The organism is Colwellia sp. BRX10-4, assembly GCF_014077465.1.
Lineage (GTDB): Bacteria > Pseudomonadota > Gammaproteobacteria > Enterobacterales > Alteromonadaceae > Colwellia_A.
In genome coordinates this window covers 1-57,671 of record NZ_JACGVZ010000012.1, presented here as the reverse complement: position 1 = coordinate 57,671, position 57,671 = coordinate 1, and the positions used below count along the sequence as shown (strand labels likewise).

Here is a 57,671-nt window from a genome sequence, read left to right as displayed (position 1 = left end):
AATCGTTTAACGCTTCTTTATCCGTTGATTTTTTCAAATTCAAATTCATGATAGCCATTGAAACATTTGGTGTTGGTACACGAATCGCATTACCCGTTAACAAACCTTTCAATTCAGGTAATGCTTTAGCAACCGCTTTAGCAGCACCCGTTGTACTAATAACCATATTTAATGGTGCACTACGACCACGACGAGGAGCCGGGTGGTAGTTATCAATTAAGTTTTGATCGTTAGTATATGAATGAACCGTTTCAACGTGACCATTCTTAATACCGAACTCATCGTTAATGGCTTTTAACACAGGTGTAATAGCGTTAGTGGTACAACTTGCTGCAGAAACAATTTTGTCATCCGCTAAAATCATATCTTGATTCACGCCATAAACGATATTTTTAATATCACCTTTAGCGGGTGCTGTTAACAATACCTTAGCAACACCTTTTGATTGTAAATGTTGTCCTAGACCTTCTTCGTCACTCCATACACCGGTGTTATCAACAACTAAAGCGTCATTAATACCATATTGGGTATAGTCGATTTCGCTAGGATTTTTTGCGTAGATGACTTGAATAAATGCACCATTAGCTTTAATGACACTATTTTCTTCATCGATAGTAATACTACCGTTAAAAGCACCATGCACTGAATCACGACGTAATAGGCTGGCACGTTTTGCTAAATCACCTTTACCACTTGGGCGAATAACAATAGCACGTAAATTTAATGTCGAGCAGGGTCCTGCGCGTTCAATTAACAGGCGCGCTAATAAGCGACCGATACGACCAAAACCATAAAGAACAACATCTTTAGACTTTTGTGGGTCAGTATTTTTATTAATTGATACTAATTCTTTTTCTAAAAACTGCTCAATTGACAGACCATTAGCTTTACCAAGAAATAAATAACGGTAGGCCAATTTACCGACATCAATACGTGCTGGCGCTAAATCCATGTGTCTTAATGCATCAATAAAAGGAAAGCTTTCACGTAAACGTAATTTACTGTCTTCATGTAGCGCAACAGATTTATGTGCTTTAATGATATCAATTGCAGAAGCATTAACTAATGGACGACCATAAATAGATACTTCGAGACCTTTGTTTCTGAAAAGTTGCCCTATAATAGGTTGCATATTTTCAGCAAATGTTTGGCGTTCTTGCCAGCTAGCTTGGTATTGTTCCTCAAGATGAGAAGTCATTGCGTAAACCTTTTTATTTCAGTCAATTGAACGATGAGTTATTATTAATATTAGCACTAATAACAATAATAATTAATTGCGGCACTATTGTAATCGAACCTGAAAACTTTCGCCACTAGTTACACATAATATCACGCTCAAATATGGGACAAAAATGAAGACAATAATAGCCTACTTCTCACTAATTTTTTTATTAACCGCTTGTGATAGCAAGCCAAACTTTGCTGAACTTTGTGAAAGTAATTCTGAAATCTGTAATGAATTTCAAGAAGACTCATGGTGTAAACGAGAACGTATTACGGTGGGTTTTTCTAATTTAGAGGAAAAATTGGCTAGTTCAGATCTACATAAATATCATCAACTCATTGCTTACGAAGATTATGCACAATGTATGGTTCATGCCTCAAAAATTGAGCATATTAAATTAAAACATAAACAAACGATGAGAGTTGATAACGCAATTCAAGCACAGAATCGTATCAAAGAAATATCAAAAGAAACAATAACCTCAGATCACCCTCACCTGCTCTACTATCACTGGTCGAGATATATCAACGAAGAATCTTTAAATAAATTTTTAGCACAAGAAGGGACAAAAGCCCTTGAAAATTCAAGGTCGCAATATAACTTAGCAACGCATTATACAAAAAAAGATCCTAAAAAGACCTTAACGTTACTTTATCGAGCTTTGCAATTATACCAGCCAGATCAGAAAATAAATGCAGAAATCTTTCAGTCAATAGCAACGATATTTATAGAAAAGCAAGATGTTAAAAAAGCTTATCTTTGGTTAAGAATTTTACGTTTACATTCGCCAGAAAATAAAGAAGTGACTGAAAAGTCTTTAAATAATTATGTTGTAGGTTATAAATTAAATAAAACATTATTAGATAAAATTGCCAATATAACCTTAGATAAAATTGAAGCAGGAACCTTTGAGTCACCAAAGGTTTAGGTTTAATCAAGAGATTAAACCTTGTCTTTTTAAAGTGCGCTAAACTGTAAACTTAATGAATTAACACAATAACGTTTACCGCTGGGTTGTGGGCCGTCATCAAATACATGACCAAGATGAGAGTCACACGTACTGCAAGTGATTTCTGTACGCATCATTCCAAGGCTGTCATCTTCAATGTAGGCGACATTTGGGCTAATAGCGGCAGAAAAACTTGGCCAACCACAACCCGATTGAAATTTATCCGTTGAAGAAAAGAGCTCCTTTTCACAACAGGCACAATGATAAACACCGGCTAGCCAATGATCGTTATACTCGCCACTGAACGGTTGCTCTGTGGCAGCCAAGCGACATACTCGAAAGGCCTCGGGTGTTAACTTATCTTGATAAGGGTCTTTAGACATATATTTTCACCTTTTTATTTTGAATGACCAAATTCGATCATTTCACGCTCAGGGTCTGACCATTCAACGTGAAATTTCTTTCCTGGTGTTTGATCAACCCGTTCAAAAGTATGAGCACCAAAAAAGTCTCTTTGTGCCTGTAATAAATTTGCAGGAAGAACAGCGGTACGCATAGCATCATAATAGGTTAACGATGAACTTATTGCACTGGTTGAAATTCCCATTAAAGCGGTTTCTGCAACAGTTTTACGCCAATTTAATTGATGAGCATTTAACTGATCAACAAAGAATGCATCTAGCATTAAATTTTCTAACTTCGCATTACGTTTAAAAGCATCGGTAATAGATTGTAAAAATGCTGCACGGATAATACAACCGGCTCGCCATATTTTTGCAATACTGGCAAAATCCAGTTCCCAATCATGCTCTTGCTCCGCTTGCTTCATTAATTGAAAACCTTGGGCATAAGCACAAATTTTCGCACAGTAAATGGCATCATGTAAACGAGCAATAAACGCTGTTTTTTCTTGTGTATTTAAGATCTTAGCCTTAGGACCGTTAAGCAGACTTGAACTCTGCACTCTTAAATTTTTAAATGAAGAGATGGAACGTGCGTACACCGCTTGGGCAATGGTGGGGGCTGGTGTACCTAATTCTAAACTGCTCATCGCAGTCCACAAGCCTGTGCCTTTTTGCCCTGCTTTATCAAGAATCAAATCCACTAGCGGGATGTTATCTTCGGTCACTCTATGGCGAAGTACCTCAACAGATATTTCCATTAAATAACTGTCTAAAGGACCTTGGTTCCATTGTTCAAAAATATCAGCAATCTCATCTGTTGATAAATTTAAACCCGCACGTAAAGTATGATAAGCCTCACAGATAATTTGCATATCCGCATATTCAATACCATTATGAACCATTTTTACATAATGACCCGCCCCAGCTGGGCCAATATAAGCGGTACAAGGTTCACCTTTTTTAATGGTTTCCCCTGGTTTAGTCCGCTCTAAAGGTTTGCCTGTTTCGGCGTCAACCTTAGCTGATATTGCTTCCCAAATAGGTTTAATGCGTGTCCATGCATATGGAGAGCCGCTGGGCATTAAAGCAGGTCCAAATCGAGCGCCGACTTCACCACCTGAGACAGCTGAAGAAAATAAAATAAAGTTATTCTTATATTTTTTCTCACGAGCAACGGTATCAACCCACAGACTATTACCCGTATCAATAATAATATCATCGGGTTGAATACCCGCGCCAATCAAACTCTCAGAGACTTGATCAACAGGAGCACCAGCAGGTACAGAAAGTACAATAAGATGGGGAGTTTTTAATCGCGATAATAATTCTGTATATGATGAGCAACCGTGAACACGTTGCTTATTTTCACCATTTTCCAATTTGTCTTGGGCAATAACGCCAAGCACTTTTTCATTATCTAAATCAAAAGCAGCAATACTGTAACCGTTGTCGGCTAAGTTTAGCACCAAATTTTTACCCATTACACCAAGGCCAATAAAGCCGATGTCACACAAACTATTGTCTTGTGTCATAGTAGAAAGTCCATAAATACTGAGAAATACAATGGCATTTATTCTACCATGAACGAAACTAAGCCACTAGCAATTAAAGTTGACCCAACTCGTAATAAAACGCCCTTTTTATCAAAAAAAGGCCAAATATGACAAGTATCGCTTGTATAAATCTCAAAATGATGTAATTTTACTACATTATTTTCATTTGGAATTTTAACATGACTATTAAAGTTGGCATCAATGGTTTTGGCCGTATCGGTCGTTTTGTATTTAGAGCTGCTGCGCAGAGAAGCGACATTGAAATTGTCGGTATTAATGATTTAATCGACATTGACTACATGGCTTACATGCTTAAGTATGACTCAACGCATGGTCGTTTTAACGGTACGGTAGAAGTTAAAGATGGTCAGTTGATTGTTAATGATAAAGTTATTCGCGTTAGCGCTATCCGTAACCCCGAAGAACTAAAATGGGATGAAATAGATGTTGATGTTGTTGTTGAATCAACCGGTTTATTTCTAACTGATGAGACAGCACGAAAGCATTTGATCGCAGGAGCTAAAAAAGTTGTGCTTTCTGCCCCTTCAAAAGATGACACCCCAATGTTTGTCTGTGGTGTAAACCTCAATGAGTATAAAGGCGAAGATATTGTATCAAACGCCTCATGTACTACTAATTGCCTAGCACCTATTGCTAAGGTTCTTAATGATAATTGGGGAATTGAAAGTGGTTTAATGACGACGGTTCATGCAACTACAGCAACACAAAAAACTGTTGATAGCCCTTCAGCTAAAGATTGGCGTGGTGGCCGTGGTGCAGGACAAAATATAATCCCTTCATCTACGGGTGCTGCAAAAGCGGTTGGTAAAGTTATCCCTGAATTAAATGGCAAACTCACTGGTATGGCCTTTCGTGTACCAACACCAAATGTATCTGTTGTAGATCTGACCGTTAATTTAAAAAGTAGCGCAACCTATCAAGAAATTTGCGATGCGATGAAATCAGCAGCTCATGGTGATTTGCAAGGCATATTAGGCTATACCGAAGATCAAGTAGTTTCTAATGATTTCATTGGCGAAACGTGTACTTCAGTCTTTGATGCGGGTGCGGGTATAGCACTAACCGATAAGTTTGTAAAAATTGTTTCTTGGTACGACAATGAAATTGGTTATTCAAACAAGGTACTTGATTTAGTGGCTTACGTCAGCGCTTATAAAAATTAATATTCTTTAGAAAAAAAGTTATATCAAAAAAGCCAAATATCTTTATTTGGCTTTTTTATTGAGATAAATTTTAGTCAAAGCCCCTTACTTGAACAACCTTGACTAGTCGATTTAAGGCCCTCACCGATAAACATCCCACAAAGATGTTATCTAGCTATAGACTGCCTTTACTTGCCTGTAAAAGGATATGTGAGGATTGATGTCAGGCGGACAATAAGTCGTATAAATAAAAAAGGCTGAAGCACTATCAATAGCGCTTCAGCCTTTTTGGTATTCGCTTTACGCGTTATTTTACATGAGCAAGTGCTTGTTTCGCTAATTCAGTAATTTTAGCCCAATCTTTATTTTTAATTATGTCGTCGGTAACCAACCAAGAGCCACCACAACAAGCAACGTTTGATAAGGCTAAGTAGTCCTTAACATTACTTAAATTGATACCACCTGTTGGACAAAAGCGAATGTCAGGGAATGGTCCGCCCATTGATTGAATCGCTTTAACACCACCAGAAGCTTCTGCGGGGAAAAACTTCAAATGATCATAGCCAAAGTCAATTCCGTCCATCATTTCTGAAATTGATGAAATTCCTGGTATAAGGGCAATATTACCTTCATTACCCGCTTTTAATAAATCTTTTGTTAAGCCTGGACTTATTGCAAACTTAGCCCCTGCTTCTTGACAGCGTTGCAGCATTTCACGATTTGTTACTGTACCAGCGCCAACACAAGCTTCTGGTAACTCTTGCGCGATAATTTTAATGACATCAAGTGCCGCTGGTGTGCGCAAAGTTACTTCTAATACTTTTATGCCAGCAGCGAGTAAGGCTTTAGCAATAGGTAAGGCATCTTCAACATCTTTAATAACAAGAACAGGCACAATAGGCCCCATAGCGAAAATTTCTTTTGGCGATAACTGCCAATTATTTGTTATGGTCATGATTTAGATGTGTCCTTTCATTGAAGATAATTGTTGACGAATATAGGCAGACGCCCCTAACAAACCGGGTTGATTTTCGGTGATCACATACGTCGGAATATTGTTAATAAAACTAGATAGTCGGCCTTTTGTATCAAAACGCTGTCTAAAATTACTGTTTTTGATGAAATCTATAAAACGAGGCACAATGCCACCGGCAATATATACACCACCAAAACAACCTAATGTTAAGGCTAAGTTACCGGCAAAGCTGCCTAAAGTATTACAAAATTGATGCAAGGCTTTTTCACATAGTGGGCATGAGCCATCTATCGCTTTAGCGGAGATTTGTTCAGCTGACAAATTACTTTTTGGCAAGTTATCAATTGACAAAAAAGCTTGATAAATTTGCTCTAACCCTCTGCCACAAAGTAATTGTTCATAGGATATTCTATGCTGCTTAGTTTCAAGTAAATAACTTAATATTTTAATTTCATCTGCATCAACAGGAGCAAAGTCGACATGGCCTCCTTCCCCTCCTAAACAACACCAACCGTCGATGGTCGGTACTAAATTAGCAACACCTAGCCCGGTACCAGGACCACAAATAGAAATAGGCTTGTCGGCAATTGCGACCCCTTCCCCAATTTGCACTTTTTGTGCTTGTGTTAGCAAAGGTACTGCATGTGCTATTGCGGTATAGTCATTTATTAAAAATAACTGACTAATACTCAATGCTTTTTTCAAGGTCGATTGAGAAAATGTCCATGGCAAGTTAGTCATGGTAATTTGATCTGTTTCAACCGGACAAGCAATGGCTAAACATGCATTGATTGTTTTACCTGCAGAGTTATGTAACGCTAAATAAACGCTAATAACATCGGCTAAGCTATCATATTGGTCGCACTGATAAGTTTTAATATCTGAGGTTTGACCATCGTCATTAACTAGGCCAAACCTGATATTAGTCCCGCCAATGTCAGCAACTAAGTTAAGTATTGACTCACTCACGAAGCTTTACCATCAATATCAGTTTCATCAAATAATGAACAAGCACCGGTTTCAGCAGTACTTAAATTACGACGCATAAAACCAAAAAGCTCTCGGCCCATGCCTTGATGATGACCATTGACTTGAAAAATAGCATTGTCACGTTGGGCAAGCTCTGCTTCGTCAACCATTAAGGTTAACTCTCCAGTTTCGCCGTCAACTAAAATCATATCACCGGTTTTCACTTTCGCGATTAAACCGCCATCTAGGGCTTCTGGGCACAAATGAATAGCAGCAGGTACTTTACCTGAGGCGCCAGACATACGCCCATCAGTTACCATAGCGACCTTAAAACCTTTGTCTTGGAGAACACCAAGTGGTGGTGTTAGTTTATGCAATTCAGGCATGCCACGCGCTTTCGGTCCTTGGAATCTAATAACAGCAACAAAATCTTTTTCTAATTCACCCGCATCAAATGCTGCTTGTAATTCATGTTGATCTTCAAAAACGACGGCAGGTGCTTTAATAACAAAACTACCTTCACGCAATGAAGATGTTTTAATGACAGAGACACCTAAGTTCCCCTTAAGAACACGTAAGCCGCCAGTAGCTTTGAACGGGCTTGAAACCGTTGCAATAATAGTATCGTCAAGAGATTTTTCAACACAATCAACCCACTTAAGTTCACCGCTTTCGAGTACAGGTTTTTTAGTGTAGCGTGTTAAACCGCGGCCACAGATAGTTTCAACATCTTCAAAAACTAAACCGCCCTCAATCAATTCTCTAAAGAGTAGTGCCATACCACCAGCTTCTTGAAATTGATTTATATCTGCTTCACCGTTCGGGTAGATACGTGTTAATAGTGGCACTGCTTCAGATAAATCATTAAAGTCTTGGAAGTTAATGATAATACCCGCTGCTTTTGCAAATGCAATAATATGCATGGTTAAGTTCGTTGAACCGCCCGTCGCAAGTAAGGCAACAATTGCATTAACAATTGAACGCTCATCGACCATTTTGCCAATCGGCATATAGTTGCCCGACTGTTGCGTTAAACGAGTTGCTTGACGTGCTGCTGCTTTTGTTAGTTCTTCACGAAGCTGCGTATTCGGTGCGATAAATGAAGCGCCAGGTAAATGAAGTCCCATGACTTCAACAACCAGTTGATTTGAGTTGGCTGTGCCAAAGAAAGTACAAGTACCCGCAGAGTGATAAGAGGCAGATTCAGCCTCAAGCAGCTCTTCTTCGTTGGCTTCACCTTTAGCATATTGCTGGCGAACACGTGCTTTTTCTTTGTTTGGTAAACCTGAAGGCATAGGGCCCGCAGGAATAAATACTGTGGGTAAATGTCCAAAAGTCATACTGGCAATCAACAAGCCCGGTACGATTTTATCACAGATGCCCATCATTAATGCGCCATCAAACATATTATGCGATAAGCCAACCGCTGCAGACATTGCAATAACATCTCGGCTCATTAGGCTTAAATCCATACCCGGTTGGCCTTGAGTAACACCGTCACACATAGCCGGTACACCGGCTGCGAATTGTGCAACACCACCCGCATCTCTCACTGCTGCTTTAATAATCGCAGGATAAGTTTCATAGGGCTGATGAGCAGATAACATATCATTGTAAGCTGAAACAATAGCGATGTCTGAGTGATGTATACCACGTAATGAGGCCTTGTCTTCTTTACCACAAGCAGCAAAACCATGAGCTAAGTTACCACACGACAAACCGGCACGATGGACTGTTTGAGAGCTTTCGGCTTCTATCTTAGCTAAATATTTAGCTCTACTACCTTTACTACGCTCAATAATTTCATTAGTAATAGCGACGATTTTTTCATTCATTTTAATAGTCATATGTTACTCCGCCCAATACACTTGTGTATTGATATCTGGGTTTTGTAAAAATGCCCTTATTGGCATTTCTGTTTGATTGTTACTTGAAAGTGCTTTTTCTAAAACGACCTTTTTACCTGCACCACAAACATGCAAAATAATATTTTTACTCTGCGCTAAATGAGCATAAGTAAAAGTTATACGGTCGTTAGGAGCCGTTTTGGGGACAACCTTCATTAGAGCATCAGTATTATCAAGCGCAAGTGCTGATGATATTTGCTCGCTACAGGGGAATAAAGAAGCGGTATGACCGTCTTCACCCATGCCAAGAATAAGGACATCTAAGGGCAATAACTGGCTTTTAGCATCAGTATTTAATTGCACTAGGGTTGATTGATCACATTCACCCTCTTTTTTAAGGTGAAAAAATTGTGCTGCAGCTGCTTTATTTTTTAACAGGTTTTCATGTACCAAACGGGTATTACTTGCCTCAGACTCAAACTCAACCCAACGTTCGTCCGCTAAAGTGACGGTTACGTTTTGCCAATCAATATCTTTAGTCGATAAAGCCGTAAAAAAACCTTTGGGTGTAGACCCGCCAGAAACAGCTAAGCTTGCTTTGCCTTTCTGGCTCAAAGCGTTTGATAAAATTTCAGCGACAGTATTGGCTAAGGCATTATCTAAATCTGTTCGCTGAGCGAAATTGTTTAATTGGTACATAGTTATTTCCTGAAATTCACGTTATCTCTGAAATTTATTTATTCAACCCACTGGCGATCATCACGAGCGATCATAGAAAGAGAGGCTACGGGTCCCCAAGTTCCAGCAGGATAAGCTTTAGGGGGTTCATTACTTGTCTTCCAGGCTTCGATAATACTATCAGCCCAAGTCCAAGCCGCTTCGACTTCATCACGACTAACAAATAACGATTGATTACCGTTGATAACTTCTAGCATCAATCGTTCGTACGCATCGACAACACGCTGATCTTCATAAGTCTCTGAAAAACTCAAATCAAGCTTATTTTCTTGAATATGCATTTGTGAAGCAATACCTGGAATTTTATTCATCATCTGTAATTCAACGCCTTCGTCAGGTTGTAAACGAATCGTTAACTTATTTGCCGGTAGATCAGCATGGCTATCCTTGAAGATATTATGCGCCTGAGGTTTAAATTGCACTACTATCTCACTGTGCTTTGCAGGCATTCTTTTACCCGTACGAAGGTAAAAAGGCACGCCAGCCCAACGCCAATTATCAATTTCTGCTTTTATAGCAACAAAAGTTTCGGTATCACTTTTTTGATTAGCATCTTTTTCATTTAAGTAACCCGGCACAGGTAAACCATTTAAGTAACCATCGGCGTACTGACCACGAACTGTTTTTTCTTTCACATTCAGGCGATTAATAGGCGCGAGAGCTTTAACTGCCTTTAACTTTTCAACACGAATACTTTCTGCACTTAAATCAGCAGGAGGCTCCATCGCTAAGAGTGATAATATTTGTAATAAATGGTTTTGTATCATGTCGCGCATTTGTCCTGCGTCGTCATAAAAACCCCATCGTCCCTCAATTCCAACACTTTCAGCAACCGTTATCTGTACATGGTCAATACTATTACGGTCCCAGTTATTGGTAAAAAGTGAATTGGCAAAACGCAGTACTAATAGATTCAGTACTGTTTCTTTTCCTAAATAGTGATCGATACGATAAATTTGGTTTTCATTGAAATGACGAGAAACTTGATCGTTAATAACTTTTGATGATGCAAGGCAGTTGCCAATCGGTTTTTCCATCACAACACGGTCAGCGTCAGTAATAAGTTTAGCTGACTTTAAACCGTCGGTAATATCACCATAAATAGCAGGAGGCGTTGAAAAATAATAAACACGTGTATCATGGCCACCTTTTAACGTTGCAGCTAAGTTACTATAAGAGACAGTGTCTTTAAAATCTAACTGTTGATAAACCATACGGCTAATAAAACGAGCAAGTACTTCTTCGTTTAAGCCTTCTTTAACAAACTCAGTAAGATTCTCAATAACAAAAGCCGTAAATTCTTCTACCGAATGGTCTTGTCTGGCGACACCTAAAATTCGACTTTCTATATTTAATAAGCCGGCTTGGTCTAATTGATATAAAGCGGGTAATAATTTGCGACGAGACAAGTCACCAAGTGCACCAAAAATAACAATTTCACTGGCAGACTGAAGATCAGAATTTTTCATAAACAATATCTCTTTTTTTGGCATTCTTTATTGAACACTGATAATAACTAAAATTACCTCATCAATAAAGCTAGCACATATTGTAACTAAACTACATTTATCCATAATTTAACGGGTATATTGGCATCAGTAAAGAACTTTTTGTAATTAAATTACATTTTAGGTATTATGGATAAATAAAAGCTTTACGCGGCAATTTTACTCGAAGTTCATAGTTGGTTAGTGGTTATTCGTATGAAACATTAATTAAAGGTTTGCTAAAAATTGCCAATATGTTTTATATTAGCTGTAATTATGAAATAAATTTTCATTATTCTCGTCATTTAGACAGAAAATTAATTACAATTATTGTAAAAAGTAGGATTGACCGACATGAATATATTAGAAAAGATCGCCGAAGAATTAGATACTTTCAGTAAATCTGAACGTAAGGTGGCAGAGGTAATATTGTCTTCTCCAGGTACCGTTATTCATGCCAGTATCGCTGCTTTAGCTAAACAAGCAAATATCAGTGAGCCTACTGTTAATAGGTTTTGTCGTCGTTTAGATACTAAAGGTTATCCCGACTTTAAACTTCATTTAGCGCAAAGTTTAGCCAATGGTACCCCTTATGTTAACAGGCATGTTGATGAAAACGATACGGCTGATGAATATACAGATAAAATTTTTGAATCAACCATGGCAAATCTTGAATTAGCCCGTAAAAGTTTAGATGCAAATGTGATCAACCGATCTGTTGATGTGTTAACCCAAGCGAACAAAATTTCATTTTTTGGCTTGGGCGCTTCCGCTGTTGTTGCTCATGATGCTTTAAATAAATTCTTTCGCTTTAATGTGCCAGTAGTTTATTTCGATGACATATTAATGCAACGTATGAGTGCTATAAATAGTCGCCAAGGTGATGTTGTTGTTGTAATTTCTCATACGGGACGAACCAAGTCATTGGTTGAGGTCGCCAGTTTAGCAAAAGAAAATGATGCCATCGTTATCGGTATTACAACGGCGGGTAGTCCTCTGGCAAAAGAATGTAATATCGTTTTATCTGTTGATGTTGCTGAAGACACCGATTTATATATGCCTATGTCATCACGTATCGCTCAACTTGCACTGATTGATGTATTAGCAACAGGCTTTACCTTAAGGCGCGGTACAAAATTTAGAGAGAACTTAAAGAAAGTTAAAGACAGTTTACGTAGCTCTCGTTTTGAGCGCAAAGACTAACCAGCATTATCGATGGCGACTAACACTGATTTGTTTATCGTCAAAATTAAACAATATTATAATAAGGATTAAGATGCCTAGAAGAACTAAAATTGTAGCGACCTTAGGGCCAGCCACTGACGACAGAGCCGTATTAAAAGAAGTATTAGCCGCTGGTGTAAATGTGGTTCGTTTAAACTTCTCTCATGGTATTCCACAAGATCATATTGACCGTGCCAACAATGTTCGCGAAATAGCTAAAGAACTGGGTATATATGTTGGTATTTTAGGTGATTTACAAGGCCCTAAGATACGCGTATCAACCTTTAAAAATGGTCCAATTAAATTAGCCATTGGTGATAAATTTGAACTTGACGCAGAATTGCCAAAAGGTGAAGGCTGCCAAGAAAAAGTGGGTATCGATTACAAGAAATTACCACAAGATGTCGTCCCTGGCGATATTCTTTTACTTGACGATGGCCGTGTGCAATTAAAAGTTTTAAGTACACAAGGGCAATCAGTTTTCACCGAAGTAACGGTGGGTGGACCCTTATCAAACAATAAAGGTATTAATCGTCAAGGCGGTGGCTTAACAGCGCCAGCACTGACAGCTAAAGATAAAGAAGATATTAAATTAGCGGCAAAAATTAATGTCGACTTCTTAGCGGTCTCTTTTCCTCGTGATGCTGCAGATATGCGTGAAGCACGTTTATTAGCGCAAGAAGCCGGTTGTGATGCACGCTTAGTGTCTAAAATTGAACGCGCAGAAGCAGTAAATGATGATAAAGTGCTTGATGAGATTATTCTAGCCTCAGACGTTGTCATGGTTGCTCGTGGTGATTTAGGTGTTGAAATTGGCGATGCTGCATTAGTGGGTAAGCAAAAACATATAATCGCTCGTAGTCGTCAGTTAAACCGTGTTGTTATTACAGCAACACAAATGATGGAGACCATGATTGAAAACCCTATGCCAACCCGTGCTGAAGTTATGGATGTTGCAAATGCTGTGCTTGATGGTACTGATGCAGTCATGCTCAGTGCTGAAACTGCTGCAGGGAAATACCCGGTAGAAACAGTAAAAGCGATGGCATCAGTATGTATTGGCGCTGAAGAGCATCGTTCAGTAAATATTTCAAACCACCGTAATGAGCTCACATTTTCTGAGATTTCAGAAACTATCGCAATGTCAGCCATGTATTCAGCTAATCACCTAGTGGGTGTTAAAGCGATTATATCATTGACTGAGTCTGGACATACCAGCAAAATCATGTCGCGTATTACTTCAGGTTTACCTATTTATTCTTTATCTCGTCATCAGAAAACATTAAATAAAACCGCTATTTACCGTGGTGTTTATCCTGTTGAATTTGACTCTACACATTTTCCTGATGAAGAGTTATCTAATGCGGTACTCAATAAGGTCTTAACTAAAGCAGACTTAAAAGTTGACGACATAGTGATATTCACCCACGGTGATATGATGGAAACGGTTGGCGCAACGAATACAATGAAAGTATTAACCGTAACAAAAAAACATCTCAGCTAATTAATTGCTATGACCCATTAAGGTAAAGCTTCAGCGGTTACTTTAAGCTGACGGGCAAAATGTTTAGATCTAAAAGGGTAGCTCAATAGCTACCTTTTTTTATGTGCAAAATATAATCAAGGTAAATAATGACGGATGCAAAAAACTTCCTTAAAATAGATTTTACTAGATAAGGTTAAAAACGATTATGATGATAAAAAAGATTGTGCTATTAACCAGTGGTGGCGATGCCCCCGGCATGAATGCCGCGATACGTGCAGTTGTAATTGCTGCGCATCACTATGCATTACCCACGGTTGGTTTTTTTTCTGGCTATAACGGTTTAATTGAAGCGAGTTCAACATTGCTAAAACCTGCAAGTGTTAATGGCATCATCCACCGAGGAGGCACTATTTTAAAAAGTGCTCGCTGCCCTGCCATGCTTACTGAGTAAAGCTTAGAATCAGCCGCAGCAACCCTTAAAAAAGAAAAAATAGACGCCTTAATTGTTATTGGCGGCGATGGCTCTTTTAACGGTTTACTGGCGTTAAATAAACATTGGCCAGGAACTATTATAGGTATTCCAGGGACCATAGATAATGATATTGATGGTACAGATTTCACCATAGGCTTTTCTACTGCAGTCAATACCGGTATTGAAGCGATAGATAAAATACGTGACACGGCAGAAGCTTTTGAGCGCATTTTTATTGTTGAAGTCATGGGTAGGCGAAGTGTACACATCACTTTTAATGTCGGTATCGCCAGTGCAGCTGAGCAAATATTGTCTTTTGAGAATTTCTCTCAAGCCGACGAGCAAGAAAAGCTCAGCCATTTAGCTCAAGAAATCAAACAAGCACAGCACAATAGGCATGCCAGTTATATTATAGTTATTGCCGAGAACTTATGGCCCAGTGGCGCAGTAAAGCTCGCTAAGCAATTAAAACAGACTTCAAACATTGACTGTACTGCGTGTATACTTGGCTATATTCACGAGGTGGTTCACCGGTAGCTAAAGACCGAATATTAGCAACAAAAATGGGGGTTGCTGCTGTACAAGCGCTAATAGCAGGAAAGAGTAACGTTATGATTGGCGAGCGTAATAATCAATTACTCACAGTTCCCCTAGACGTTGCCGTTCAACATAAAGAAAAAGTCAGTGAAAGCTTAGTTTCAGCACAAGAAAATATTCTCGCCTTAACAACGCAGTAACTGCCTACAAAAAAGCTTAAGCAACAGGCATAAGCTTTTGGGGTATCAGATCAAGTCGCTGAGCTAAAATAACTTAAATACCGAGCTCTTTACACCATTGACAAGCAGCAACAAACTCTTGTTGAATAAAAGCTTCGTCAAGAGAATACATTTCAATTAATTGCTTTATGTTTTCACCATCACCCGTGATGTACTTCATCGCAAAATCAAGTAATTCACCGAGTAAACCTGAGTGGTCAACTAGCGCGTTTTCAATTGGAATGGCGAGTGGCATTGTTTTAACGATTTCGTTAATCGGCATACGCAAAATAATTTCAATAGCACTTAATAAGCCGGTAATAAAAGCAAAATCACTGATCTCTTTAAAGGCACCTTCTTTGGCTAATGCCGTCATTAATTTTGCAGTAATAAGTGCCTGCTTAGATATTTCATCGGTCTTGTCGGTTGTCAATTTAGACAAAGCAAGAATAGTCACAAACTGTTTAAGTTTATCTTCACCTAAATAGGCAGCGGCTTGTTTTAATGACGTAATTTCAATACGAGTTGATGTTGCTACATTATTAACCATTTTTAATAAGCCAACAGTTAAGTTAACATCATGACTGATAATAGTGGCAATGTTGTCAAAATCTAATGGTGAGTGAAATGTTTCACTGATCAAATGCAACATTTGTGTTTTGATTGGCGCAAGTGTTTGCCCCTCTACTATCTCAGGCTCGTGATAAAAATACCCTTGATAATAATCAAATCCGACTTCTGCTAAAGCTTGTAATTGAAAGTTAGTTTCTACTTTTTCTGCGGCAAGTTTAATGTTGTGATCTTTTAGACGCTCGATAACTTTATGTAGACGTTTTGGGTTAACTTTATCGGTATCAACCTTAATAATTGCTATATATGGAAATAAAACATCCCACTTTTCATCAAGGTCATATTCAGTTAACGCAACTTTATAACCTTTATCAAAATAAAACTTAACGATTTTAAACAAACTTTCTGTTGGTACTTTATGGCCAACAAGTTCGATAACAATAGATTTTTTATCGAACATAAGCGGATATTTATTAATTAGACATTTTTCAGTAAAATTAATAAAAGCAAGTTTTCCCATACTGATGGAGCGAATGTCACCTTGTAGGTGATTTTGAATAATTAATTTAGAGCTGACAACGTCTGAATCAATGTCAGGAAATTGGTTATCTGTGCTATCTCTAAAGAGCAGCTCGTAACCAATCGTGGCATGGTTTCTATCGAGTATCGCTTGTCTTGCTATATAAGTGTTATACATATATTAGAGCTAAAATTTTATTAATTATTATTAACTTAAACATACCCTATTTTTCTTTGAATTGTAAAGTAAATAAGCCGCTAAGCCGTTATTTTATTGTCAATATTATTATAAGCATTTATACGCTACGCAAATAAGCGAATGAAATCGGTAACCTATATACAGTTGATTAATTTCAGCTCTTTATTTCATTTAATCCTAAATGGCGCGGTTAATAACGCCTGCGCTAAAGGGATATCTTGATAATGATTTTCACGAATATTATGAATAAATTTCAATGTTTTAAATGCATCAAACCAAACAACTAGCTGTTTATTAAACTGCTTTTCACTATTATTTATTTGTTTTTCAACAAAAGCTGCAAAACCTATGTGATTTAGTGCCGTTATTATTGGCTCTGATAACGGTTCTAACCATGCGATTAAATCGCCGCGATGGTGCCATAAATTTGCAAAAGCAGACAATACAGCTTTGAGCAATGTAAATACTTGAGGATGGTAATAACAATAATCTAGGTGACTTGCTTGTAAATCAAGAATTTTTTGCACAGCAGGTCCAGTCCCAAAAGGCACCCGTTGAGACGTTCTGGCTTCAAGCGTGACTGTTACCTCTTCAATAAATTCAACATCGCCTAACTTAGCCAATTTATTTATTAAATAAAAATCTTCCCCAGCACTCCGCTTTGGGAAACCACGAGCCTGAACATAGACTTCCGCTTTAAACGCTAAAGTACTCCCAATAGTAAAAAAGGCATAGGGTGAATCGGCATAATGTAAGCCCGCAACATAATAGCGTAAAGCGCTTTCATAAAGAAAATTAGCCTGATGAATACTTTTATCTTCACTGCTATGCTTAAAGTTAAAACAGCAAACTACGGTATTTTTATCACGTGTATGTAAAGCGTTAAAATAATCATCGGGTAAGTAAGCATCTGCATCACTAGAACAGATCCAAGTTTGTCTGATGCGGTTTACTGAAATTAAATAAGCGCTGAGATCAGTACCTATTTTACGTGCCAGCCCTACGCCTTGATCTTTATCAATAGCATGAGTAAAACGGTCAACCACTAACAGCCATGTTTGACTTTGCGTTACCTTAATCAAGGTCAGGTTATTGTTTTTCCAGCAGTTATCACCACAAGAAAGTGCATATTGATAAAGTGCTTTTTGTTGATTTATCTCGTTATAATTAGCCACTGAATTATCTTCGCGTAACGATATAGTAACAGACTCGGCGATAAGTTCGGTAATAGGTTCGTTAATGACCAGCACCATAAGTACTGGAGATTTTGAAAGTGGTGAAGCTAAAAAACGCTCAATAAAAGCGTTTGTTTCTTGATAAGCAGGAATAACCACAACATGGTCAACAGTAAACTCATTAGGTAATCCTGATTCATATTGAGCTAGTACCGCAACTTCACTTTCAGCATAGCGACTAAAATATTGGTTAAACACTTTTGACATCAGCTTACCCGTTAACCATTTATCGTTAAATAATTAATGCAGAGCCGCTCTAAAGGGAAGTTTTGCACAAATTTCAGCTTCTAATGTCAGTACTTCTTCTAAACGTATATTAACTTCGTCTTTATCAAAATATTCATAAGCGAGTTCGATAAACAAATTTTTATGCTTTTCTTCAGACTTTGCAATCGCGTCATATAAGACTTTGTCTTTGCCTTCGGGCAATGCTTGGGCAATAAGCGAAAAACGTTCATAACCTCGTGCCTCAATCACACCAGCAACGATTAATCTGTCCATAAAAAATACTTCTGCACCATTACGAAAGGCTTTACGAATTTGGGTAATATAAGGGTCTTTGGTGTCAGCGCCGAGCTGAATGCCACGCGCATTGATTAATTTTAACACTTGTTTAAAATGAATGAGCTCTTCTATCGCTAAGTCAGCCATAGCTTTAACCATATTTTTTCTATCGGGATAATGAGAGATCATTGACATCGCCATACCTGACGCTTTTTTTTCTGCGGTTGCATGATCAAGTAAAAAAGCATTGAAATCAGCAAGAGCAACTTGCGCCCATTCTTTTGGTGTATGGTATTTAAGTTCAAACATAAAACTACTTATTATTGAAAGAGGAAATTTGCCCACTATTTTATAGGAAAATAGCGGGCGAACAAACATAAATGTTCACTTGTTTGTCAAAGTCGCTTTATGACTTACTTACTTAACTTTTTCAATCGTAAGCTCACTAATACCAGTAATAATAACCAGTAAATACTGCCACTACTTGATTGCTCAGGATCGGTTTTCTTGGCAACTTCAGCATTAGGCACAACGGCAACACCACCTGGGTCGTCGATAATACCGTTAACCAAACCATCCGCATCGTTTGCACCGCCATCTTCGATCAGTAAACGTACACATTGATGCCCCTCAGTTAAACCTGTCTGATATAAAGCACTCTGTGGTGGTGGACAAACATCGTTATCTGCTGGACTAGACGCTAAGGTATTTTTACTGTTTTCAACAAAGTTTTGCCAACCATTGTCAGGATTAAATTTCCGGTAAAGCGCATTTTGTGGAATACCATCATTTAACGGAATAACCACAGCTGCAGAGGCACCAAACGGAGTCACCTGATGAATTTCAAAATCAAAGTAATCACTACGATGATCATAGGTATCCGTTGCTACTAAACCGGTTGCATCCATCTCTTGTTGTGTCATTTGCACACCATCTGAAAACTGCTGTAACGCATATTTACCCAAGCGTAATTTTAAGCCCGGCTCAGTTTCCATTAACTTAGTTTGACCGGCATTAACATGTAATGGCTGTAAATAAGCAATATCGTTATTATCTAAGAATGCCGGAACACCATCGTTATCGTCATCAGCATAACCTTCAATATTATCTGCGATACCATCACTGTCCGTATCACTACCGTCGAGTCGAGCTAAAATGCTATTAACCGGAATACTAAGGCGATGAGTTTGTGACAATTCGCCACTGCCATTATCAGTAACACTGACTTCTACCGTAATTAATCCTCTTATTTCTTCAGGTAAAACAAAGTTGTCAGGTTGCAAATAGACCTTTAATTGACTGGCACTTATTTCGGCATTGATATACTCAGGCAGTAACCAATTAATAATGTGTGAATCATTTGGATTATCATCATTTATCTGTAGCTCTATGGTCACTTCACCTTGGTCTTTACTGATACTAGAAACCGCTATATTTTGCTGAGTCATACGCAATTGTGTTGTCGGTACTATATTATTTTCAGTAATAACTATGGTGTGGCTATTATTGACACCGGCATTGATTTCATTACCAAAACTGAGCACAAGCTGTTCATCACTTTCTGCTTGAAAGTCTTTATTAATCAAGATATCAATAAAGCCTGACGTGCCCTCGGTAATAACAATTTTATTGTCTGTTATCTTATAATCAAGGGCATCTACATTACCAGAAATAGCAAAAGGTAATTCAATGGGATAAGCAGGCGCTTTGCCTGATAAGACAACTTCAACCCGAGCCGTAGCACCCTCACCTATTGTTTGCGTCGCACTAAAGTTCACTAACGGATAAACATTAAGCACTTGTGGGGTAGTTGAAACATTACCAGCCTCGTCAACCGCTCGCCATATAATATTGTACAAGCCTGAGGTAATATATTTTTGTCCGCGCTCAAAACCCACCGGTGTTAATGCACAACAGTTAGCGCCATCACGACCATCTTCAACATAAACGTCGGTTAACTGCACCAATTGTGTTTGTGTTAGCGCAGTAAAGGTATGATCAGCATCAAGGTGAACTGCTTGTGGGACGGTTATCACTGGCGCATAATCGTCAATTAATGGATTGGTGTTGTTACGCTCTTCCTCAACATTTACCGTGCCGTCTGAATCTGTATCAATTAGTGCATCAGCATCGTTAAATGGGTTAAAACCATATTGAAGCTCAAAGACATCACTCATGCCGTCATTATCGTCATCAGGATCGGCATTATTACCTAAACCATCAACATCAAAATCTAGTGATTCTGTCGGGTTTAAAGGAAGTGCATCGATATAATCAAGTACGCCATCACCATCATCATCTATATCGTTTACGTTACCAATACCATCACCATCGGTATCCACACTTTCTATCGGATCGAGTGGGAAAGCATCGTCGATATCAAGCACACCGTCATTATCATCGTCACTATCGCTATTATTTCCAATCCCGTCATTATCACTGTCACGTGATTCATTCGGGTCAAAGGGAAATAAATCAACGTTATCTAGGACACCATCATTATCGTCGTCAGTATCAAGTACATCACCAATACCATCGCCATCAGTGTCAAATATTTCTCCTGGATCAAACGGAAAAGCATCATCAGTATCAAGGATACTATCGTTGTCATCATCGGCATCAGCATTATCGCCTAGGCCATCACCATCTGAGTCTTGCCATTCACTTGCATCTAATGGATATAAATCATTACTATCAAGATAACTGTCATTATCGTCATCGGTATCTGCATTATTACCTATGCCGTCATTATCGGTATCAAGCCTTTCATTAACATCTAATGGAAAAGCATCTAGGCTATCAACTAAACCATCGTTGTCATCGTCACTGTCACTATTGTTACCAACAAGATCTCCATCGGTATCTTGCCACTCGTTCGGATCTAAAGGAAAAGGGTCGTTAGCATCGGGTTCACTATCACCATCATCATTGATATCAACATTATTACCTGTGCCATCACCGTCGGTATCTAAATATTCGCTCACATCTAATGGAAAGGCATCAGCATTATCAGCAAAACCGTCACCATCATCATCTGGATCAGCGTTGTTACCGATACCATCACCGTCAGTATCTATGCTTTCAGCCGCATTTAACGGAAATAAATCGATGTTATCTACAACACCATCATTGTCGTCATCGTCATCGTTAGTTTCATTGGCTAAACCGTCACCATCCGTATCTGTTCTTGCTAACGGATCGGTTGGTCCGGGATCAACCGCATTGGCAATACCATCGCCATCAATATCTGGATCGCTATTATCGCCAATAAAATCGCCATCTAAATCATTCCATTCAGTTGCATCAAAAGGAAAAAGATCTATCGCATCAGGAATACCATCACCGACACCGGTAAAATCGTGCGTGTCATCATCAAGATCGGTATTATCAGCAACACCATCACCATCGGTATCTGTGGTTGCTAAGGGTAAAAGTGAGTTTGCCAGTGTTTCATTTACATCTAATATTCCATCGTTATCATCATCTGTATCAGTATTATTTCCTACGCCATCACCATCAGTATCAAGCCACTCACTTGCATCTAATGGAAATCTATCGACACCATCAGCTACATTGTCGCCGTCATCATCGGTATCAGCAACATTACCTATTCCATCACCGTCAGTATCAATATATTCGCTAGGGTCTAATGGAAAGACATCATCTAAACCATCGATAATACCATTGCCGTTAATGTCATCTAAAACGCCATCATTATCATCGTCTGCATCAGAGTTATTACCTATACCATCAAAATCGGTATCTACTGACTCATTAACATTAAGCGGAAAAGGGTCACTGCTGTCTAAAACACCATCACCATCGTCGTCTGTATCGGTATTATTGCCTGTACCGTCACCATCAGTATCAATAAATTCAGTGCTATCAAGCGGAAAAGCATCGTTTACATTTAAATGGCCATCGCCATCAATATCTGTATCACTATTATCGCCAACACCGTCACTGTCGGTATCTAACCATTCACTCGCATTTAGCGGAAAATCATCGTTTATATCAAGGAAACCATCACCAACACCCGTACCATCGTGAGTGTCATCATCGGTATCAATATTATTATCGATGCCATCGCCATCGGTATCAAACCATCTTGACGCGTCATTGGGCCAGACATCAATAGCATTTGCGTAACTGTCACCATCACTATCGTTATCAGCATTATCACCAATACCGTCGCTATCGGTATCAAGTGTTTCAGAATCATCGAGGGGAAACGCATCGTTGACATCTAAAATTCCATCGCCGTCATCATCGGTATCGGTATTATTACCTATGCCATCAAAATCAGTATCAAGTTGTTCTGAATTATTGAGAGGAAATGCATCATATAAGTCAATAATACCGTCACCATCATCATCGGTATCAGCGTTATTACCTATGGTATCACTGTCGGTATCATCCCACTCTGCAGGGTTAAGTGGGTATACATCGACCACATCAACAACCCCATCACCATCATCATCAAGATCAACCGTATTACAAAGTGTATCTCCATCGGTATTTAACCATTCGAAAGCGTTTTCGATAGCAGGATCATAGATATCAATAACGGCATCGCCATCACGGTTGTTATCAGAAACATCAGGTACCCCATCACCGTCATCATCAGGGTCATCATTATTACCGACACCATTTAAATCGGTGTCATACCATTCTGTAGCATCGCTTGGAAATAAGTCATAAGCACCGCCAATATTAACAGTATCATCGTAGCCATCGCCGTCGGCGTCAAGAAGAGGCGTAGGCAGAAGACATTGCACGGCTGAATGAGCAGAGAAGTTGATCATAATCGCTGATATAAGTAAAACAGCTTTTAAACGAATTTTTAATGGCATAAATATTCCCACCAATAACTGATATTTATAACTTGTCACAGCAAGTTATTACGTCTTGAAATTAAAAAAGTGCCAATGTAGCAGCGAATATTATTAACCTCGTACTTCACATTGTAAACTTTACCAAAAAAACGGTTGGCCTTTGGTTAAAAATAATTTATTGATCAAACTTAATAATCTAAGCCTCGTCCAAAACGATAACTTAAACCAACATAAACAGATGTTATAGCACCAAATTCAGAAAAATTAGGTTGGTGTTTAACACCGAGGTTTAACGCAGTATTTTTATTTAACTTATAATGAGCAACAACGCCTAATACCATGTTTATATCATTTTCTTGCGAAGGGTATATTTCGACTGTATCTGAACTGTTTGGGTCGGTATAGGTAAGTTTATTCTCAGTGAGCGCTAGTGAAGCGCCCAGTTGATATTCAATCGTTAGTTTTTTAAAAAAAGCATTATAACTTTGTATCTTATGACGATAACTAACAAGCCCATCAATGGTATTAATTTTAAAAAAACGTTCGTCTGTGATGGTGAAAGGTAAATCATATTTTACTTTTTCTAAGTTATTATAAGAAGCAGTCCAATAGAAATTTCCACCTTTAGTAAAGCTGTCTGCTAAAGAAAAACTATAACCTTGGCTGTTAGCGTCTTGCCCTTTGTGAATGTTACCTGCTACTTCTAAAGCATTAACATTGTATGAAAAAAGACTTGAAGCAATAAAAATACCGCCAACGGCAAAAGTTTTCCGCAGCTTACTTAAATTTTTAACCATTATATTTCTTCCTAAATGAGAGTGTTGCAATATTAAATTTTCTTGATCGTTGTTATCTATACTAATTTTCACTATTGATACCACCATCAAAAATTTGACTCTTTATTGCATTCATATCAAATGCATAATCTATTTTATAAATATGCAATTTTTAAACCATAAAAATTTTAAAATATATGCTAATGTTATTTTTTGTGAATATATATTTAAGCGATAAATTAGCTATGTTTAGAGTGATTAATAATATTATTGACCGCTGTTTCTTCACTGTAACATTTATAGTAGGTGTGCAATTACCGGCATTTATCATTCAATATAAACATCGCCTGTCCGGACACTTATCTGAAGCAAAACTGCACCTAGTAGAATTTCAAAACATTGCAGATCTGCACTATCAAGGTAATTTATCAGCGATGATAACGAAGTATCAAGCTAATTCTGAACCGTCAATAGTCAATACTGCCGAAATTATTGACCAATTAGTCATACGGGTTGAGTATTTGCAGTCACAACTTAGTGTGATAACTAACGACGTTTATATTGAACGGATTTATAACTTTATTGTTTATGGCGATAAAGTCATTATTAAAGATACCTTAACTGATTTTTCACTGACTATCCCACTTGAAATAAATGCACTCAGTACTGGAGCGGTCATCGCTATTGTTGGTTTAATAGCGAAGGAAATAATTGTTTCTTTGCTTAAGTTACTAGGTAAAAAGATGTCTCCAAGTCATCAAAAAAGTTCACACTAAAGTAAGATAGTTAAGCGCTACTCTGGCATCACGCATAGAGACACATTGATACCGTAACTAAACGATATCAATAAAGACTACCCTTGCCTTCCTTACTTGGCTCTATCTTATCTATCCTTGGTATCTCGCGAGCATAAAAAAAGGTTGCCGTAGCAACCTTCTATAAACATCATCTTGTCTATTATTGAATACATAGAAAAGCATGCTCTAACGTTATACGTTAATTAATTAGCCGTTACCGTTTTCAACGCGACTCTTTAATTTTTGTCCAGGACGGAAAGTAACAACTTTACGTGCAGAAATTGGAATATCTTCACCCGTTTTAGGGTTACGACCTGGGCGTTCGCTTTTTACACGAAGATCGAAGTTACCAAAACCAGAAAGCTTAACTTGTTCGCCACTCTCCAACGTTTCGCGTATCTCTTCAAAAAACACCTCAACCATATCTTTTGCGTCGCGTTTGCTCAGCCCAACTTTCTCGAATAAATGTTCTGCTACTTCTGCTTTAGTAAGCGCCATTACCTAATTCCTCAGTGATGCATTTAGCTCAGTTTCTAATGTGTCTACGACACGTTCAACGACTTCATTAATGTCTTTTTCTTCGAGGGTTTTATCACAATCCTGTAAAGTCATCGCTATCGCTAAGCTCTTAAACCCTTCTTCAATACCATTTCCTCGGTATACATCAAACAAGTTTAGATCAACTAAATAATTTCCGCCAACCTTTTCAATAAGTTGTAAGACATTATTTGCATTAATTTGCTCTTCAACGATCACTGCTATGTCACGTCTATTGGCAGGAAAGCGAGATATATCACCAGCTTCAGGGATTTGTTGTGTTGAAATTTCAGACAATAATAGCTCAAAAATAAATGTACGACCGTTTAGTCCTAATTTTCTTTCTAATTCAGGATGTAAGGTACCAACATGCCCCACTAGCACACCATTCTTATGGATTGCGGCGGTTTGGCCAGGATGAAGTGCGACTATTTCATCTTTTGAAAACTGATATAACGAAGCATCGCCAGTAAGAGCCAGTAAGGCTTCTACGTCTGATTTAATATCAAAAAAATCACTTGCAGACTTTTCCATATCCCAATGTTCTTCATTACGCTGGCCAGTCACAACACCTGCAAACATTTGTTCTTGTCGAACACCGTTTTCTGCGGCTTCATCTGGAACAAAACGTAAACCTGTTTCAAATAAACGGATGCGAGATTGCTGGCGGTTCTGGTTGTAAATAACCGATTGCAATAAGCCTGTCCACATACTTAAACGCATCACCGACATCTCACTGGAAATAGGATGCGGTAAAGTCATCACTGCTTGTTCTGGGTGAATAAGCGCTTGTACTTTTGGGTCAACAAAACTATAAGTTATTGCTTCTTGATATCCACGATTAACCATAACGTTGCGTAAACGTTTCAACGGAATGAACTTTTCTTTTTGTTCGCGCATCGCCAACGTTGCTTTAGGCGACACATTCGGAATATTGTTGTAACCAAAAATACGCGCAACTTCTTCAATTAAGTCGACTTCAACTTTAATATCAAAACGATATGCTGGTACCACTACGGTCCAAATATCATTTACAAAGGCAATGTTGAAACCTAAACGCGTTAAAATTTCAGTCACTTTAGCATCTTCAATATGATGACCAATGCGTCCATCAAGCTTTTCGCGGCGTAAGGTTACTGTTTTTTCTTTTGGTAGATTTTCATCACTTAATGCTTCAACGATAGGTCCTGCTTGGCCACCGACAATAGCTAATAATAAGGTCGTTGCACGTTCCATAGCATTACGCTGCAATTCAGGATCAATACCACGTTCGTAACGATGTGATGAATCAGTATGTAAACCATATTGGCGGGCTTTACCTAAAATAGCCAAAGGAGCAAAGAAAGCACTTTCTAAGAAAATATCAGTTGATTTTTCTTCTTCATCAGATTTAACACCCGATTCTTTTCCGCCAAAAATGCCAGCCATCGCTAAGGCTTTACTTTCATCAGCAATCACTAAGGTTTCGCTCGAAAGCGTTACTTCATTACCGTCAAGTAAAACAAGTTTTTCACCTGACGTAGCAAAACGAACATTAATACCACCATCGATTTTTGATAAATCAAAAGCGTGCATCGGGTGCCCTTGCTCAAGCAACACGTAATTAGTTACATCGACAACAGGGTCAATTGAGCGAGTGCCACAACGGCGTAATTTTTCTACCATCCATAACGGTGTTTTCGCGGTTACATCTATATTTTTAATCACTCGTCCTAAATAACGCGGACAAGCTTGTGGTGCAGATAAAGTAATGTCACGCACATCATCAATCGTTGCAACAACAGCAACAATTTCAGGTTCAGTAATGTTAGCACTATTTAACACCCCGACTTCGCGTGCTAAACCTTTAAGGCCTAAACAATCACCGCGGTTAGCCGTTAAATCAACATCGATGGTAACGTCATTTAAGTCTAAGTATTCACGAACACACATACCGATTGGTGCATCGGAGGCAAGTTCCATAATACCGTCAGCACTTTCAGACAAGCCAATTTCTGACTCGCTACACAACATGCCATGAGAAGGCACGCCACGCAATTTAGCTTTTTTAATTTTAAAGTCACCCGGTAAAACTGCGCCAACCGTTGCAACAGCAACTTTGAGGCCTAAACGACAGTTTTTAGCGCCACAAACGATGTCAACTAACTCGCCATCATTAAACTCGCTACCTAGGTTTATTTTTGTTACTTGTAATTTGTCTGCGTCAGGGTGAGGCCCACATTCAACAACTTCACCAATTAATACACCAGTAAATTCACCCGCAACAGGTTCTACAGCGTCAACTTCTAAGCCGGCCATAGTTATTTGGTGAGCTAACTCACTCGATGAAATAGCAGGATTAACCCACTCACGTAACCAAGATTCACTAAATTTCATTGTTGGCTTTCCTACTTGAACTGTTTTAAGAAGCGAAGATCATTTTCGAAGAATGAACGTAAATCGTTTACACCGTAGCGCAACATGGTTAAGCGTTCAACGCCCATACCAAAAGCAAAACCTGTGTATACTTCAGGGTCAATACCTACTGATTTTAAAACGTTAGGATGAACCATACCGCAACCTAAAACTTCTAACCATTTACCATTTTTGCCCATAATATCGACTTCTGCTGAAGGTTCAGTAAAAGGGAAATAAGAAGGACGGAAACGAATTTCAACTTCTTCTTCAAAAAAGTGATGTAGGAAGTCGTGTAAAATACCTTTAAGATGCGTAAAGCTAACATCTTTATCAACCATTAAGCCTTCAACTTGGTGGAACATTGGCGTGTGCGTTTGATCGTAATCATTCCGATAAACCTTGCCCGGAGATATAATACGTAAAGGCGGTTGCTCTTTTTCCATAGTTCGAATTTGTACACCTGAAGTCTGTGTACGTAAAACTAACTTAGGATTGAAGTAAAAAGTGTCATGGTCTTGACGTGCAGGATGGTGCTCTGGAATATTCAGTGCATCAAAATTATGAAAATCGTCTTCAACTTCAGGACCTTCTTTAACAGAGAAACCTAAATCACCAAAAAAGCTTTCTATACGCTCAATAGTACGTGTTACTGGGTGTAAACCACCTAGGTCATTACTTCGCCCTGGCAATGTTACATCAATAGACTCAGCAGCTAACTGTTTAGCAATAACCTCTGCACGTAATAACTCACCACGTTCGGTTAATAATTTTTGCACTTGCTGCTTAGCAATATTGATCACTTGCCCTGCTTTAGGCTTTTCTTCTTTAGGTAATTTACTTAAGCCCTTCATTTGCTCAGTGAACAAACCTTTCTTACCTAAAAAATTAACGCGAACTTGATCAAGCTCTACTGGATCTTTTGCTGCAGAAATAGCTTGTTCTGCCTGCAATATTATATCGTCTAAATTCATGAGTTCCTCTAAAACGGCTCTAAAACCGTTCAGTAAATTTGAAGGTTTTGGCTAGACTGATGGTATTAATATAAATGGTGTATGATTTTACACAAAAATCAATTGATTATGTAGTGAAAAGAGTGCTTTTACTGAAAAAACAGCTCAGATAAGAAAAAGGCCTCTATTTCACTAAAGGCCTTGCTGTTTTCTGACGTCTAAATCACAAAATTTAACTACAAATTATACCCTGATTCATCATGCTCGATTAAATCAAGGCCTGTTATTTCTTGTTCTTTATCAACCCTTAAACCTTTAGTCATCAAGGAAACAAGCTTAAATAACACGTAAGAGACAACCGCGGTATAGACAATAACAGCGCCAATTCCCACTAATTGAACACTAACCTGCTCTAACATCGTGGTGATACCCTCTGCATAACCATAGCCACTAAAAGCGCCTAGCTCTGTAGAAGAAAACACACCCGCTAATAAAGTGCCTAAAATACCCCCAACACCATGCACGGGAAAGACATCTAAAGAATCGTCAATTTTTAACTTTTGTTTAATATAGACCGTTGAATAAAAACAAATAAAACCCGCAGAAATCCCTATAACGAGCGCGCCACCTGGGCCAACAAAACCGGATGCAGGTGTTATTGTCCCTAAGCCGGCAACCATGCCCGTTACAGCGCCTAAGACACTCGCTTTACCAAATTTTTTCCATTCAATAGCAGCCCAAGTCAGTGCACCTGCTGAAGCGGATAAATGCGTGACTAACATGGCCATTGCTGCGTCACCATTGGCGGCTAAGGCACTACCACCATTAAAACCAAACCAACCGACCCAAAGCAAACCTGCTCCCGTAATAGTCATGGTTAAGTTATGTGGCAACATAGGCGTTCGAGGGAAACCATATCGAGGGCCTAAAACAACAGCAGCAACCAATGCAGCAACACCACAGGTAATATGCACCACAATACCACCGGCAAAATCATAAATGCCCATTTGGCCTAACCAACCCCCGCCCCAAACCCAATGAGTTACCGGAGCATAAACCGCTAGCAACCATAAGCCACTAAAGATTAAGACTGCAGAAAACTTCATTCTTTCTGCATAAGCGCCAATAATAAGTGCTGGAGTAATAACCGCAAACGTCATTTGAAATAAAGCAAACAAGCTTTCTGGAATATCACCAACAAGGGTTTCTTTGGTTATTCCCATCATAAGTACTTTGCTAAAATCACCTATCCACGCATTACCTTCACCAAAGGCTAAGCTATAACCGACCACAAACCAAAGTATCGAAGAAAGAGCAGCAATTGAAAAACACTGCATAAGAATAGAAAGAATATTTTTACGTCGAACTAATCCACCGTAAAATAAAGCGAGTCCGGGTAAGGTCATCATTAGGACTAGAGCCGTAGATGTGAGGATCCACGCCGTATTCGCGCCGTTCAATTCGTCATTGCTGGCAAAACTCGGCAAGGCGACCACGGACAAAAGTAAAACAAAAAGTGTTAATACTTTATTCATCGTTACGCTTGAGTGTAACCGTTTAAATAGCTTCATTATCTGTTTCACCTGTTCTGATCCTAACAATACGTTCGATGTTAGTGACAAATATCTTACCGTCACCTATTTTTCCTGTTTGCGCTGTTTCTAGAATAGTGTCGATAACACGCTCAACCATTTCATCCTTAACAGCGAGCTCAAGTTTCATTTTTGGTAAAAAATCGACAACATATTCGGCACCACGATAAAGTTCGGTATGACCTTTTTGACGCCCAAAACCATTAACTTCGCTTAACGTTAATCCTTCTAGGCCTATCTCGCTGAGTGCTTCACGAACATCATCGAGTTTAAAAGGTTTGATTATTGCGGTTATCAACTTCATTTGTTCACCTTTAGTGCATATTATTTAAGATTGTTTATATAAATTTATTCAAGCACCATTTGTGCCCAAAGAGACAATCAATTAAAAAACATGAAGTTAAAAAACAATAATGAATATCACATCGCTCAAATGCACCAAGATATTGCACAAAAGCACAACCCAAACACCACATTGGTGCGCAAATTACGACCATTAGTCAGGTTTTATATTTTAAACAAGGTGTAAAGGGCAAAATTAAAGGGTTAGTATTAGCAAAGGTTAGAGATGATAAATAGCGCACAAAAAAAAACCCTACGGGTGTAGGGCTTTTAAGCAGAGACAATAACAACTTAATCGATTAGCTGATACTGCTCGCGTAAAATATCAATAATTTCAGCTTTAGGGTTAGCAGTCAAAACAATTTTTTGACCGGTAATTTTCTCAGCGATCGCTGTGTATGTTTGCGATACATCCATTAACACGGATGCCGGTAACTCATTGTTACGAGCTAAAGCTAAGCGCTCGTCCATGCGATTTTTATTTAATAAAATATCAGCATCAGGGAAATGTGCTAAAAGTAATTGGCGGAAACCTTCTTTCGAGTTTTCAACCACTTTACCGGCACGATATTGCTCGCCATCCCAAATACGTGAAGAATCAGGCGTACCCACTTCGTCCATATAAATTAACTTGTCGTTGCCCGCTTTATCTTTTACATAGCCAAATTCAAATTTAGTATCTACAAAGATTTGATCAAGCTTTGCCAACGCATCAGAAATAACGTCAAAACCTTCCGTTAATAATTTTTCGTATAAAGTAATATCATCAGGCGTCTTAAAATTAAAGGCTTCAAAATTATCTTCAATATTTTTGCGAGTAATATTAACATCATCAATCGCAGGAACGTCCGGAATGCCTTCTAAAATACCTTTTGTTGAAGGTGTTTGTAGAAGTTCAGGTAGCTTTGAATCTTTCAATAATCCTTCAGCTAATTCGATACCACAAAATTCACGTTCACCTTTTACGTATGAACGCCACATAGAACCAGTAATATACTGACGACAGATAGCTTCAATCATTACAGGTTTAGCTTTTTGTACGATCCAAACAAACGGATGTGGAATATCAAGAATATGACTATCGGCTAGACCTTGATCTTTAAATAATTTAAACCAATGATTTGATATAGCATTCAGTGATGCACCTTTTCCAGGTACACCTTGCATACCACCTTCGCCTTGCCAAATACATTCAAAAGCAGAAATACGATCACTAATAACCATAATGGCTAAAGGTGTGTCGTCGGCAACATCATAGCCTTTCTCTTGAATTAGTCGCTTACTATCCGCGTCGGTTAACCAATAAACACTGCGCACTTTACCGCTGTGAACTGGTGCATCGGTACGAATAGGTAAATCATTATTTACCGCTAAAATTTGATCTGCAAGACTCATCGGTTTAAACCTTAATTATCAAGTTAATATTAATTGTAGCGAATAATATCTTTGCGCGTTATCCCAAAAGATAAAATAGTATTCGGTATAATTAATAAAAACATTTTAATACATTATAACCAAGGTGTTTAGTTTAATTTCCAAAGTAAAGAACGGAGCTAATAACTATTAGTAAGTACTTTAAAACGCAGAAAGTGAGCTAAAGAACAAGTTAGTATGATTAAAAAAAGAAAAGGACGCCTAATGGCGTCCTTATCTCAAAGCTTTTTCAAGTTCTATGCAGCTAAAGCAGCTTTCGCTTTTTCAACTAAGAATGTGAATGTTGCTTTGTCGTATACTGCAATATCAGCTAGGATCTTACGATCGATTTCAATAGCAGCCTTTTTAAGACCATTAATGAAAACACTGTAAGATAAACCGTTTATGCGAGCTGCTGCATTTATACGAGTGATCCAAAGCTGACGGAATTGACGTTTACGTTGACGACGATCGCGGTAAGCGTACTGACCTGCTTTAGTTACTGCTTGATAAGCAACACGGTAAACACGGCTACGTGCTCCGTAATAACCTTTAGCTTGCTTTAGAACCTTCTTGTGACGTGCACGAGCTTGTACACCACGTTTTACTCTAGCCATTCTATATCTCTCCTATTAACCGTGACGTAAAAGTTTTTTAACTGACTTAATGTCAGCTGCCGAAATCATGCACTTAGCACGAAGATGACGTTTAACTTTAGTACGACGCTTAGTCAAGATATGACGAAGGCCAGCTTGTTTGAACTTGTAGCCAGAGGCTGTTTTTTTAAAGCGCTTCGCAGCACCTTTGTTAGTTTTCATTTTAGGCATGAATATTACTCCGCATTCATGTTTGTGCTATTACACATAAACATTGCCATTGAAATTTAGCAACTTAGGCGAAAAACTTAACGCGTTTATTTAAGGATAAAAAAAAATAAACGTTAGTTTTTACTTTCAGGCCTAAAGTTACCCGTTAAAATCAATAATGGTGAACTTATTTTAATTTGCATCAAACTAAGTTACTTGAAATACCGGTTATTGATTATTTTTTAGGTGCTAGTACCATCACCATTTGTCTTCCTTCCGCACGACGCGGGAAGAATTCAAGTACAGTTAACTCTTCTAAATCGTTTTTAACGCGAGTTAGTAGTTGTAAACCGAGTTCTTGGTGAGCCATTTCACGACCACGGAAACGTAAAGTTACTTTAACTTTATCGCCACCCTCTAAAAAGCGCTTCAGGTTGCGTAGTTTTACCTGATAGTCGCCTTCATCTGTTCCAGGACGGAATTTAATTTCCTTAACCTGTATCTGTTTCTGGTTTTTGCGTTGTTCTTTTTGTTCTTTAGCTTTTTCATAGATAAACTTACCGTAATCCATAACACGGAGTACAGGAGGTTTAGCCGTAGGGCTTATTTCAACAAGATCAACACCAGCTTCGTCAGCTTGATCCATTGCTTCATCTAATGTGACGATGCCACCAGGCTCTCCGTCAAATCTAATCAAACGAACTTCATTATCAGCAATACCTGTAATTAACTCATTTAAACGATGTGCTGGCTCTTTTTGCCCGCCTCGTTGTCCACCTTTAATAGCCATGTTCCTCCAAAGAACTTTGTTCCGAGTAGCTGGTGTTATTTTTAACTTAACAACTACTCAGATTAATAAAATATTTTGATGTATGTTATAAACGTTATTATAAGTAATTTAAACGCTAACTGCGAGAGTTAACTTCTTCACTTAGTTTAGAAATAAAGTCATCAACAGACATTTTGCCTAAATCTTCACCACTTCGCGTTCGAATAGCGATTTCGCCTGCTTCCATTTCTTTGTCACCAACAACTAACAAATATGGAACACGCTTCAAAGTGTGCTCGCGGATTTTAAAGCCTATCTTCTCATTTCTCAAGTCTAGTTTTACTCTAAATCCACTTTCTTTTAGTTTTTTAACAACTTTTTCACAATATTGACCCTGTTTGTCGGTAATATTCATCACAGTTGCATGAATTGGAGATAACCAGGTCGGAAACTTCCCGGTAAACTCTTCAATCAAAATTCCAATAAAACGCTCAAGTGAACCTAAAATAGCACGATGAATCATCACTGGGATGTATCTTTCGTTGTCTTCACCAACATAAGTTGCGCCTAAACGCTCTGGTAAAGCAAAATCGAGTTGCACTGTACCACATTGCCAAGCACGACCTAAACAATCCATTAAGGTAAATTCAATCTTAGGACCATAAAATGCTCCTTCGCCTGGCAAATATTCAAATTTGATGTCGCTGTCGGTTAATGCTTGTGCAAGACCCGCTTCAGCTTTGTCCCAAATTTCATCACTACCAATGCGATTTTCAGGACGCGTTGATAATTTAACAACAACATCTTCAAAACCAAATGAACCATAGACATCGTATACCATCTCGATACATTTTTTTACTTCGGCTTGAACTTGTGACTCCATACAGAAAATATGAGCATCATCTTGAGTAAAACCACGAACGCGCATTAAGCCATGTAATGAACCTGATGGCTCATTACGATGACAACAACCAAACTCAGCGATACGTAAAGGTAAATCGCGGTACGATTTCAAACCTTGGTTGAATATCTGTACATGACCTGGACAGTTCATTGGTTTTATCGCGTATTCACGCTTTTCAGACTCAGTGGTGAACATACCGTCGGCATATTTCTCCCAGTGACCTGATTTTTCCCAAAGGCTTCTGTCCATCATCATCGGAGCTTTAACTTCGTCATAATCATATTCATGTAATTTTTCACGAATAAATTTCTCTAACTCAGTGTAAATTGTCCAACCATCGTTATGCCAAAACACCATGCCTGGTGCTTCTTCTTGCCAATGAAATAAATCTAGTGTTTTACCAATTTTACGGTGATCGCGTTTTTCAGCTTCTGCTAAACGAACGATATACGCTTTAAGTTGCTTTTTATCAGCCCAAGCTGTGCCGTAAATACGTTGCAACATTTTGTTGTCAGAATTACCACGCCAATAAGCACCAGCAACTTTCATCAATTTAAAATGATGACAATGACGCATACTAGGTACATGAGGACCACGACACATATCAATGTATTCTTGGTGATGATATAAAGCAGGTGTATCTGTTTTCTCGATGTTTTCATCAAGAATTTGTAATTTGTAGGTTTCACCACGCTCGGTAAACGCATCGTAAGCGTCTTGCCATGAACCTGTTTTCTTAACAACTTCATAACCAGTGCGCGCTAGTTCAGTCATACGTTTTTCAAGTTTGACTAAATCGTCTTCGGTAATTGACTCTTCAAGGTCAATATCATAATAAAAGCCATTATCAATCGTTGGTCCAATCGCCATTTTAACATTGGGATATAACTGCTTAATAGCATGCCCTAGTAAATGCGCACAAGAATGACGAATAATTTCAAGAGCTTCGTTATCTTTATTAGTGATAAGTTGTAAAGAAGCATCTTGGGTAATTAATTCACAAGCATCAACAAGATTTCCGTCGATACGACCCGCGATGGTTGCTTTAGCAAGACCAGGTCCTATGTCTAAGGCAACATCCATTACCGATACTGCATTGTCGAATGAACGTTTTGAACCGTCAGGGAGAGTGATAACAGGCATTAATTTTCCTTTATTTCAGTGGCGTCACACACAAAGTGACGCTTGAATATATTTTTAATAATATAAACTATTTCTTTTGGGAAATATTTGAGGTCGCAAATATAGGGGAATTCCCCTTTATTTGCAATATAAAGACAGACTTATCTTTTAGCCATCATTGCTAGTGCCATCGCTTCTGCGACTTTAATACCATCAATACCCGCTGATAATATACCACCTGCATAACCAGCACCTTCACCAGCCGGATAAAGACCTTCAACATTAATGCTTTGCAGTGACTCTCTATCACGGGTAATTTGAATAGTTGATGATGTTCTTGTCTCAACAGCCGTTAATGTCGCATCATTCATTGAAAAACCTTTTATCTTACGTTCAAAGGCAGGTAATGCTTCACGAATAGCGGCAATGGCGTAATCAGGTAAGGTTTCACTTAGGTCGCAATATTTAACGCCGGGCTTGTATGAAGGGCTAACTTCGCCATGCTCACCGCTTTTACGCCCAGCAAGAAAGTCACCCACCAACTGCACTGGCGCATCATAATTTTCACCACCGAGTTTAAAGGCGGTTTCTTCTAAACGGCGTTGAAATTCAATACCCGATAATACATCTGAAGGGTCATCTTTATTAGCAAAGTCGCTAGGTTCAATACCAACAACAATTGCGCTATTCGCATTACGTTCATGACGCGAGTATTGACTCATACCATTAGTCACTAAACGCCCTTCTTCTGATGCCGCTGCAACTACAGTTCCGCCAGGACACATACAGAAGCTGTAAACACTTCGACCATTATTACAATGGTGTACTAATTTATAATCTGCAGCGCCTAATATTTCATTACCGGCATTGTCACCAAAACGTGCATCATCAATAACTGATTGCTCATGCTCTATGCGAAAGCCAACTGAAAAAGGTTTAGCTTTGACCGAGACTTTATTTTTAACAAGCATTTCAAAGGTATCTCGTGCGCTATGACCTACGGCTAAAGCAACATAATTGGTATCAATACGTTCGCCACTGGCCAGCGTTAAGCCATTAATACGTTTGTGTCCATCAGTACCTTGCTCTTCATCAAAATGAAATTCGTCAACGCGTTGTTCAAAACGAATTTCACCACCAAGCGCAATAATCTTAGCGCGCATTTGCTCAATCATAGTAACGAGCTTAAAGGTACCAATATGCGGTTTACTCACAAATAAAATTTCTTCAGGCGCGCCTGCATCAACAAATTCATGCAGCACTTTACGGCTATAATGTTTCTTGTCTTTAACTTGGCTATAGAGTTTACCATCAGAAAAAGTACCTGCACCACCCTCACCAAATTGTACATTAGATTCAGTATTGAGTATTTTTTTGCGCCAAAAGCCAAAGGTATCTTTAGTACGTTGACGTACTTCTTTACCGCGCTCTAAAATAATCGGCTTAAATCCCATTTGAGCAAGTACTAATCCGATAAATAAGCCACATGGACCAAAGCCAATAACAACAGGTCGTTGTGATAAGTCTTCTGGTGCTTGGGCAACAAAATTGTAGCTCATGTCAGGGCTTACTTTTACTTGGCTGTCTTTAGCAAATTTTTCAAGTAATTCTTCATTAAGGCGAGTGTCTACATCAAGCGTATAAATCAACACTATTTTTGCTTTTTTACGTGCGTCATATCCGCGCTTATGAACCGTAAAATCAATTAGCTGATCGTCAGAAATTGATAATGTATCTAGAATAGCCAGTTTTAAATCAGCTTCTTCATGATCAAGCGGCAGTTGGATATTTGTTAAACGCAACATAGTGAGCGGTTCCAAAAAGAGAAAAGGGAATTTTTCGGCATTTTACCTGAACATACCTCTCAGTTAAATCAACAATTGAAATTATTGCTAAGCTAGGTATGATCAGCTCGAAAATATTTCATCTCATCAAAAGAGTACGTTATGGCATTTGTAGTTACCGACAATTGTATAAAATGTAAATACACCGACTGTGTAGCAGTATGCCCAGTGGATGCATTTTACGAAGGTCCTAATTTTTTAGTCATCAGTCCTGAAGACTGTATTGATTGTGACTTATGTCCGGTTGAATGCCCCGCAGGCGCCATATATCATGAAGATGAGGTACCTGAAGATCAAAAAGAATTTATCGAACTCAATGCTGAGTTAGCTAAAGTATGGCCGAGAATAACCGAAGTAAAACCCGCACCTGGCGATGCACAAGAATGGGATGGCGTACCCAATAAAATAGCTCACTTAATTATTGAGAATTAAAATCAGCTCAGCAAAATAAACACATTGCTCAATTATTAACTATACTCAGACAATCAGGGTCAATGAATAATTGGTGCATTATGTGGCAATCTATTGAGCAAGCAATCAAAACTGAAACCGGTGAGCAATTCACTATTGAAAAAAAGCGCCTTATTTCAACAAGTGAAAGCAATTTAGCTTACCAACTCAGCAATAAGCAACATCATTACTTTATTAAAATTAAAGATAAGAATCACTTCAACCATTTTGAATCAGAAGCTTACGCCCTAAATCAAATACGTTCTCTTAAACAAATCACTTGCCCCGAAGTTATAGCATTAGGAAGCACCCTTGATAAAAGCTTTATTGTGCTTGATTACATTCCATTTTCACACGCTACCGAAAAACATTGGTATAATTTAGGTGCACAACTCGCCTTGATGCATAAAGGTTCGTCACATGGACAATTTGGTTGGCAACACGACAATTATATTGGCGACACTTTACAGCCGAACAACTGGCGTAGTAATTGGAAAACCTTCTTCGCAGAACAACGAGTTGCTTGGCAATTACAATTACTGAGCGAAAAATCAATAACTCTGGGTAACATTGACTATATTACTGATATTTGTCACGACGCATTAAATCATCACGACGTTAAACCTTGCCTAGTTCATGGTGACTTATGGATGGGTAACTTAGGTTTCACAGACTCTTTATCAGTCATTTATGATCCCGCTTGCTATTATGGTGACCGAGAAGTCGATATTGCGATGACCGAACTATTTGGTCAACTACCTTATGATTTTTATCAAGGTTATCAAGATATCTTCCCCCTTGTTGAAGGGTATGAACAACGAAAACTCATTTATAATTTTTATCATATCCTAAATCATGCAAATCTATTTGGTGGTATCTATATTGATCAATCGAGAGCTTTGTTATCTCGAATTTTATCATTACATTAATGTTAAAATAAAATTGATTGCACACAGTAAGTTAAATAATTTAGACAACTTTATTTTTATTTTGTTAGCGATTTTTGCAAATATGAACATACTTAATCATCAGTAACCAAAAGAATCTAGGAGGCAAAATGTCCCAGGAATCAAGCTTACAAGCGATAAAAGAAAAACGTATTAGCTGCCCTCATTGCGGTCATCACTTACATTTATCTTTAGATACATCGGCTGGTGATCAAGATTATTACGAAGAGTGCCCTTCTTGTTGTCGAGATATTCACTTAAATATGCATATTGATGAATACCGCCAAAAAATTCAATTAGCGATAGACAGTGATGACGAACAAGTTTTTTAGTAATTATTACTCGTGTTTTCGCTTCACCATTGTTTTTTATAAAGGCTAAATTCACTAGAGAAACATTGCACAACTGCTTTAAACCTATATCATTCTCATCTTGATCATTTTTCTTCTTAAAATGATGGTTTTATAAGCACTTTTCCCTAATGAATATTACTGACTTTAGAAAAAACACCAAAAGCCTAATGAAATTGGCTTATCCTATTTTGATCGCTCAACTTGTACAAACCCTAATGGGATTTGCAGACACGGTGATGGCTGGTCGAGTGAGTGCTACCGACATGGCTGCAGTAGCGGTTGCTAGCAGTGTTTGGCTACCCTTAATACTAACTATATATGGTTTAGTCATGGCACTTGCTGCCATAGTATCGCAACTTGCTGGAGCAAAAAAATTCCATTATGTTGCCAAAGCGACCTATCAAACCGCATGGATAGCATTAACCTTAGGTCTGTTGTTGATCGTTCTATATTATGCGATCACCCCCTTAGTCATTGAACAAATCCCACTAGAAAGCCATTTAAAACAATTACTTTTTGATTACTTAGGCTATATCGTTTGGGGGGGGCCAGGTTTTTGTTTATATCTTGTCTTAAGAAACTACTCTGAAGGTTTATCGCATACCAAACCAACAATGATTATCAGTATCATAGGTTTGTTAATTAATATTCCGGCTAATTATATTTTTATCTACGGTGAGTTTGGCATGCCTGCACTAGGTGGTGCCGGTTGTGGTATCGCCACAGCTATCGTTTATTGGGTTATGTTTGTCTCGATGTTTATTTATTGTTACGTATCAAAAAAATTAAAACATGCCTCTTTATTTGAACGTTTTTACTGGCCAAACTGGCTAGAAATAAAAGAAATACTGACGATCGGTTTTCCTATTGCAATGTCATTACTGTTTGAGGTGAGTTTATTTGCCGTAGTCGCCATTATTCTGGTGCCCTTTGGCGCAGAGGTTGTTGCAAGCCATCAAATAGCCATTAACTTTTCAGGCTTAGTATTTATGGTGCCATTAAGTTTAGCTATGGCCGTGACTATACAAGTGGGTTATGCCGTTGGTAATCATGATTTAGCTAAAGCGAAAGAAATATGCAATTATTCACTGATATTATCACTTGTTATTGCGGTTGGTACTGCACTATTAACGATTGCTTTACGCTACCCCATCGCAGAAATATATACGCTAGATAGAAAAGTGATTGAGTTAGCCGCTAGCCTCATGTTTTTAGCTTCTTTATTTCAGTTTTCCGATGCAATACAAGTTATTTCTGCGGGAGCATTGCGAGGCTATAAAGATACACAGTCTATTTTATACATTACTTTCTTTTCATATTGGGTCATTGGCTTAAGTTTAGGGCTGATTTTAGGGTTAACCAACTGGATAATTGACCCGATTGGTCCTTATGGTTTTTGGATTGGTATAATTTTTGGCTTAACAACCGCAGCTGTATTATTAGCTTGGCGACTCAGTATCATTCAAAAAAGAGTCGAAATGGCGCATTAATAAGCAAACAGTTAATTATTTAAATTGAAATACATAAAACTGCTTGCAACTAACATTTCATATCGATAATATGACGCCCGTTGGTTGAAGCAACTAACAATTGCTCGCTTAGCTCAGTTGGTTAGAGTACTTGCATGACATGCAAGGTGTCACTGGTTCGAGTCCAGTAGCGAGCACCAAATTAAAGAACGGGATTACAGAAATGTAATCCCGTTTTTGCTTTCATAAGCAAAGTGTACTGCTAATCTCTTGTTATTACTTATCTGAATACTTCAAAATCAATTCGGTAAATCTTAAGAAATCCCCTCTAAGAAACTTCAATTTACTACGGACGTCCGGAATTGTCACTACGGACGTTTTTAAAAATCAATTATTCTATTTAAAGATTATGAAAGCTAAGGTTGGATACGATAGATATATCAGTTTCAGATTCGTCGGAAACTTCAGGTGCCAACAATATGCGTTCAGTCATAAAGTTACTATTGCCCAGCTCTTGAACTATCTTTAATAGAATTTATTGGTATAAAATGAAGACAAACTATGTATTATTTAATTGATTGTTTTTTGTAGTTTGCTTCAACTATATTATCACCTCGATGGCATAACATATTAGGAGTTAAGTACACACCGTTACTCCAAACTAATACCTTTATGTTGCATCCAATAGTATTAATAAATTTCGTAGCTTTAGTTTTAGTTTTAGCACTAACTCTTGCAACTTTTTCACCATTTATCATTAGATTGATTTTATCATCGTCAACTATTAATTTTGCAATATAAATCCCCTCATCTTCCAGTTTAGTTATTATATTTTCATTCTTAATTGCGCCAACAAATTCTATAATTATATCGCTTTCTAAGTATGGATGTTTATCGATTTTCGAAGCCTGAACAACTTCTTCAGACTTTTCTATTTGTTCTTCGGCTTTATATATAACACCAGATTGATATATTTCATTTGCTTCCGCAATGCTTTTACCGTCTGTAATAGCTGCATTATAGGATTGCAGGTTAGCCTTCGGTTCAAAATAAGAGATAGTAATAACATTTAATTTTCTACCTTCTTTTCTCCCTCGCCCATCATAACAACTACGATGATATTGAAAAGTACGCTTCTCTTTATTATGGTATGCGCGTACTGAAAAAATTGAAGATTTATTTAATCTATTTTTTATATGGCTCACAGCTTTAAAGAAATCATCAAAATCTTTGTCTACACCATGAGGGCTTCCAGCCTGCGAGTATCCGTAGACTATATAACCTAAATCATTATTTGGTGGTAATGGAATTTCATCGATATCAAAAAACCCTATATCTTCACCTCTATTTTCACCTTCCGCAAAATTAGCTGATATGCACCAAACACAAATTACTATGAAGAAAATCACTAATAAAAAAATTAAAAGTTCGCCGTTATTAGCCATGTAAACCTTATATTATCGATTGTAAAATTGTGACGCTAACAACGACACAAATGGACTATATTATATAAAAACCGCTTACGAATGATCATACCGATGTTTGGTAGATGTGTAGCAAAACAGTATTTATCCGTTCTTGAAGAATTAACTGTAAAATACAGCCCTGACTTACACTATATTCTATTTACTACATTTTATATTGATGATATTAATTATCTACACAGATGAAGTGGTACTGGTCGTTTATGAGGAAATAAGGCAACCCAAGCAGCCACACCCTTTATGGAGTAGTTCGCTGGAGAGCGCTTCAATCCTGCCTTCAATAAATTACACAAAGTTAATTTAAGTCGAAATTGTAGCAGCTTATGTAGCAAACAAAAACTGAGTAAAAAGGTTGTACAATCTAATATTCCCTTATGCCACACAGAAGACGTTAGCATTTTAAAATTAATGCTGATAATTTTTGTATGTTTTGATCTAGAACGGACATAGTTGAATACAACCATTACGCTAGCATCTTCATGATAGCGGACGCTCCCCATAAATAAGAACATGAGGCTTTTGATGATGTTTTTTGCCAATTAGTCCTTCAACTTGGATGTGAACAAAGCCACCACAGCGGTCATAGAGGCTTTAAATCAAAGTGGCAGTTGAACCGACAGTACGATCATTAGATATCAGAAGTTTTAGAGTAATAAACACTATGCACAAAAAACACCAATTATTACAATTGATGCTTTTTAGAGTAAAATATTAGAAACTAATTTAATGCTGCTTCTTAAATCTACGTGAAGCTAAACCAATCATGCCTAATGCGAAGATAGCAAGTGTTGGAGGCTCAGGAGCTTCTACAGATTTAATCTGTAGATTGCTAAAGTCCGTTAAATAAACTTCTGAAATTTCTCTTTTGCCTGAGTTCGTCCCGTTTGGTGATATTTCTTGATTAAAAAACGCAAAACTTAAATCTGTGCCAGAATAATCCTTTGGTAATTTAAGAAACTCTTCACCAGCAAAACCAGTAAAGAACTCATCTGAGTCAATTAGATCGCCACCAAGGGTATCTATACGAAATGAAACACTTCGACTGGTCGCAAAGTTTGTATGTATATTCGGTTCTGGGTCTGGTTGCCCATCGGGAATAACACCATTAGTCATCGATTTACCAAAGCGAACGCTTTCAGTAAGAACTCCTGGATCTTCAGAGTCGTTTAAATAGTGACTAGAAGAATTAGTAACATCAGTACCAAAATCAGTAAATGCAATACCATTGAATGTAAAAGAAATATTTAACCAATCAAAATTGCCTTCTTCCTCATACCATCCGTTCAAATCAGAATCAGCGAGATCTAATGTCGGGGCTTTGTCAGTATCGTAGGTTACCAAAACAGAAATATCAGTATCGGAGTAATATTGGTATTTATCACCAAAATAACCAAAGTCATCTTGACCATTCGCTTTACCATCAAAAGAAATAGTGATCAGGCTTGCAGAAGATTCAGATATATTAAGAATGGCTAAAATTAGAACTAAAAATTTGAAGTGTTTCATTAACTTTCCATGTATGAATTATAATTGAGATAATACATATATTTGACCATTTAAACTACTATATATTATTTTACTTATTTAATTTTTTTGGAAAAATAACATCTGGCTGTGCCGCTCACTTAAATATGGATTTGTCAGAGTCCTGCTTTAATAAAACAGGGTCTTTATTTATGGAATATAATCCAATTATTAAGGAGTTTAATGACAAAAAGATATCGTAAAGCGCAGCTATGTATCTAAGCTAATATAAAAAGTCGTTACAATTCATCTCCACTATCGTCCTAAAGAGGCTTGCTATAACGTTCATAGGCCGAATACTAATGGCATAATGAGCTTACTGCCGTAATAGATATTGTTCTCATTCTATAACTGTATTTTGCTTTTTGGGTCATGAAATCAGTCTCAAATTGATTTTTGTAACGTCCGCTAAACCGAGGATTATTAAGTTAGCTATCGACCAGTTTAAATCAACTAACGGGTATGCAGCTGACCTATACAAACACTCTTAATTTCAAATTATTATTTAAGCTTTACGCACGAACTTGACGTTAAGGTGAACACTAATTCCGTTATTTATACCTCTGATAACTATCTCGTATATTTGCTTCACGTTGCAATTCATCAAGCCATTTTTTTGTTTCAATTGTCATATCCATAACATCATCTTCAGATAAATCTAAGTTCTTGACTATATCTGCTGGTGTATACCCATCAACCAATAGGTCGAAATATTGTTCTATTCTCATTTTTGACTCCTTGCGTCTTTGTAAAACCCGCCTTCAATAACGGGCTTATTTAATAATTTATCTATACTTCTCGCTTGCTCTATCCGTTCGACCAACTCAGTGATTGCTTGGATAACTCTTGGTTCAGCATCAGACAACTGTCTGAAGCAACTATGGGCATTCTTTCCCTTCCCTTTAGAGAATGCTCTGGCAATCGAATAAGGTACGTTCAGTTGCTTCATTAGCATGTTTCGAGAGAATCTTTTGTTATCTAGTACCCATAGCACGTTCAGAAAGCTTAGTAACTCTAGTTTTGCCCTGTACTCATTAGCGCCAAAATACTTACCGCCCATAATATGTTTGTAACAGCATTTCTATTTCCTCCCTGTTATATAAATATTTCACTTTTTATTTTCCTTATTCCTTCTATTTCAACCCCTTTCTTGGCAGTTTTCCGTTTTATATGAAAATACCTAGTGAGGAGTTTTAGATAATAATTAGGGTTAACTCTAATTGTTGTTGACGGACTATTTGTTATAGCCTTGGTTATGATGGCTTTGGCATCTATGGCGGAATAAAACTCGCCTACTTTAAATTCTTTGTATAGTACTTTTTCAAAGGTGGGTAATGGCTCAGTGATCCTATCTTTATATGCTTCTAATTCTTTTGGCTGAGATGCTATATCCCTTGCTTCAACATTAGAAAAACCATTTTCTAGGAGTATCCCTATCATATTGAAAGTTGATGAGAATTCACCACTGTATCGCTCGCCCTCTAAAGCTCTCTCAACAGCCAAAGAGTAGTCTTTGAGTTTGATTTCTTTGCTAAGATTTTTAACTTTATCTAGTGCTATTACACTTGATGATGATATTTTTTCAACCGTTTCTATAAGTTTATAGCCGTATTTTTCAAGCTGTAAGCCTTCTCTAAAATTCGCTATATCCATAGCTGCTTTTTGTTTCCAGTATGGATATAGCAAGTTCATGTAAACTTCGCTTGCTTCGTGTCGAATTAGTTTATCTAAATCTTTAGCGCCTATTTGCTCAGCTTTACAGATTCCTAGTTTGTTAATCTCTCGGTAAAATGAATTTTGATATTCCTTTTCTTTGTAAGCCTCTGGGATATAACTTTCAGCCTTTTTGATAGGTTTTCTAATGATAAAACAATTAGATTTTCTATCCCTGTCACGTTCGTAGAATTGAACAATCTGTTCTTCTGACCAAAATTTAGTGGCAACAATAACGATATTATCTAAGTTTTTTAGGTTGATACCCTCAAGCAAAACTTGCGTTGTGAGAACGGTTCCTTTAATTTCCTCAAGTGCCAAAAACTGTTTGTATACTTCATCTTCTTTTGAATCGGCACTAATAACCGTAATGTCAGGTAATACTTTTTTAATCGCTAACGCTTTTTTCTTATCGTCAAACAAAACCAAATTATTATCCGTAGATTTCAAGCTCCTTAAAAAACGAATGAGTGCATTATCTAATTTCCCCGTTGTTTCTAAAACTTGCACAGACCTTATTTGTCTATCAGCTTTAAAATCAAAGTGATAATCAAACTTAAACCATTCTAAATGAGTAGGATCAAACGTCCCTGACATACAAAGAATTGTGTAGTTACTACCCTTTAGTCTTTCAAGTAAACCTGACATTTTATCAATTCTGAAGCCGTCAGATAACGTTCTATGAAATTCATCAAGAACAATTAGGTAATCACTTAAATCATTCTTATCAAGCAAAGATATTAAGGCGTCATAACTACACAGTATTTTCTCAGTTGTTGGGAAAACACCGCTTGTCCCTGTTAGTACGTCATAAGTTCGGTTTAGTGATTGCTGTTCAATGATTGAGTTTAAAGGGGCTGCAAAAATGACTTTCCTATCAATTTTATCTAGAACAAGCGTTGTTTTTCCTGTCCCTGTAGTAGCTGTAAGCAGATGCTTTTTACCTTGCTCGATGTTTACGTCTTCAACTTTCAAAAACTGCGTCTTTTTGGTTTCAACGCTGTAATTCAGTGATTTGGCTTTCAATGCTGATATATCAATATGACGACAGGCTTTTCGAGCATTATCGACCGTCATTTCAACACTATTTCGTTTACCATCCATATTCATTCTATGGGCTAAGGCAATCTGATAACTTTCACTCACTCTGTACTTTGCGATCTCGATATGTATTTTATAAAACGCATCATTTCTATGATATTCGCGCCCATCCACTAAGACTAATTCATCATCTTTTTTTGAAAGGTACAGCTTAACTAAATCTTCCACTTCTTGAGCTGAATCCATTCCTTCAACAGCTTTAATTTTTTCACCTGTAGTCACAGGCCTTACAAACCCTTGTGCGAATATGTTTAGATCCAAAACTTCTTCATTTTGCGATTCATGCTCAAAAAAATATTCCAGTTCGATAGGAACAACAAAACCCCTACCCTTTATTAAAAAGCTTGTATCTAAGTAGGTTTTATCTCCGAAACTGAAATAGTCTTGAATGGCATTCTTACGGCTTATTGCATCTGCTATATCCATAGCTTCGGTAATAGGGAAAATCACTCTGAATTTATCAATCCCTGTCACTCTATGAGTTGTAGAAGTGTGTAAGTAATATTTATATTTCTTATTTAGCTCAATGAATTGCTTAATTGAACAGGAATCATCTATATCCAGAACCAAAAATTGTAGTTTATCTATATTGCTGGCGATTAATTTTTTATTAGGATCTTTAACAGAATAAGGAAACAAATAAGGATTACGAGCTTTTATCTGCTTAGTTAGGTCACAGAACTGTGAACCATAGTTTTCTACTAAATGTTGATGCGTTACACCCTGATTTGGTATTTTTAGGCTTTTAATACTTTCAATCAGATTGGTTGCATCTATTGTTTTGTAAGTTGTCTTTTCCCAGACATCAGACGCTAGTTGAAATTGCATCTTCTAGGTTAATGGAAATAGCGTACTTCTTGGCCTCGAACGCTATTTCTGCTTCAATTAAAAGCTTTCGTCTTAAATCTGAAAGCTTCACGTATCCCTTGTTTTTTAAATATTTGCTGAATGCTCTTGCCTCTGCGTCTTGCAGGCCAGATTCTACTAATAGACTTCTAGGGGGGATACCCTTAAAACCGTCTGTAGCAGAAATCAAAACATTTTCTAAATCTCTCATTTTCACAACACAATTATAACAATAAACCATTGATTTGTCGAGCAAAATTTTATAACCCTGCCTGTGTACTGAATTGATTTAGCTATTTTAATAGACATGTATTCTATGATAATGAATGTCTGAATATTATAACACTAACTGCTTTTTGAATAGACACGACACCCTGAGAGAGTGCGTGTCTAATAATCGACTGTTTGAATACACAAAATCAGAAATTTATAATTATTTTAAGAGAATACAAAACGCGTGTCTAATAAATATAATATCGAATCAAGCTAAAAGGATTTTGTAGTCTGATCAATATACTCAACCGTACAAGCCCCTAAAGAACGCCCAATAAAGATCTAACATCCATCTAATGATTGTCGAACAAATACCATGTTATCGGTCTAATGCTATTCGAATAAACCTGTAACCAATCACAAAAAAATCTCTCTTACTTATCGAATAAATTCCGTTTCACCATATATTTGATGTGCTATAACTTTAGTTATCGAACACTTATGATAAAAAACTATTTACTCTCAATTATAAAAGGCTTGGTAAAGGTTTAATGTGCTTTAGGCTTTAAATAATGGGTGAATAAAAAAACGATTTTTTTGCATCGTGACCCTAACCAGTGGAATTATACGATTTAGAAATTAACCGAAGAGGAGCAATCTTATGAAATATGGATACCTAGGAACAAACACACGACTTAATAGTTTAGAGAAAAGAGTAGATGTAAATAAACAAGAAACTCTAGTTACCAGTTACGACATAAATGTTGAATTAGTAGAAGAGAAAGCCGATTCATTTGGAGCGAAAATGACATTGTCTCCACTGATTAACTCACTTGAACCAAATGATGAATTGATCGTTTGTAACCTTAGGTATTTATCTAATAATTTAAAGACTCTGCAAACCATAATTTCAAGTATTGAACAACGTAAAGCAAAGCTAACAATACTAGATATGGAAGAATCATTATCTGGTCATTTAGCCGCATTCAACGATTTTAAAGCTTACATTACCAGCGAAAAAATCAAAGCAGGAATTAAAGGTAGTAAAAAAGAACAAGGGAGAAAACCACCAGAACAAAGTACAATATTTTCAGTTATATACAACAGAAAGCATAACCCTAATATGTCTATTAGTGAAATCGCTAGGATAGCAGATATTTCAAGAAGTTCCGTATATCGAATTTTAAAAGAAGAGGAAAACAAAAAATGAACAACTTAACTAACCACCCAGAGGACAGCAAAATGAGTAACTTAAACGATAACACAGCAAACACCACAACTAACCACATAGAGGACAACATCATGAATTTATTTAGCGATATAGCAATACAAGAAGAAGAAGTAAAAAGCCCGAAAGATTGGACTTTGAATGACTGTAAAAAGAATTTAAAAGCCATTTTTAAGGATTCATCTGAACCTGATACATATATTGTTTCGATTAACCTTGGTGGTTTTACCGCTTTAAAGTTAAACGGCAACAAAACAACTTTTAAAATGAAGAAAGGCATGAAGACTAAAGAACAAATTGTCGATATTATTATTAACGAAGACAACGTTATTTTAGAAGCACAGGAACGTCTAATAATTAGTTTAACTAAAGCGCAATACAGTAGAGAAATGAATAGGAAACGAGATGAAAAAGAAGCGCTTAAACAAACAAAGTGTGAGCTTGAGAGAGAAAAATTAAGAGAAGAAGATGGTCAAGAATACTCTCAACCATCTTATTCTGAGTAAAAATAAAACCCATCGGTTTAAACCTAAATCAATTCTATCCCTACGTTTGGCGACAATAAGTATAGAGTTTATTTCAGGTTTAAGCTACTCCCCCTCAATCAAGGAGAAACTTATGCACTATAAACAATACCGCCCTAAAAATGTATTTGTAAAACGATACTGGCGAAAACGATTTGGAGTTTGGGAATCAGTAATCAAACATTACAGAAGCTTACCAAGAAGATAACAGTAGCCCTCACTTGAGGGCTTTATCTATTTATGACTTTTAAACCTACTATAACTTAGCAAAAACAACCCTAAAATTAATATAATATATGATGAGGGTTCATGGACTTCTCTCACTAAAGCATATCTGTATCCATTAATTTGAGTTGTTTTAGCATCTGATTGAGAAAAGCTCCCTCCACCTTGCATATCTATATCAACATAATTTGAAGCTAATAATGAAGAGCCAACATACCATGCTGATCTGGAATAATCATTTACATCTGAAATATCTATTTCAAAATAGACTTTATATTGACTCTCGTATGGTATTGAATCTCCATAAAATAGCGTTCTCAGGATGTTACTCTCACTATTAATTGAATTTGCACGGTTTGTTCTATGGTTAGTTTCACAATTGGTTGATAAATTATTGTCATAGCAGGGTGAAGTGAAATATGAAAAATTCAAACCAGAACTAGTATACAACGTTAACATATCCTCTATCCCTGCAAATCTCCACCCGTAAAAATCACTATCGATATCAGTAAATAAATAGGTCAACTCCTGATGGTTATAAACTGAATCGTAATCCCACATTTTCCATTCATAGCCGCTACTGTCACTCACTATTGAGCTTGATTCATTTCTATAAAGTTTTCCTACTTCAATTACCCCCGCAGAGGTAAACAAAGGTAACAAAAATGATATTAAAAATAAGAATTTCAACATGTAATCATTCCTTGATTTTTTCATTGACGTTCGATAGAACATCAATATTTAAAAGTAAGTTCCAGTGAAGGAAGTCAATTTTGGTGTGATTTTTCAATATAGTCTAATAAATGGCTATCTACTAGATTTTTCTTTATGCTATTGCTTTCTCGTCTCTATAAATTTTATAAACCTGATTCCTAGAACAACCAATAATATCGGCAATTTCTTGTTTAGTTAGATTACTATTTTCATCATCAACGAGTTCAACAATACGTTTACGGTCTTTATCAGGGATCTGGCGAGGCTTACCAAACTTAACACCTTTCGCTCTGGCTCGCTCAAGTCCTTCTTGAACTCGCTCATTGATAATGTCTTTCTCAAATTCAGCAAATGCACCTAACATGCTAAACATAAGTTTGCCGCTACTGGTGGAAGTATCAATTGCTTGATTCAGAACATTAAGAGTAGCGCCTTTCGCTTCAATCATATCAACCAACTTGTGTAAGTCAGTTAATGACCTTGCAAGACGGTCTAGCTTTGTAATGACAAGACTATCCCCTTCCCTTAAATAATCAATTGCACTATGCAACTCTGGACGGTCACTTTTACCGCCACTCAGTTTTTCCTTAAAGATTTTGTCACAATCTTTCAATTGTTCTAATTGAGCATCTAAGTTTTGATTTTGAGTTGAACAGCGAGCATAAGCAATTTTCATATTGTACCTTTATCCCTAGGAGTTAGATTACAAAACTAAGGTTACGATAAAGATTACACTTAATCAAGGTGATTATGCAGAAATACGGTAGGGAAAAACACTGTAATCTATATTGTAGTATTGATTACAGTGGTAGGGGGGCGGTTAGGAGACTAGGCAATAGATACCAACATTAATGCCCCCTGACATAATTTGAGAGTAAGAATGGTGAAATCATTTAGGGCGCGCTAAGTAATATTTATCTATATAAAATTAGGCTTATTCACGAAGGCCAACAATCCGCACCAGATACTTTGACGAGATGTGAATACTTAATTCTATCTAGGTAATTAATTATATTCTTTAAATTACTTAGATGACGGGTTATATCAGTATAAGTTAAAGAAGATGGTGTTTGATGTGATATAGCTTCCCTAATATCTAGAAAAGAGCTTAATTGGCTAGTAATATCATTCTGTGATTTTCTATGTAATTCTAAAAATATATCTGAAATTCCAATTCTGTTATATACAATTTTTAAATTTTTGATTGATGGGTATTTATTAGTTCCTAAAATAGTTCCTGCTACAATGCTACGATCAATAATAGTATCATCTTGCAGTACATTATAAATAGACCTAGAACTAGCCATTTTCTTTAGTGTTTTTGCTTCATCTCCATTAAATAAATGCTGTTTAAATAAATCCTTCTGTCCTCTTAATAATGACATTAAGCGTAAGTTTAGTGGCATCTTATCAAATGTAACTTCAGCCTTGGCACATTCAAAAATATAATCTTCAAAAAAATTTTTTGAATATTCTTCTATACCTGCACATATAGAAAATATTGCAGCTTGATAAATTAGATTTTGGTGTGCGTAGCTGAAACCAGAACTCTTGTAGGATGCTTTTCTACTTAGAAGCAGTAGGTTTCCCAAAAGATTTTCAAAACTACAACGAGATCTGCTTTTGCTGTATGCCATTTATTTCTTAAACCTGACTATAAAATCTCTAAATATTCTTATACGGTTAACGACTGCACTTTTATCTGTAGTTGCCTGTCCGATATATTTAGAAAAAGATTCATCGTGAAATAATTTTAATAACCCTAGGATTATTTTTGCCTTTTTTCCCTCCAAAATAATCAGTTCTTTTTCACTGAACGATAATTCATTCACACTTACCATTTGCGCATCAAACAAAGCTGCATTAAATATAGGTTTTACAGCACCTTCAGAGAACGTTTTAAAAGCTAGATCTCCAAATATTCGGTAACAATCTTCAACGCTTTTAGTAAAGTTTGTGGACAAATCGGCCAACTCATTTTTATTTTTAGATTTGTTCTTTTCAGAAAATCCATTTATAAATCCTGTCATCGGCTTTTGATAATTTCTCCAATCCTCTGATAGGGATAAAAATCTTAAAATCAACTCGTCACTCTTCATCCTTTTATCAGCTTTAAGACCTGCCATCCCTTTCCACATTTTATTTTTTGACAGCTTTTCGATGATGGCCATTAATGGACCATGATATATTCCGTGCCTCAATTCCTGTGCATTTAGTTTCACTGAACCTGTATTTAATCTTTCAAAAACATCAAATTTTATTTGTGGGTGAGTATCTTTGAGGATTACTATGCACCTTATAGTTCTATTCTGTATATGCCTTTGAAAACGAGGGTCTAACTCACTAAATTTGTACCCTTCAAGCTCAGGGTAAGCGGTGAGTCCTTGTAATGCGAAGTCCTCTTTTAGAAATAAATTTATACTATTTAAACGTTGATTCCCATCGATTACGGCTAAAGTTTCATCTGTATTTTGAGCCAAAAAAATTACAGGAATGGGACACTGAATAATTAATGACTCTATTAATCTAGATGCTTGTGAACGATTCCATACATACCCTCTTTGAAATTGAGGAATGACCATGTGCCCATTATTGATATAATCATCAATAGTCGAAACTGCAAAATCATACGTTTCAGTGATCAATTTTCTTTGTTCTGGTGGGATATTAAGAATTTCATTTTCAGAACGAGAAACTTCTGGAAATAACTGATCAGCTAAGTTTGACGATTTATTCTTCATAAAAGCCCTTAAGATGAAAAAAAATATTGAATATTAGTATATTACATATAGTTTATCTAATATGAAAATTTTTTCATATTAGATAAACTTAAAAGTGAGCGATAAATTAAAGTCAGTAGTCAGAAGTACCATTTATTGCTGACCTAGAACAAACAAGATAAGGTTCAACTTCTATCCATTGCACCAAGAACCGATAAAGAATCAACTTTCACATATCTTTCAAGCATTCTTACCGAGCGATGCCCTGAAATAGCTCTTAACTGAAAAACTGAAAAACCCAATCGTCCATAATGACTCAAACAGCTGTGTCTCAATGTGTGTATCACTACATCTTTGTAACCAAGCCTTTTTGCTGCCCTTACAAAGCATTGTGTCATTGACTCTCCTTTCCATCGGAAAAGCTCTTTTCTCCCAATATTAAGTAAAGGTTCTATAATTTCAATCGCTTTTTTTGAAAGAGGTACTTCTCGAGCAGTGCCTGTTTTGGTGATTTCAGCTGGTAAGTGAATCACTCTTTTAGATAAATCTACCCATGATGTTTTTAAGTAAAGCAGCTCTGAACGCCGACAGGCTGTTTCCATTAACAGCCTAAAATAAGCATGATATTTATGTGGCACTTCATCTAGTATGTGTTCAAGTTGTTCGTTATTTATAACTTTTTCTCTAATTTTAGCTCCGCTAGGTTTCTTAACTTTATTCACAGGGTTTTTAACTTCTATATCAAGTTCTATATCTGCAAACTTGTATAACCGTTGAAGCAGCTCCATTTCTTTACGGGTTGTAGATTCAGACATACCATCATTTCGAAGTCTTTTTTCCCTAAATGATGCCACATTAGCTGATGTTATAGAGCTTAAAGTTACATCTCCAAAAAACTTAACTAACGATTTTCCTAAGTACCCTGTGTGGTGATAACTCCCCCGCAATGAACCATCATGATTAATCAACACTCGTTTTCTGTAAGTATCTAAAACAAATTGTAAGCCAAGTAAAGTTTGCCCTTTTAAATTTGCTCTTATCACTTGCTCATTCTTAATTGAAAATTGTTCTGCATCTAATTTTAACTTAAAGGTTTTGCAAATAGTTTTAGAGCCTTTAATTCTAATCTCTACGTTCCAATTTCCTGATTTAAGTTGTTTGATAGCTGCCATTATATTTCCTCGTTTATATATTAAACGAGAGAACTTTCTTTATAATTTATCCGTAACAATTGATTAATTCATTTAACTACATACAAGCAATACAGGAGCTAGACCTTGTTAAATCCTTGTGCATGACATGCAAGGTGTCACTGGTTCGAGTCCAGTAGCGGCACCAAATTAAAGAACGGGATTACAGAAATGTAATCCCGTTTTTGCTTTCATAAGCAAAGTGTACTGCTAATCTAAATGACTATCTCTTATTGATTTTTAGATGGTATTTAAAGAAATTCCCTTCAACGAATGGCCTATTTACTACAAACAGATTTTAAACTCAGAGAGTCTGACTATAAAAGGTCATTAGGGGATAAATTACATGATCGTTCCCTGCGAACCAAGCAGTAATACCTCGACACATATGAGCGCTCTGCATGTTCATATATACTGCCTGATTCAACAAATTACACATTCGAATTTATCGATAGATAGTAGCAGTTCATGTAGCAAAAATAAATTGCAAATAATCGCCTGTTATATATCACAATGTAATTAGACTTTGATTGACTTGTTTGACAGCTCTTAACCGTTAATCTTCACATCTGTTACATCCATCAACAGTTATTAGAGGCTATAAAGCCCCGAATATTTAGTATTTTAGGATGGTGTTTACGATTAAAGCGGTTGTTCTAATCAATTATGTCAGGAAGTGCCACGAACCTGATCTACTTACTCGTCAAAACAGCCCTGTTTTATGTTGACGTTAATACGAATATTAACATAAATAGCTTTTTTCATATGTTTACAGTGTTCAGAAGACGAAGGATTAGCAGTGCACCGCACATGAAAGCTCAAAGTTGATAACTGACAATAGTCAATGATGGTTTGCCATGTTTTGGCTACGGATCATTCTCATGCTTATCTCCTAAATTAAGTGTGGCGGAGATCAAACGCTAACAGCAGCTGCTGTTAGCTATACTGTTACATATAATGTATTCCCTTATCAGCATAGTCTTTGCTTTGCTTAATAATGATATTTGGTTTATAACTACGATAAGAATATTAATAAATCGCGCCAATTGATGATTAATAAATCCATAAAAAACAACTCGATTCGTCTTAGAATAATCTTTTTAATTATTTTGGTTTTTACTCTTGTATTAGTGTTTTTTTCATATTTTTTAAAAGATTTTATTACTGGAGTTGAACAAGATTTAGGTAAAAAAATGGTGCTTCAACATGCCATTATCAACAAAGAAAAAGCACTCAGTCATTTTATAGAAAACTTAAATCTAGTTAAACGTTCCTTGCTCAATAACACGTATCAAGACTGGATGAAAAATAACGATAATGAAAAATTTAAAACAAAAGCAATTGAGTCTGTTAAAAAAGATTGTCAAGTTATAGGTTGCTATGGCTGGTTTATCCTTTCAATTGCACCTCTTACTAGTATTGATTGGAATAAAGAGAGCAATACCATAAAAACGGTTCCGCTGAAATTAGAAGAAAATTCATGGCTACCAAAAAAGCTAGAAGAAAATAATGAGTTTTATGTCGATGCTGATATTAATACTATTGATGGAAAAACCTATGTTTTTTTTGATTATATAGTAAGAGAAAATGATCAAGTCATTGGAACAGTTGGAAGCTACGCACTAGTCTCAACTATTACTAATCAATTACTCAGTACCTCTAACCAAGATATTTTAGATGTACTTATTGATAATCATGGTGTATTTCGTACTAGTTTGAATGAAAAGACCAGTCGTTATCATCCCTCTCTTTCAAAGTTTTTGTCCAACAAAAAATGGCATCAAGTTATCGGGGATGATTTAGATAAAAGCAGCTTAATAAAACTAAAAAATAATACTAATAGTCATTTGGTAAAAACGATTGATATTAGAATTAATGAAGTTAATTATATAGCCGCTATTGTGTATATCGAGGAAATAGAATGGTATGCAATGAGTTTGTTTTCAAAGAAGGCAATGGAAGGAAGTATTGTTATTCTGCCCCTCTTTTTAGTTGGTGCCCTGCTTCTTTTTAGCGTTATTGCACTTACACTTTATTTTTTGAACAAGCTAATTTTTAAACGACTTATCGTGATGAACAAATCAGTTAATAACATTGCATTAGGTAATTATAAAGACTTAATTAAAGATTGTCGTTCAGATGAACTAGGTACTTTAGCTCAAGGGATAAACACCATGAGCCAAGAAATTTCAAAGAATCTATCAAAGATAAAGTCTCAGAATAATGCGCTAAATGATGCTATTGATAAAGCAAATGCAGCAAATAATGCAAAATCTATTTTTCTTTCTAACATGAGCCATGAAATAAGAACCCCGATGAATGCAGTGTTAGGTTTTGCTGAGATAGGAAGAAACACCAAAGTTTTATTTGAAAAAGATGATTCACTTGAACAAATACAACGTTCAGGTGAACACTTACTGCAAATAATTAATGACGTATTAGACTTTTCTAAAATAGGATCCAAGCAACTTGAGTTGGAAAAAATCTCATTTAGCTTTAGTGCTATTCTTAAAAAAATAACACAAATCTGTAAGTCGGATATTGATAAAAAAAATATATCATTAAATTTCCTATTAGATGATTCGATTCCTAGCCACTTAATTGGCGATCCACTAAAAATAGAACAAATAATCATTAATTTGGTTAGTAATGCTATAAAATTTACGGAACATGGCAGTATTGATATTAACACTCGTCTAAAAAAACAAAACAAAAGAGACGTTATTATTGAATTAAGTGTTAAAGATACAGGAATAGGTATAACGCCAGAACAACAACAAAACTTATTTATAGCTTTCTCTCAAGCCGATAATTCAATCACTAGAAAGTTTGGTGGCACAGGATTAGGATTAGCGATAAGTAAGCAATTAGTAGAAATGATGGGGGGAGAAATCACACTAAAAAGTGAACGAGATAAAGGCACTGAATTCACATTCACCATACCTTTGGCACACTCTACTGAAAAGTTAGAGAAAAAAATAGAAGAAGTAGCAGATTTTGATTTAGTAAAATTTAAAGCGGCTTTGTATGGAAAAAAAATCTTGCTGGTTGAAGACAATAGAATCAACCAAATTGTAGCTAAAAAAATACTAGAGCCATTAAATATTTCAATTGATATAGCAGAGAATGGATTACAGGCAATAGAAAAAATGAAAAACGACACTTATTCATTAGTGTTAATGGATATACAAATGCCTGAGTTAGACGGACTACAAGCCACAGAACAAATTAGAATGTTTGATAAAGATACTGTAATTATTGGTATGTCAGCTCATGCCAGTATCCAAGATACTGAAAAAGCGATTAAATCAGGAATGAATGATTATATGACTAAACCCATTAAGCAAAAAACAGTTTTTTTGATGATATCAGAATATATCTTTTAGTTCTGCGGATAACTAACACCAAATAAGTCTACACCTTTAGAAGCAAAATTTAGGGGATAGGATAAAAACCATTAATAGTGATGAAAGTTGGCTCAAACTCACCACAAACTTTGAAGGTATATTCACTGGCGCGGTTGGCACCGCAGAGCATTTGTGTGAATTTACTGAGCACGTAGGGTTAAAGCGCGCACACGGGAAAGCAAATGCCCAAGCTTGTTTGAATAG

At 36.9% G+C, this 57,671-nt stretch carries 49 protein-coding genes, 1 tRNA gene and 1 pseudogene (1 of these 51 running past the window's edge); 15 read left to right on the top strand and 36 right to left on the bottom strand.

What is annotated here, in order from left to right; translation table 11 throughout:
• Positions 1 to 1,198: the 5' portion of a glyceraldehyde-3-phosphate dehydrogenase gene (locus H4J67_RS11130; protein ID WP_070373724.1), read on the bottom strand. The gene continues 251 nt to the left of window position 1, outside the view; 1,198 of the gene's 1,449 nt are visible here — the first part of the coding sequence; the start codon lies at positions 1,196 to 1,198; its stop codon lies off the left edge, out of view.
• 154 nt (positions 1,199 to 1,352) lie between these two features.
• Here H4J67_RS11130 and H4J67_RS11125 point away from each other — a divergent pair, with 154 nt between their 5' ends.
• The gene (locus H4J67_RS11125) at positions 1,353 to 2,153 is read left to right on the top strand and encodes a DUF2989 domain-containing protein (protein WP_182171952.1); all 801 of its coding nucleotides are present in this window, start codon (positions 1,353 to 1,355) and stop codon (positions 2,151 to 2,153) included.
• A gap of 29 nt (positions 2,154 to 2,182) precedes the next feature.
• Here the strand turns inward: H4J67_RS11125 and msrB are convergent, their stop codons facing one another.
• Together msrB and gndA are read right to left on the bottom strand one after the other, a co-directional pair.
• Complete coding sequence (gene msrB / locus H4J67_RS11120) at positions 2,183 to 2,557, bottom strand: peptide-methionine (R)-S-oxide reductase MsrB (protein ID WP_182171955.1); 375 nt, start codon at positions 2,555 to 2,557, stop codon at positions 2,183 to 2,185.
• 14 nt (positions 2,558 to 2,571) lie between these two features.
• A complete protein-coding gene (gndA, locus tag H4J67_RS11115) occupies positions 2,572 to 4,110 on the bottom strand; it encodes an NADP-dependent phosphogluconate dehydrogenase (protein WP_182171958.1) in 1,539 nt (512 codons plus the stop codon).
• 200 nt (positions 4,111 to 4,310) lie between these two features.
• Here gndA and gap point away from each other — a divergent pair, with 200 nt between their 5' ends.
• Positions 4,311 to 5,315 carry a type I glyceraldehyde-3-phosphate dehydrogenase gene (gene gap, locus H4J67_RS11110; RefSeq protein ID WP_070373727.1) on the top strand — a complete coding sequence of 335 codons (1,005 nt, stop codon included), beginning with the start codon at positions 4,311 to 4,313 and terminating at the stop codon, positions 5,313 to 5,315.
• Between the two features lie 286 nt (positions 5,316 to 5,601).
• Here gap and H4J67_RS11105 read toward each other — a convergent pair whose 3' ends face one another.
• From H4J67_RS11105 to zwf, 5 genes are read right to left on the bottom strand one after another with little or no spacing between them, the layout of a single operon-like run.
• The gene (locus H4J67_RS11105) at positions 5,602 to 6,249 is read right to left on the bottom strand and encodes a bifunctional 4-hydroxy-2-oxoglutarate aldolase/2-dehydro-3-deoxy-phosphogluconate aldolase (RefSeq protein ID WP_182171961.1); all 648 of its coding nucleotides are present in this window, start codon (positions 6,247 to 6,249) and stop codon (positions 5,602 to 5,604) included.
• Between the two features lie 3 nt (positions 6,250 to 6,252).
• Positions 6,253 to 7,239: a glucokinase gene (locus H4J67_RS11100; RefSeq protein ID WP_182171964.1), complete on the bottom strand. Its 987-nt coding sequence runs from the start codon at positions 7,237 to 7,239 to the stop codon at positions 6,253 to 6,255.
• The gene (gene edd, locus H4J67_RS11095) at positions 7,236 to 9,074 is read right to left on the bottom strand and encodes a phosphogluconate dehydratase (RefSeq protein WP_182172083.1); all 1,839 of its coding nucleotides are present in this window, start codon (positions 9,072 to 9,074) and stop codon (positions 7,236 to 7,238) included. The genes H4J67_RS11100 and edd overlap by 4 nt, the downstream gene beginning before the upstream one ends.
• Positions 9,075 to 9,089: 15 nt before the next feature.
• Positions 9,090 to 9,785 carry a 6-phosphogluconolactonase gene (pgl, locus tag H4J67_RS11090; RefSeq protein WP_182171967.1) on the bottom strand — a complete coding sequence of 232 codons (696 nt, stop codon included), beginning with the start codon at positions 9,783 to 9,785 and terminating at the stop codon, positions 9,090 to 9,092.
• A 38-nt stretch (positions 9,786 to 9,823) separates the two neighbouring features.
• Positions 9,824 to 11,293, bottom strand: a complete 1,470-nt coding sequence (gene zwf, locus H4J67_RS11085; protein WP_182171970.1) for a glucose-6-phosphate dehydrogenase — start codon at positions 11,291 to 11,293, stop codon at positions 9,824 to 9,826.
• 372 nt (positions 11,294 to 11,665) lie between these two features.
• Here zwf and H4J67_RS11080 point away from each other — a divergent pair, with 372 nt between their 5' ends.
• From H4J67_RS11080 to H4J67_RS20625, 4 genes and pseudogenes are all read left to right on the top strand, one after another.
• Positions 11,666 to 12,514 (top strand): MurR/RpiR family transcriptional regulator, encoded by an 849-nt coding sequence (locus H4J67_RS11080; RefSeq protein WP_182171973.1) that lies wholly within the window; start codon positions 11,666 to 11,668, stop codon positions 12,512 to 12,514.
• Between the two features lie 73 nt (positions 12,515 to 12,587).
• Positions 12,588 to 14,039 carry a pyruvate kinase gene (pyk, locus tag H4J67_RS11075; protein WP_182171976.1) on the top strand — a complete coding sequence of 484 codons (1,452 nt, stop codon included), beginning with the start codon at positions 12,588 to 12,590 and terminating at the stop codon, positions 14,037 to 14,039.
• Positions 14,040 to 14,226: 187 nt separating this feature from the next.
• Positions 14,227 to 15,030: pseudogene (locus H4J67_RS11070) on the top strand (ATP-dependent 6-phosphofructokinase).
• A complete protein-coding gene (locus H4J67_RS20625; RefSeq protein WP_259368575.1) occupies positions 14,991 to 15,230 on the top strand; it encodes a hypothetical protein in 240 nt (79 codons plus the stop codon). The pseudogene H4J67_RS11070 and the gene H4J67_RS20625 overlap by 40 nt, the downstream one beginning before the upstream one ends.
• A 73-nt stretch (positions 15,231 to 15,303) precedes the next feature.
• Here the strand turns inward: H4J67_RS20625 and H4J67_RS11065 are convergent, their stop codons facing one another.
• The 5 genes from H4J67_RS11065 to H4J67_RS11045 all read right to left on the bottom strand — a co-directional run bounded on the left by H4J67_RS11065 (position 15,304) and on the right by H4J67_RS11045 (position 23,907).
• Entirely contained in the window at positions 15,304 to 16,515 is a 1,212-nt protein-coding gene (locus tag H4J67_RS11065) for an EAL and HDOD domain-containing protein (RefSeq protein WP_182171979.1), read from the bottom strand.
• Positions 16,516 to 16,703: 188 nt separating this feature from the next.
• A complete protein-coding gene (locus H4J67_RS11060) occupies positions 16,704 to 17,978 on the bottom strand; it encodes a hypothetical protein (RefSeq protein ID WP_182171982.1) in 1,275 nt (424 codons plus the stop codon).
• 33 nt (positions 17,979 to 18,011) lie between these two features.
• Entirely contained in the window at positions 18,012 to 18,584 is a 573-nt protein-coding gene (locus H4J67_RS11055; protein WP_070376952.1) for a tRNA-(ms[2]io[6]A)-hydroxylase, read from the bottom strand.
• A 104-nt stretch (positions 18,585 to 18,688) separates the two neighbouring features.
• Positions 18,689 to 23,128 (bottom strand): thrombospondin type 3 repeat-containing protein, encoded by a 4,440-nt coding sequence (locus H4J67_RS20620; protein ID WP_182203757.1) that lies wholly within the window; start codon positions 23,126 to 23,128, stop codon positions 18,689 to 18,691.
• A 170-nt stretch (positions 23,129 to 23,298) separates the two neighbouring features.
• A complete protein-coding gene (locus H4J67_RS11045) occupies positions 23,299 to 23,907 on the bottom strand; it encodes a hypothetical protein (RefSeq protein WP_182171987.1) in 609 nt (202 codons plus the stop codon).
• A 194-nt stretch (positions 23,908 to 24,101) separates the two neighbouring features.
• On the opposite strand from H4J67_RS11045, the gene H4J67_RS11040 reads away from it, so the two are divergent.
• Complete coding sequence (locus H4J67_RS11040) at positions 24,102 to 24,662, top strand: DUF2937 family protein (RefSeq protein ID WP_182203756.1); 561 nt, start codon at positions 24,102 to 24,104, stop codon at positions 24,660 to 24,662.
• Positions 24,663 to 24,890: 228 nt separating this feature from the next.
• Here H4J67_RS11040 and H4J67_RS11035 read toward each other — a convergent pair whose 3' ends face one another.
• The 11 genes from H4J67_RS11035 to H4J67_RS10985 form a co-directional block, all read right to left on the bottom strand.
• On the bottom strand, positions 24,891 to 25,181 hold the full coding sequence (locus H4J67_RS11035) for an integration host factor subunit alpha (protein WP_070373739.1): 291 nt from the start codon (positions 25,179 to 25,181) through the stop codon (positions 24,891 to 24,893).
• Between the two features lie 3 nt (positions 25,182 to 25,184).
• Entirely contained in the window at positions 25,185 to 27,596 is a 2,412-nt protein-coding gene (pheT, locus tag H4J67_RS11030) for a phenylalanine--tRNA ligase subunit beta (RefSeq protein WP_182203754.1), read from the bottom strand.
• A gap of 11 nt (positions 27,597 to 27,607) precedes the next feature.
• Positions 27,608 to 28,588, bottom strand: coding sequence for a phenylalanine--tRNA ligase subunit alpha (pheS, locus tag H4J67_RS11025; RefSeq protein ID WP_070373741.1), 981 nt, complete (start codon positions 28,586 to 28,588; stop codon positions 27,608 to 27,610).
• A gap of 215 nt (positions 28,589 to 28,803) precedes the next feature.
• The gene (locus H4J67_RS11020; RefSeq protein WP_182203752.1) at positions 28,804 to 30,102 is read right to left on the bottom strand and encodes an ammonium transporter; all 1,299 of its coding nucleotides are present in this window, start codon (positions 30,100 to 30,102) and stop codon (positions 28,804 to 28,806) included.
• 22 nt (positions 30,103 to 30,124) lie between these two features.
• The gene (locus tag H4J67_RS11015; protein ID WP_182203750.1) at positions 30,125 to 30,463 is read right to left on the bottom strand and encodes a P-II family nitrogen regulator; all 339 of its coding nucleotides are present in this window, start codon (positions 30,461 to 30,463) and stop codon (positions 30,125 to 30,127) included.
• A 329-nt stretch (positions 30,464 to 30,792) separates the two neighbouring features.
• Positions 30,793 to 31,896, bottom strand: coding sequence for a phosphoribosylaminoimidazolesuccinocarboxamide synthase (locus H4J67_RS11010; RefSeq protein WP_182203748.1), 1,104 nt, complete (start codon positions 31,894 to 31,896; stop codon positions 30,793 to 30,795).
• Positions 31,897 to 32,171: 275 nt separating this feature from the next.
• Positions 32,172 to 32,531 carry a 50S ribosomal protein L20 gene (rplT, locus tag H4J67_RS11005; protein ID WP_070373744.1) on the bottom strand — a complete coding sequence of 120 codons (360 nt, stop codon included), beginning with the start codon at positions 32,529 to 32,531 and terminating at the stop codon, positions 32,172 to 32,174.
• 15 nt (positions 32,532 to 32,546) lie between these two features.
• Positions 32,547 to 32,741, bottom strand: a complete 195-nt coding sequence (rpmI, locus tag H4J67_RS11000; RefSeq protein WP_070373745.1) for a 50S ribosomal protein L35 — start codon at positions 32,739 to 32,741, stop codon at positions 32,547 to 32,549.
• 214 nt (positions 32,742 to 32,955) lie between these two features.
• Positions 32,956 to 33,510 carry a translation initiation factor IF-3 gene (infC, locus tag H4J67_RS10995; protein WP_070373746.1) on the bottom strand — a complete coding sequence of 185 codons (555 nt, stop codon included), beginning with the start codon at positions 33,508 to 33,510 and terminating at the stop codon, positions 32,956 to 32,958.
• 115 nt (positions 33,511 to 33,625) lie between these two features.
• A complete protein-coding gene (gene thrS / locus H4J67_RS10990; RefSeq protein ID WP_070373747.1) occupies positions 33,626 to 35,536 on the bottom strand; it encodes a threonine--tRNA ligase in 1,911 nt (636 codons plus the stop codon).
• Positions 35,537 to 35,676: 140 nt separating this feature from the next.
• A complete protein-coding gene (locus H4J67_RS10985; protein ID WP_182203746.1) occupies positions 35,677 to 37,320 on the bottom strand; it encodes an NAD(P)/FAD-dependent oxidoreductase in 1,644 nt (547 codons plus the stop codon).
• Between the two features lie 141 nt (positions 37,321 to 37,461).
• Between H4J67_RS10985 and fdxA the strand changes: the two genes are divergently transcribed.
• From fdxA to H4J67_RS10960, 5 genes are all read left to right on the top strand, one after another.
• A complete protein-coding gene (fdxA, locus tag H4J67_RS10980) occupies positions 37,462 to 37,791 on the top strand; it encodes a ferredoxin FdxA (RefSeq protein ID WP_182172008.1) in 330 nt (109 codons plus the stop codon).
• A gap of 62 nt (positions 37,792 to 37,853) precedes the next feature.
• Positions 37,854 to 38,738: a fructosamine kinase family protein gene (locus tag H4J67_RS10975; protein ID WP_259368574.1), complete on the top strand. Its 885-nt coding sequence runs from the start codon at positions 37,854 to 37,856 to the stop codon at positions 38,736 to 38,738.
• A 128-nt stretch (positions 38,739 to 38,866) separates the two neighbouring features.
• Positions 38,867 to 39,088, top strand: a complete 222-nt coding sequence (locus tag H4J67_RS10970; RefSeq protein WP_182172011.1) for a CPXCG motif-containing cysteine-rich protein — start codon at positions 38,867 to 38,869, stop codon at positions 39,086 to 39,088.
• Positions 39,089 to 39,237: 149 nt separating this feature from the next.
• Positions 39,238 to 40,599, top strand: coding sequence for an MATE family efflux transporter (locus H4J67_RS10965; protein ID WP_182172015.1), 1,362 nt, complete (start codon positions 39,238 to 39,240; stop codon positions 40,597 to 40,599).
• A gap of 102 nt (positions 40,600 to 40,701) precedes the next feature.
• A tRNA-Val gene (locus tag H4J67_RS10960) sits at positions 40,702 to 40,778 on the top strand.
• 366 nt (positions 40,779 to 41,144) lie between these two features.
• On the opposite strand, the gene H4J67_RS10955 is transcribed toward H4J67_RS10960, so the two are convergent.
• From H4J67_RS10955 to H4J67_RS10930, 6 genes are all read right to left on the bottom strand, one after another.
• Positions 41,145 to 42,023: a hypothetical protein gene (locus tag H4J67_RS10955; RefSeq protein ID WP_182203745.1), complete on the bottom strand. Its 879-nt coding sequence runs from the start codon at positions 42,021 to 42,023 to the stop codon at positions 41,145 to 41,147.
• 762 nt (positions 42,024 to 42,785) lie between these two features.
• Complete coding sequence (locus H4J67_RS10950) at positions 42,786 to 43,568, bottom strand: PEP-CTERM sorting domain-containing protein (RefSeq protein ID WP_182203743.1); 783 nt, start codon at positions 43,566 to 43,568, stop codon at positions 42,786 to 42,788.
• A 569-nt stretch (positions 43,569 to 44,137) separates the two neighbouring features.
• Positions 44,138 to 44,314 carry a hypothetical protein gene (locus H4J67_RS10945; protein WP_182203741.1) on the bottom strand — a complete coding sequence of 59 codons (177 nt, stop codon included), beginning with the start codon at positions 44,312 to 44,314 and terminating at the stop codon, positions 44,138 to 44,140.
• The gene (locus H4J67_RS10940) at positions 44,311 to 44,535 is read right to left on the bottom strand and encodes a CRISPR-associated endonuclease Cas1 (RefSeq protein WP_220471641.1); all 225 of its coding nucleotides are present in this window, start codon (positions 44,533 to 44,535) and stop codon (positions 44,311 to 44,313) included. The genes H4J67_RS10945 and H4J67_RS10940 overlap by 4 nt, the downstream gene beginning before the upstream one ends.
• A 146-nt stretch (positions 44,536 to 44,681) precedes the next feature.
• Entirely contained in the window at positions 44,682 to 47,228 is a 2,547-nt protein-coding gene (locus H4J67_RS10935) for a DEAD/DEAH box helicase (RefSeq protein WP_182203738.1), read from the bottom strand.
• Positions 47,206 to 47,457 (bottom strand): hypothetical protein, encoded by a 252-nt coding sequence (locus H4J67_RS10930; protein ID WP_182203737.1) that lies wholly within the window; start codon positions 47,455 to 47,457, stop codon positions 47,206 to 47,208. The genes H4J67_RS10935 and H4J67_RS10930 overlap by 23 nt, the downstream gene beginning before the upstream one ends.
• Positions 47,458 to 48,120: 663 nt before the next feature.
• On the opposite strand from H4J67_RS10930, the gene H4J67_RS10925 reads away from it, so the two are divergent.
• Positions 48,121 to 48,669, top strand: a complete 549-nt coding sequence (locus tag H4J67_RS10925; RefSeq protein ID WP_182203734.1) for a recombinase family protein — start codon at positions 48,121 to 48,123, stop codon at positions 48,667 to 48,669.
• The gene (locus tag H4J67_RS10920; protein ID WP_182203732.1) at positions 48,666 to 49,193 is read left to right on the top strand and encodes a hypothetical protein; all 528 of its coding nucleotides are present in this window, start codon (positions 48,666 to 48,668) and stop codon (positions 49,191 to 49,193) included. The genes H4J67_RS10925 and H4J67_RS10920 overlap by 4 nt, the downstream gene beginning before the upstream one ends.
• A gap of 252 nt (positions 49,194 to 49,445) precedes the next feature.
• On the opposite strand, the gene H4J67_RS10915 is transcribed toward H4J67_RS10920, so the two are convergent.
• The 5 genes from H4J67_RS10915 to H4J67_RS10895 form a co-directional block, all read right to left on the bottom strand.
• Complete coding sequence (locus H4J67_RS10915; protein WP_182203730.1) at positions 49,446 to 50,129, bottom strand: hypothetical protein; 684 nt, start codon at positions 50,127 to 50,129, stop codon at positions 49,446 to 49,448.
• Between the two features lie 133 nt (positions 50,130 to 50,262).
• Complete coding sequence (locus H4J67_RS10910; protein WP_182203728.1) at positions 50,263 to 50,826, bottom strand: recombinase family protein; 564 nt, start codon at positions 50,824 to 50,826, stop codon at positions 50,263 to 50,265.
• 262 nt (positions 50,827 to 51,088) lie between these two features.
• The gene (locus tag H4J67_RS10905; RefSeq protein WP_182203726.1) at positions 51,089 to 51,787 is read right to left on the bottom strand and encodes a HEPN domain-containing protein; all 699 of its coding nucleotides are present in this window, start codon (positions 51,785 to 51,787) and stop codon (positions 51,089 to 51,091) included.
• Positions 51,788 to 52,891 (bottom strand): DUF262 domain-containing protein, encoded by a 1,104-nt coding sequence (locus H4J67_RS10900; RefSeq protein WP_182203725.1) that lies wholly within the window; start codon positions 52,889 to 52,891, stop codon positions 51,788 to 51,790.
• Between the two features lie 164 nt (positions 52,892 to 53,055).
• Positions 53,056 to 54,042, bottom strand: a complete 987-nt coding sequence (locus H4J67_RS10895) for a site-specific integrase (protein WP_182203723.1) — start codon at positions 54,040 to 54,042, stop codon at positions 53,056 to 53,058.
• A gap of 1,067 nt (positions 54,043 to 55,109) precedes the next feature.
• On the opposite strand from H4J67_RS10895, the gene H4J67_RS10890 reads away from it, so the two are divergent.
• Entirely contained in the window at positions 55,110 to 57,446 is a 2,337-nt protein-coding gene (locus tag H4J67_RS10890; protein WP_182172071.1) for an ATP-binding protein, read from the top strand.
• A gap of 36 nt (positions 57,447 to 57,482) precedes the next feature.
• Here the strand turns inward: H4J67_RS10890 and H4J67_RS20295 are convergent.
• The coding region (locus H4J67_RS20295; protein WP_220471640.1) for a hypothetical protein at positions 57,483 to 57,671 on the bottom strand (189 nt) is incomplete at its 5' end.

Coding starts and splice junctions, on each gene's coding strand:
- gndA (WP_182171958.1), bottom strand. CDS start 4,110: ATGACACAAGACAATAGTTTGTGTGACATCGGCTTTATTGGCCTTGGT.
- H4J67_RS11065 (WP_182171979.1), bottom strand. CDS start 16,515: ATGTATAACACTTATATAGCAAGACAAGCGATACTCGATAGAAACCAT.
- H4J67_RS10900 (WP_182203725.1), bottom strand. CDS start 52,891: ATGAAGAATAAATCGTCAAACTTAGCTGATCAGTTATTTCCAGAAGTT.
- H4J67_RS11010 (WP_182203748.1), bottom strand. CDS start 31,896: ATGAGTCTTGCAGATCAAATTTTAGCGGTAAATAATGATTTACCTATT.
- rplT (WP_070373744.1), bottom strand. CDS start 32,531: ATGGCTAGAGTAAAACGTGGTGTACAAGCTCGTGCACGTCACAAGAAG.
- H4J67_RS11080 (WP_182171973.1), top strand. CDS start 11,666: ATGAATATATTAGAAAAGATCGCCGAAGAATTAGATACTTTCAGTAAA.
- pgl (WP_182171967.1), bottom strand. CDS start 9,785: ATGTACCAATTAAACAATTTCGCTCAGCGAACAGATTTAGATAATGCC.
- edd (WP_182172083.1), bottom strand. CDS start 9,074: ATGAATGAAAAAATCGTCGCTATTACTAATGAAATTATTGAGCGTAGT.
- thrS (WP_070373747.1), bottom strand. CDS start 35,536: ATGCCTGTTATCACTCTCCCTGACGGTTCAAAACGTTCATTCGACAAT.
- H4J67_RS11020 (WP_182203752.1), bottom strand. CDS start 30,102: ATGAATAAAGTATTAACACTTTTTGTTTTACTTTTGTCCGTGGTCGCC.
- zwf (WP_182171970.1), bottom strand. CDS start 11,293: ATGAAAAATTCTGATCTTCAGTCTGCCAGTGAAATTGTTATTTTTGGT.
- H4J67_RS10970 (WP_182172011.1), top strand. CDS start 38,867: ATGTCCCAGGAATCAAGCTTACAAGCGATAAAAGAAAAACGTATTAGC.
- H4J67_RS11035 (WP_070373739.1), bottom strand. CDS start 25,181: ATGGCGCTTACTAAAGCAGAAGTAGCAGAACATTTATTCGAGAAAGTT.
- H4J67_RS10940 (WP_220471641.1), bottom strand. CDS start 44,535: ATGAAGCAACTGAACGTACCTTATTCGATTGCCAGAGCATTCTCTAAA.
- H4J67_RS11045 (WP_182171987.1), bottom strand. CDS start 23,907: ATGGTTAAAAATTTAAGTAAGCTGCGGAAAACTTTTGCCGTTGGCGGT.
- H4J67_RS10890 (WP_182172071.1), top strand. CDS start 55,110: ATGATTAATAAATCCATAAAAAACAACTCGATTCGTCTTAGAATAATC.
- H4J67_RS20620 (WP_182203757.1), bottom strand. CDS start 23,128: ATGCCATTAAAAATTCGTTTAAAAGCTGTTTTACTTATATCAGCGATT.
- H4J67_RS10985 (WP_182203746.1), bottom strand. CDS start 37,320: ATGTTGCGTTTAACAAATATCCAACTGCCGCTTGATCATGAAGAAGCT.
- H4J67_RS11015 (WP_182203750.1), bottom strand. CDS start 30,463: ATGAAGTTGATAACCGCAATAATCAAACCTTTTAAACTCGATGATGTT.
- H4J67_RS11105 (WP_182171961.1), bottom strand. CDS start 6,249: ATGACCATAACAAATAATTGGCAGTTATCGCCAAAAGAAATTTTCGCT.
- H4J67_RS11125 (WP_182171952.1), top strand. CDS start 1,353: ATGAAGACAATAATAGCCTACTTCTCACTAATTTTTTTATTAACCGCT.
- pyk (WP_182171976.1), top strand. CDS start 12,588: ATGCCTAGAAGAACTAAAATTGTAGCGACCTTAGGGCCAGCCACTGAC.
- H4J67_RS10920 (WP_182203732.1), top strand. CDS start 48,666: ATGAACAACTTAACTAACCACCCAGAGGACAGCAAAATGAGTAACTTA.
- H4J67_RS10975 (WP_259368574.1), top strand. CDS start 37,854: ATGAATAATTGGTGCATTATGTGGCAATCTATTGAGCAAGCAATCAAA.
- H4J67_RS11060 (WP_182171982.1), bottom strand. CDS start 17,978: ATGTCAAAAGTGTTTAACCAATATTTTAGTCGCTATGCTGAAAGTGAA.
- H4J67_RS10955 (WP_182203745.1), bottom strand. CDS start 42,023: ATGGCTAATAACGGCGAACTTTTAATTTTTTTATTAGTGATTTTCTTC.
- H4J67_RS10950 (WP_182203743.1), bottom strand. CDS start 43,568: ATGAAACACTTCAAATTTTTAGTTCTAATTTTAGCCATTCTTAATATA.
- H4J67_RS10895 (WP_182203723.1), bottom strand. CDS start 54,042: ATGGCAGCTATCAAACAACTTAAATCAGGAAATTGGAACGTAGAGATT.
- H4J67_RS10905 (WP_182203726.1), bottom strand. CDS start 51,787: ATGGCATACAGCAAAAGCAGATCTCGTTGTAGTTTTGAAAATCTTTTG.
- pheT (WP_182203754.1), bottom strand. CDS start 27,596: ATGAAATTTAGTGAATCTTGGTTACGTGAGTGGGTTAATCCTGCTATT.
- H4J67_RS10945 (WP_182203741.1), bottom strand. CDS start 44,314: ATGAGAATAGAACAATATTTCGACCTATTGGTTGATGGGTATACACCA.
- H4J67_RS10935 (WP_182203738.1), bottom strand. CDS start 47,228: ATGCAATTTCAACTAGCGTCTGATGTCTGGGAAAAGACAACTTACAAA.
- H4J67_RS10930 (WP_182203737.1), bottom strand. CDS start 47,457: ATGAGAGATTTAGAAAATGTTTTGATTTCTGCTACAGACGGTTTTAAG.
- msrB (WP_182171955.1), bottom strand. CDS start 2,557: ATGTCTAAAGACCCTTATCAAGATAAGTTAACACCCGAGGCCTTTCGA.
- H4J67_RS10910 (WP_182203728.1), bottom strand. CDS start 50,826: ATGAAAATTGCTTATGCTCGCTGTTCAACTCAAAATCAAAACTTAGAT.
- H4J67_RS10965 (WP_182172015.1), top strand. CDS start 39,238: ATGAATATTACTGACTTTAGAAAAAACACCAAAAGCCTAATGAAATTG.
- H4J67_RS10915 (WP_182203730.1), bottom strand. CDS start 50,129: ATGTTGAAATTCTTATTTTTAATATCATTTTTGTTACCTTTGTTTACC.
- rpmI (WP_070373745.1), bottom strand. CDS start 32,741: ATGCCTAAAATGAAAACTAACAAAGGTGCTGCGAAGCGCTTTAAAAAA.
- fdxA (WP_182172008.1), top strand. CDS start 37,462: ATGGCATTTGTAGTTACCGACAATTGTATAAAATGTAAATACACCGAC.
- pheS (WP_070373741.1), bottom strand. CDS start 28,588: ATGAATTTAGACGATATAATATTGCAGGCAGAACAAGCTATTTCTGCA.
- gap (WP_070373727.1), top strand. CDS start 4,311: ATGACTATTAAAGTTGGCATCAATGGTTTTGGCCGTATCGGTCGTTTT.
- H4J67_RS10925 (WP_182203734.1), top strand. CDS start 48,121: ATGAAATATGGATACCTAGGAACAAACACACGACTTAATAGTTTAGAG.
- H4J67_RS11055 (WP_070376952.1), bottom strand. CDS start 18,584: ATGTTTGAACTTAAATACCATACACCAAAAGAATGGGCGCAAGTTGCT.
- infC (WP_070373746.1), bottom strand. CDS start 33,510: ATGGCTATTAAAGGTGGACAACGAGGCGGGCAAAAAGAGCCAGCACAT.